The sequence below is a fragment of the Maridesulfovibrio spiralis (SeqCode) genome (assembly GCF_048571135.1).
Taxonomy (GTDB): Bacteria; Desulfobacterota; Desulfovibrionia; order Desulfovibrionales; family Desulfovibrionaceae; genus Maridesulfovibrio; species Maridesulfovibrio spiralis.
In genome coordinates this window covers 1434787-1492457 of record NZ_CP182344.1, presented here as the reverse complement: position 1 = coordinate 1492457, position 57671 = coordinate 1434787, and the positions used below count along the sequence as shown (strand labels likewise).

Genomic DNA, 57671 nt, shown 5'->3' with positions numbered 1-57671 from the left:
TGCGCGGGGAAGTATACAGGAAATCCGTGGACGAGGTCAGCCATGATCTTGACCTTCTTTACAATGGACTGGTGCAGCAGTTCAATGAGATTCACAGCCACTATGAACAGACAAGCCTGTTTCTGGAAACTCTTCTGCGCCGACAGCATTTTGAAGAAGGGCGCTATATTGTGGAGAAGCGGCCCTGCAATCTACTCAAGCAGATAATTGAACCGCAGCTGGAGCGTTATCGTTCGCGGTTTGAGGACCGCGGAATCCGGCTTGATATAAGTATGGGCGGTGTTCCTGATCAGGAAGTCCGCATTGTGGCTGATGTCGGCCTTATTTCACAGGTTTACGCAAATCTCTTTTCCAACGCTGTTAAGTATACCCGCGACGAGACTATGTGTGACGGAAGGCGCGACAAGTTTGCCGCTTACGGCTGGGAAGTCGTAGATGATTATTTCAGGAACGGCTGGGACGGACTGAAGCTTAATGTTTTTACCACTGGACCGCATCTTTCAGCTGAAGACCGGGATAAACTCTTCCAGCCTGGTTTTCGCAGCGACAATGTAGGTGACGAATACGGTTCTGGACATGGACTGTTTTTTGTCCGGCAGGTGGTCGAGTTACATGGTGGTCAGGTCGGGTACGAGCCGCAGGACGGTGGTAATAATTTTTATTTTATTCTCCCATTAGGCGTAAATTGATATTCTGTTAATCTATATTTAATAGATAGGTAGTTTTTTAGGTGGTGGCTATTTGCATATAATCAGGTCGACTCTTGCAGTATTCTATATAATAGTGCTGCAATACTGCGTTGTTCAATATAGGATGTAGTTGTATTTGTTTATGTGTGATGAAGAATGATTTAGAATTTATGTTTTACAGTCTACTATGTCTGCATCTTTTAGTGTATTTTTAATCTTTTGCTTGTTTATAAATTTCATGGTAGCGATGTTCTAAAGTTGCTATTGACAATCCGAATCTATGCAGAAAAACGATCTGCTATATAGGGTTATTGTATTTTGCGTGTAACGTAGGTGCTTTTATTTTTGTCTTGATAGGAGGTAAGCGTGTCAAAGTGGTTTGATGAAAGCTTGGAGAGAATCAAAAAGGCAACTGGGACAAGAACACAGGTCCAGCTCGCCGAGATTTTGAATATTCGCCAGTCCAGCATTTCTGACGCTAAGAGAAGAAGTTCTATCCCTGCTGAGTGGTTCATCAAGCTGTACAGAACACACGGCCTGAACCCGGAATGGCTTTCCGATGGTATTGAACCAGTATATCTCAAGCCGGGTAAGGGTAAAATTGCCGCTGATCAGATCCTTAGCGAAACAACTGCCCAGTATGGTCAGGTGCAGTCCCGCGGAAGAATTGTTCCTGTGTCTTCCATGGCCGGTGAAGATGCCGGAGCAGACATCTGGAAATCGCAGCAGGTTTCAGAGTTGAATATCCCCGAAACATACTACCGTTCATCTCTGGTAGTACTGAAGGCGGAAGGCTCCTCTATGGAACCCTCTGTCCGCAGGGATGCTTTTGTGGGTATTGATGATTCCCAGAAAAGGCTCATGGCTGGCGACATTTACGCAATCCATGTCCCGCATCAAGGTGTGGTTATCCGCCGGGTTTTCTTTGATCCTGAAAACTCCCGTTTCATTCTCCGCCCTGATGATCCGCAGCACCCTGAACAATATATCCCGGTTGAAAATCACGAGAGGCATGTGGTTGGACGGGTAGTCTGGGTAATGCAAGAGTTCTAAGAATATATATTTCAGACTTCTAAAGAGGTTCGGCATTTGTCGGACCTCTTTTTTTATATAATGATACATTTTTCACTAGACTTGATTTAGTTTAATCCTACCCATATCAAGTATCTGCACTGCAAGAACTTCCTTAATCAGTCTAATTCTAAATCTGTGAGGAAAGAATGAAAAAAATTACAGCCCCGGACATTACAGCTTTTAAGGGCCAGCGCAAAATATCCATGGTTACCGCTTATGACTACCCTTCCGGGCAGATTGTGGATGCTGCGGAAGTGGATATGATTCTCGTTGGCGATTCGCTGGGTATGGTTGTGCTCGGCTATGAAGATACCCTTTCCGTGACCATGGATGATATGCTGCACCATGCTGCAGCTGTTTCCCGTGGCGCCAAGCGGGCATTGATCGTCGGCGATTTGCCATTTATGTCCTACCAGCCTTCTGTGCAGATGGCGGTAGAGAACGCCGGTAAATTTCTTAGCCGTACCGGGGCAAGGGCAGTAAAGCTTGAAGGCGGATTTCCTTTTCTGGAACATGTACGGGCCATTATTGATTCCGGTGTTCCGGTGCAGGGACACATTGGCCTGACCCCGCAGCATGTGGCACGTTTTGGAGGCTTCAAAGCTCAAGGCAAAAATGCCCGCTCTGCGGCAGCCCTGGTTGACGAAGCGCTGGCTCTTGAAGCGGCAGGCTGTTTCTCTATTGTTCTTGAAGCAGTTCCCCATGAAGTTGCGCAGGAGATTACCGCCAGACTTTCCATTCCTACCATCGGTATCGGAGCCGGACCGGACACAGACGGGCAGGTGCTGGTTTACCATGACATCCTCGGCCTGTTTGACCGTTTTGTTCCTATGTTTGTTAAGAAATTTGCCCAGTTGCGCGGCGACAGCATTGATGCGGTCAAGCGTTATATCGCAGAAGTCGGCGATGGTTCATTTCCTGCGGAAGGTAATTTCAGCCGCATGGATCCTGAAGAATTTAAGCAGTTCAAGAAGCTGCTTAAATGTAAATAGAAATTCCCAAGTATAAATGAAGTTGGAGAAAGTTTTTTTCTCTGGCTCTTAAAGCCGTTCGAGTATACTTTTATTGTATCACTAACCTATTATGGAGGAAGCGATGGCTGTATCTATTTTTGACCTTGGGCTTTCCGTTGAAGCGAATTCTCTTTTCCTGTTGATCGAAGGCATGCTGGGCAGCAAGATTGATCCTGTGAAGAACTGTAAAGCTGTTGCCACAGATATTACTTATGCCGCCTGTCTTGAAAAATGGAGTGGAGAGGAAAATGATTTTCTAGTAGCGATGAAAGAACTCATTGATGCCGGGGTCCTTGCTGAAGAAGATTCCTTTTTTAAAGTTCTTGCTACTGATAATTGGAAGAAAAAGTAGGTCTGATTGTCTTTTGATATTCTCTGGAGCGGTCTTTTCTGGCCGCTGTCCCGGCTGTTGCTGTTCATCAGTCTTGGATTACTGGTCGGTAATATTGTTGAAGGTTTGCGATGGACCCGGGCGATGGGCCGGGTTGCGACTCCTTTGATTCGTGCCGGACGGCTGAAAGATATAAGCGGGGCCAGTTTTGCGCTGGCCTTTTTTTCCGGTGTTGCTGCCAACTCCATGCTTTCTGAAGCTTATGAGAAGGGCGAGATCAACGACCGGGAGTTGATCATATCTAACCTTTTTAACAGTCTGCCCACATACTTTCTGCACATGCCCACGGTATTTTTCATTGCTGCCCCGTTTATCGGTAAGGTGGCTTTTACCTATGTGGGGCTGACTCTCATTGCGGCGTTTATCCGTACCGGAGCGATTGTGCTCTGGGGACGATTCTCGTTGCCAACAGATGGAAGTTGCGGAGATGTTTCCGGGCGTCTAAAAGATCAGGAAGTAAAGTCCTTTCGGGAAGTTCTGGATAAGGCGTTTAAGCGTCTCAAACGCAGATTACCTAAGGTTTTCTACCTGACGATCCCTATTTATACCGTTTTTTTCCTGCTTCGCCATTATGGTATTTTTACCGCTTTTGAGACCTACCTCAGTGAGCACCTGACTTTTCTTGCCTGGCTTGATCCGCAGGTTTTCGGAATTATTGCTTTCAGTCTGGCCGCAGAATTTACTGCTGGTCTTGCTGCTGCCGGATCGTTGCTTGGTTCCGGGGCAATTGATCCGCGCGGAATCGTACTGGCGCTTATAATCGGTAATCTGCTTTCCACACCGGTACGTGCTTTACGGCATCAGCTTCCCTACTATGCCGGGATTTTTCGCGGTAAAATGGCTTTGAAGCTGATTGTATACAATCAGGGGTTGCGTGCTGTCAGCCTCGTGCTTGTCGGTACAGTTTATTTTCTGCTGACCATGTAGCACTGAAAATGCCGACCTACTTGATACCATTGAGTAATGGCTTAGGTATCGTTACAGGGCTTTGTTAAATATGAGAGCATAAAAAAGGGTGAAGCACAGACTTATGCTTCACCCTTTTATCTTTATTACTTAAAAACTACTGTTTAAATGTGCAGCGTGATTTGTCGCAGGAAATTGTTCCCAGTGTTTTTCCGACGGAATCCTTGAGTACGCATTTTTTATATGCATAGCCGCTGACCGCATAGTAGTCGGTCAGTAAGCGAAAAAGTTTGTGGTTTGCGGAATCTGATTTCCCGTCGAGCGCCTGCTTGCTGATTGTTGCGTAAAGTGTGGCTCCGCGATTGCTGCTTCTGCTGATCAGCTTATCGCCGGAGGCAGTTCTCAAATTGAGAAAACGCTGCAGGCCTATTTCTTTTTCTTCGTAGATATCCAGCTTTTTTGTGTACAAAGTGGAGCTGGGGTTCAGCTTTTTAAGGGCAGTGTAGCCATTGATGTTCTGCTGCACTTTGTAACCCGGCAGGGATTGTACGTGCCGCATTAGCAGTTCTTCTTCGTTGGAGTGCAGCATCTGCTGATATTCAGCAGGACAGCTGGTCTGTCTGCTGTTCAGGTCCGCATTATAGGCAATGACGCACATTTTTTTATCCGGGCGGGGGATTTCTTTAGCAACCCTGTCCATAAATTTCTGGGCGGTCTTCAGCGGAGTATTTCCAGCGACTACAAATAGATAAAAGTCTCTTTTGACCTTGAGATTCAGAATTTTTTTATCTTTGGGAAATTCTTTTACGCAGCGGGCAATGTATTCGGCCCTTGTTTTTACCAGCTCGGACCTATTGGTGTAATGTTCTACGCGAGCTTTGTAGTATTTATCTTTCGGAGCCAGCTCTGAAAGTTTCTGGTAGCCTTTCAGGTTTTCTTCGACCTGAACCGGGCTGAGCTTGTATACGTAGTCATAAAGAAGTCTGGTGATTTCATTTTTGGACAGAGCGTTTGAAGATACACTTTTGATCTGGTCAAAATTATCGTCCATGACCACCACAGCAGTACCTGAAAAGTCACACTGGCCATTTCCGCTTTTACGCAGCTTATTAATTTTAGAAACAATACTTACTGCTTTCTTGCGATTGGAATTATCCAGTATGGCAAGAAAGCCGCTTTTGTTCCGGATCACGGATTCAACGCCGGAAAGGTTTTCCAGTTCGGCTTTGAACAGCTCAGAGCAATCTTCTTGAGCAAAGGCCGGAAGAGCAGATAGTATCATGATGAACAGGGCGAAGAGAAAAAATCTGACTTTCATGGTGATCCCAAAAACGGTTAAAGGACTCCGAGGTCCTGAAATTTTAGGTAAATTTCACGGCTTACCCATGCGTCGGTTGCTGCATAAGTAATCTGCTGCGGAGTCAGTTCCTTGCGGCCCCAGTTGGAGCACTGGACGCCCTTTGAAATGCGGAATCCGAGCAGGTTTGCGGCCAGATTGCGCAGACCGTTGGTCTGCATTTCCAGTGATCTTGCCAGATCACCTAGATCTACAAAACCCCTTCCTTCGAAGGGGGAAACATCGCGCAATTCCTTAACATCATTGATAACCGCGACTCCGGTTTTGATTATATCGGCAGAAGACAGAACTTCCTTAATATAATCGGACAGGGAAATGTGATTAAGGTGCAGCAGGTAAACGCACTCTTCTGTCGCGAGCTGGATCAGGGAAGGGGGGTATGATACTCCTTTACGAAAAACAGGACGGGTCTCGGTATCAAAACCGAGAAGCTTGCAGCTGATCAGTTCATCAACGGCTGCCGGAACGTCTTCTTCCCGGTCAATGAGTTTAATCGGCCCTTCGTATTGCCTGAGGGGCATTTCGTTAATTTCGTCTTTTGTAAATTTTCTCTTATATTGTTCAGGTACTTGCATAGAATATTAAGCCCGGTAGTAATTACATTTCCTTACATGGAAACAACGAATTCCTACCGGCCCGTGATGCTTCAGGAGGGTTATGTCCTGAAAAACCACGGGCGAGCAGGATAAAAATTGTCACATCTGAATATTAGGCAAACAAGCCTTCGTCAACCCCAGACAGCTTATAAAGCACCATCTGCTTCGTTCTGCGTCCAAACTCTGAAACTTGTGTATGTCTGGATACACGTCGTTCCAGCGTTTGGCCTTGAGCCTTGCAGCTGGCACTTTCTAAGCTGTCTGTAAAATTCTGCGTCCAAACTCTGAAACTCGTGTATGTCTGGATACACGTCGTTCCAGCGTTTGGCCTTGAGCCTTGCAGCTGGCACTTTCTAAGCTGTCTGTAAAATTCTGCGTCCAAACTCTGAAACTCGTGTATGTCTGGATACACGTCGTTCCAGCGTTTGGCCTTGAGCCTTGCAGCTGGCACTTTCTAAGCTGTCTGTAAAATTCTGCGTCCAAACTCTGAAACTTGTGTACGTCTGGATACGCAAGTGGGCGAAAGCTTACTAGGGATTCCAAAGGGGCTTAGTCCCTTTGGTCTCCCTGAAAGGGCCCTCGGAGAGTCGCCGAAGGCATCTTAAATTCTTAAAAGCGCAAAGCGCATCAAATTAATTCTATTGATGTTCGCGGGTCTTGTTGAAATTGATCTTGGGCCATTCCTCTTCAGCCTGCTGAAGACGCCACTGGCTGGGTGCGAGGAAAGTCAGGTTATCATCGCCGTCAAGGGCTACGAAGCGGGGGTAGCGCTTCTTGATTCCGTCGATCTCTTTCTGATCATCACTGCTGATCCAGCGGGCGGTATGGTATTCCACTGGTTCGTAGAGAGCGGCAACACTGTACTCGTCCTTAAGGCGGGACATGATTACATCAAACTGGAGCAGTCCGACCGCACCGAGAATCTTGTCATTGTTCCCAAGCGGCTTGAAGAGCTGTACTGCGCCTTCTTCGGCCAGCTGATGCAGGCCTTTGTCGAGCTGTTTGCTTTTAAGCGGATCCTTGAGGATTACGCGGCGGAAATGTTCGGGAGCAAAGTTGGGAATCCCGGTGAATTTAAGTTCTTCTTTGGTTCCGGTGAAGGTATCACCGATTTTGATGGTCCCGTGGTTGTGAACGCCGATGATGTCTCCGGGATATGCTTCTTCGACCCCTGTACGGTCCTGAGCCATGAAGATGGTCGCGTTGGCAATCTGTACTTCCTTGCCGATGCGGTGGTGGCGGACCTTCATGCCGCGCTGGAATTTACCGGAACAGATACGCATAAAAGCGATGCGGTCACGGTGTGCGGGGTCCATGTTGGCCTGAATCTTAAAGGCCACAGCGGAAAAATCTGGTTCAAAGGGAGACACTTCGCGGGTGGTGGTCGCACGCGGCTTGGGATGCGGGGCCAGCTCTACAAAGGAGTCGAGCATTTCCTGTACCCCGAAGTTGTTGATGGCGCTGCCGAAAAAGACCGGGGTCTGCTTACCAGCAAGGTAGCGTTCCTTGTCAAAAGGATAGCCCGCACCTTCGAGCAGTTCCAGTTCTTCGCGCAGCTGGTCGGCCTGATCGCCGAGCAGTTCATCAAGGCGGGAATCGGAAAGATCTTTGATAACCTCACCTTTCTGGATACCACCACCGTGGATGGCGGAGAAAAGGTGAAGTTCGCCTTTGTGGATGTTGTAGGTTCCCTTGAAATCGGAACCCATACCTACGGGCCAGCTCAAGGGGGCACATTCGATTTGCAGGGTATCTTCAATATCCTGCAGGAGGTCGAAAGGATCGATACCTTCGCGGTCCATTTTGTTGATGAAAGTGATGATAGGAGTATCGCGCATGCGGCAGACTTCCATCAGCTTCTTGGTCTGAACCTCAACACCCTTGGCACAGTCGATAACCATGAGTGCAGAGTCTACTGCGGTGAGTACGCGGTAGGTATCTTCGGAAAAGTCTTGGTGACCGGGGGTGTCCAGAAGGTTGACCTCGTAATCGTGGTAGTTGAATTTCATAACCGATGTGGTTACGGAGATGCCACGTTCCTGTTCCATTGCCATCCAGTCGGAAGTGGCATGGCGGTTGGCTTTGCGGGATTTAACCGTTCCGGCCATCTGGATAGCTCCACCGTAGAGGAGCAGTTTTTCGGTCAGGGTGGTTTTACCGGCATCAGGGTGACTGATGATGCCGAAAGTCCTGCGGCGTTCAACTTCCTTTTTAATCTTGGAATCTACATTCTGGGACATGATATATTACCTGCGTGTTGCTATTTTGATCGTGGCGGTGAACTCTGGTAAAGGGGGTTTGCCCATTATTATAAGATGCGTTCACCGTAAGTGCTGGGTTGTCCGTATCAGGATTAGCGCAAAGGTCAAGTAATACATTCATGACTCCGGCTGCAATTGAGTGGTCATAGGCTGCAAAAAGCGTTATATTTGAATCCGGTCAGCAGTATAAAAAAAGGCAGGTGTGGATAGTGATTAAAAAAGCAAGTTTGCGTTTATTGCATCGTCCGGCAATGGAAGACACTATTTTAGCGGAAAAAAATTATCGCCGAACTTCTCTGATTGAAGACCTTGCGGAAGCAGGGAATCCTGCGGTGCAGCTGGACGGTCCGTTGTTGCTGAATATATTGGTCAAATATTTCTATACTTATGTTTATCCGGGATCACATGAACAGATTTTGGAATTAAAAGAAGTTTCCCTGCTCTTTGATCAGTTTGTACATCGCAGACTGGGCAGTGATGTGCTGGAAAATTGTCTGGAACTGCGCAAAAAGCTGCTTTCATATGGATTTGCATTGTGCATGCTGGCCGATCTGCCTAAAACAATACATATTTTTAAAGCCATTGCTGAATCAAAACCAAAGCTTCATGGAGAACCCTTCACCGGTCTGGATATCGGTTCGGGAACAGGTGTCCTGATGCTGGCGATGGACGTCCAAGCCCGGCGCAATGGATTTGGAATTTCCGCATTGGTCGGTATTGAGCGCAATCAGATAGTTGCTGAAAGAACCAACGAAGTCTTGGGGCATCTAGGCTTGGGTAATGTCTTGGTTGCCGATGCCAAAAAAGTGGATAGCTACGGCTTTCTGGAAGGACGCAAGCTGCATTTCATCTGCAATGAAACCCTGCCAAGCAGCGGCCGAAGCCTCTGGAAAGAAGATTTTATTTTTATATGTAAGACTTTGTTTGACGGTTTACAGGAGCAGACAATAGAAGCCGGTTTCTTTCCCGAAGCTGTGCAGGTGGGACGTACACCGGATGAGATGTTGACAGTGCTGGATAGTTCTACCGGATTTCAGTTGGAGAACGAACAATATCCTTTAAGGCTCATGAAGCCTTTCGCTATCAGCCTTTCCGGTGTAATGACCGGGCTGGCCCAGATCGGGAAGGATTATGAGCGATTGATACAGCCCAGCTGGCGGAATGTCCTGACCAGCAGGTGGTAATCGTTGCTTATTTCCGGATCCTGCAGAAAACAGCCTAGTTTTCCTGTTTCAGGAATTCTTCCAGGGTGCGTAGCAGTTTCTTCTTTTTAACCGGTTTGGCCATATGTGCGGTGCATCCGGAAGCCAGTGCCCTTTGTTCATCATCCTGAAAGGCATTTGCGGTCAGGGCCATGATCGGTGTCGGGGGAAGCTCATTCTCAGCTTCAAATTCCCTGATGGCTTTTGTGGCTTCATACCCGTCCATGATTGGCATCTGGATATCCATAAGCACAATTCCGAATTTTCCTTCTTTGAATTTTTCGTATCCTTCCTGACCATTCTCAGCGTATGAAATTTGATATGGTGTATCTTTCAGGAACAGGCCGATAACCATGCGGTTATCTTCGGAGTCTTCTACCAGTAAAATATTGTACTGCTCTAAGGGAGCAGAATTCTGATGGCTAGGGTCTTCGATCTGGCTACTATCTGGTTCAGCAGTTGTCTCATGGACGTTTGAACTGTTCTCAGGTGTATTTTCGTAAATACATGCATAACGCAGATCCTCCACAATGGCTTGTGGATGGACCGGACGGTGCACATATGTCGCTCCAAGTTGCTTCGCCCGGGCGGTGGCTCTGGGCTGTGGTTTGGCTTCCATTATCATCATTAATTTCCAGTTGAGACATGGACCGTGTTTCAGTTTTTTCAGTACTTCAAAACGGTCGTCATCTCCGGCAGGTCGACCCACCAGAAGAATACTCTGCTCATAAGAAGAAAGTGAAATTTCAGCAGCAAAAGCTGATGAATCACTGAGGTTTTCAGCTTTGAAGACTGTTGCTCCCAAGTCTTCCAGACTGCGACTCAGGAAGTCCCGGCAGATAGAGTCCCGGTCTATCAGCAAAAAGGCTATGTTCTTCAGCGGTGGGGAGAACTCCGGCTGCATGGGATATGTCGCGCTGATGGTAAAGGCAAATGTTGACCCTTCGCCTTTGGTGCTGGAAACAAAGATTCCACCCTGCATACTCACTACCATGCGGGTACAGATTGAAAGGCCCAAGCCGGTTCCGCCGAAGTTTCTGGTGGTGGATGAGTCGGCCTGTGAAAAGGTGTCGAATATTGAATTCATCTTTTCTTCCGGTATGCCGACTCCGGTGTCTTTAATCAGAATGCGCAGATAGCCTTTCTCGGTTATGCCCGCTTCAAAAGTGATTACTCCGTTTTCGGTGAATTTCAGGGCGTTGCCTACCAGATTGACAATAATCTGCCGTATGCGGGTTGGGTCGCCGGTGATGATCCGGGGAACATCCGGCGCGATGTACCAGCAGAAAGCAATGCTCTTAATCTGGGCTCTGAGTGCGAAGATAGAGCCGATTTCTTCAAAGAGCTCCTCAAGGTTGAAATCTATCTCCTCAAGAGTGATCTGTCCGGCTTCGATTTTCGAGAGATCAAGGATGTCGTTAATGAGTAGAAGCAGATTCTCACCTGCATTTCTGAAAATTTTTACATAGTTACGTTGGATCTTGCTCAGGCGGGATTCCCAAAGTAAGTCTGCCATGCCCAGAATTGCATTCATGGGGGTCCTGATTTCATGGGACATGCTGGCCAGAAAATTACTCTTGGCAGCATTCGCTGCGTCAGCAGCCACTTTCGCTTTTTCAAATTCCTGAGCCTGTCTTTTTTCCGTTATATCCTCAAGCACGCCTTCAAGGCAGTTCTGTTTGCTGCTGTCCATTTCAATGGAAGCTGTCATGTTTACCCAGATGGGGGTTCCGTCTTTGCGGCGCATCTGTATTTCACGGTCACGGACAATGCCGCCTTCGAACAGTTCCTTGGCAATTGTCTGGTGGAGTTCCGGCTTAACATAGAGGCTTCTGATTTGTGTTTTCCTGATTTCATTCCAGTTTCGGTATCCGAACATTTCAGCCAGTGCACGGTTAGCCTTTAGCAGCATCCCGTCCACATCGACTTCTGCCCTGAATACCCCGACGTTGATGCTTTCAAGCAGGGTTCGGTGTTGTGTTTCAGAATCACGCAGGTCAGAATAGAGCCGCGCATTCTGGATTGAAATTGCAGCCTGTGAACAGAGCAGATTCAGGACTTCTAGACGGTCATCGGTGAAAACCCCCGGACTGAGGTTGTTCTCAAGGTACAGAACACCGCGCATTATCTGCTGGTTGATGACCGGCATAGCCAGAATTGATTTGGGCTTGGTTCTGATTATGTAACTGTCGATGGAGAACGGCCCCTGCGCCCCGGCATCGCGCAGCACAATGTTGTCCTTCGAACGGAGAACGTAGTTAACAATGCTGCGGCAATATAATTCCTGATTCGGGTCCGGGTTTGGCTGGGTGGTGATGCCGTGTTCTGATACAAAGGCATGGGCGGTCAGTTCCAGTTTATTCTTGTTATTCAGGAGCAGGGTAGCCTTTTGCGCTCCAGCGTTTTCAATGACGATACGCATGAGCTTATCCAGCAGTCTGTTCAGAACTATTTCTCCTGAAATAGCCTGTGAAGCCTTGATTACCGCCGAGATATCAAGGGGGCTGTTGTCTTTATCTCCTGCATGGTCATTATAGTTGAAATTGCCGGAACTGTCGCATAATTGCGGATATTCATTGAGGAGTCGTTGTACTTTGGCAGATGCCCCCCATTCCCGGTAGTAGTGGCAGGCCTCGGATAATAGGGCAATAGCCGAATGGGGACCGCCGATGGAGGAATGAAATCTACCGGCCAGCTCACAGGCCAGTCCGCTGAAATTATTGTGTCCGGCTGTGGAGCAGAGTTCAATGGCCTTTTCATAAAGAGCCATGGCAGAGCTGTTTTTCTTTTTTATCCGGGCATACTCGGCACTTCCAATCAGGTAAAGATGACTGAAATTATCAGGACAGTTTTTCTCCCATTTTTTAAGGCGAGAAAGGGAATGTCTGATGCGTCTAAGATATAAATTTTGGGTTTTTGTATTTGACGAATCAAAGAGGGCAGTCATGTTTATTATGCTAAAAAAATGGAATATTGCAATGTAGTACATGCCGAAAAGAGCATCCTCAATCTTATCGTAGAGCATGTTGATATGTTTAATGGCCTTGGAGTGGTAACCGAAGAATGAAAGTGCGATCAGTTTGGAAAGCGAAGTCCAGTGTTCAAGTACTTCGGAGCCGCTGCTTTTGGCACTGCTGAGCAGTGTTTTTTCCCTGAATCCGGAATCGTCCAGATGGCCGGGGGTGTAGGTTTTGCCCTGCATGCTTTTACATAGCTGCAAGGTCAGGTTGATGGCCCCGGAACTCATGGTATTCTGGTTTTTATGGATAAAGTTCAAATATCGGTCCGCAAGGCTGTATACTTCTGAGAGGTGCTGTCCCTGCAGGAATTTCAGTTGAACTGCAATATATCCGGCATAACGGGCGTAGGTGTTATCACCGTTCATCAGTCCGCAATTGAAAGCTTTGTCGAGGGTGCTGATGTTTTCCTGAAGCGGCACATGCCAGTGGTCGTGCATTCCCCCACGGAGCATGTTTATTTTAGCTTCCAGTTCCGGGGTTCCGAATCTTTTGTTCAAATCCACAGCAAGTTTGGTGAATTTTTTTGAGTTTTTGAAATCAAAATTTCGTGAAGCCAGAAGTACGGCATAAAACATATAGCAGAATGGCGAGAATGCTGCGTTGCCGTGCTTGATCGAAAAACGAATCATCCTGAGGATGATGTAGACCGCCAGCTTTTTGTTATACATGTATGCCGGAGCAATGATCTGCATCAGCAGATGGATTATTTCCAGATGTTCTTCGGACTTCATCTCAGGGAGGTGGTACAGGGTGCTGATATCCCGTGTGCCGAGGGCGGCTTTTGTCTTCAGTATTTCAGAACCGAGGGCAATTTTACCGGGATGTTCAGGCAGTTGTACATTGTATTGCGTCAAGGTTTGCAGACCGATTCTTACAGCCTCATGGTATCTGCTCTGGTCAGAGTACAATTGAATTCTGGATAGCTGGGCTTTAGTGGTGTCTTTGCGTTCTTTTGAATGCTCCAGCAGTTTTTGGAAAACATTTTCAGACTGCTTGATTGATTTGCTCAGAAATTCACATTCGTACCAGTCCAGATGTAGATCAAAACATTCCCTGTAACGTGAATTCCAGCCTTCCGGTCCCAGCAATCTTGCAGCTGTGGAGAAGTAGCCTGCGGCCATTTCAAAGGCTGAGCTTCTTTTGGCTTTGCTGCCTGCTTTAATGAAAAATGACGAGATTTCTTTTTTCTCGTGTGGATCTTTAATAGCACTGATGCACATGCCGTACTGGGCGGCAATCTCAAATGTCGCTTCTTCCAGTTCCATGGGAGAGCATATATCGCGAATGGCCTGACCTATTGACATATGCAGATTTGTTTTTTCCTCTGCATTAAGCATGGAATAGGCCGCCTTCTGCACCCGATCATGCATGAAAGAAAGATAGTGCGGCCCGGATTGTGACTCGGGGTCTATGTTCAGGGCTGTGGAGCCTTCATCGGAAACAATTAATCCTTCCTGCAGGGCCAGTCCCAGATAATCTATAACGATCTCGTGCGGCAGATCCTGAATTTCCAGCAGAATGCGCAGGTCAAATTTACATCCTATTCCTGAGGCTGTTTTTAGAACATCCTGCCCTTCACGGGGCTGGGTAAGGATTTTTTCAGCCATCAGCTCAACCAGATTGCCGTCCATGGAAATATCCCGGATGGCCTGCAGATCCCATTCCCAGCGGGCTTTGGAGCTGTTGAATTTGATCAGGTCCGCCCGGTACATATTGAGCAGGTATTCGCGGACAAAGAGGGGGTTACCGCCTGTGCGGTTGTAGATCATTCGCGCCAGTTCTTCAGTGCGCTTGCGTTCGCTGCGCAGGGTCCTGCTTATAAATCCATGCACATGGTGCATTTTCAATCTGTCCAGAGTGATGGTGTGCGCCCGAGGATTGAGTTCCACAATCTCGTTGATGCGTTCTTGTATGGCGTCATTCATCGGCTGGTTGGTTCTGAAAGCGCAGATGAGCATCAGATGGGAGGTTTCCTGATCTTCCAGCAGACGCTTAAGCAGTTGTATGGTGGATAGATCTCCCCATTGCAAATCGTCCAGAAAGAGAACCAGCGGCTTATCGATGCTCGGGAAAACCTTGATGAAGTTTTTGAAAGCAAGGTTGAATCTGTTTCTGGATTCCGTGGAATTCAGTTCTGCCGGAGGTTCCTGTTCTCCTATGAGCAGTTCCAGTTCCGGCAGCACTTCAGTTATCAGGCTGGCATTTTGTTCCAGTACACTGGTGATTCTTTTCTTCCATGCATTGATTACCGGGGCCGGGCTGGACAGGCGTTTGCGTAGAAGGTCCTGAAAAGCCTGAATCAGAGCGCTGTATGGGCGATTGCGCCTGAACTGGTCGAATTTTCCGGAGATAAATTCCCCGTTCTCTTTGTAGACATGCTTGCTGAAGGACTGCACCAGTGTGCTTTTGCCGTTCCCGGTCTCTCCACGGATAAAGACAACTTCACAGCTGCCCAGCATTACCTTGCTGAAGGTATCCTTAAGTATCTGTTTTTCCGCTTTTCTGCCGAACTGTTTTTGGGACAGGGTGAAAATCTCTGAAATATCCTGATATCCGGGCGTGAAATCATTGATGGAACTACCTTCGTTGATGATTTGTAGACACGATTTAAGATCGTGCTTGATACCGTGTGCGGACTGGTATCTGTCTCCCGGGTTCTTTGAGAGCAGTTTTATGATCACCTCAGACAACGGGGTCGGAATTTCAGGATTAAGGCTTTGCGGGGTCGGGGGTTCTTTGGCCAGATGGCAGTGAATCAGCTCAAGGTCGTCTTCTGCAGTAAAGGGTTTGCGTCCGGTGAAAAGTTCAAACAATGTCACACCCATTGAGTAGAAATCAGAGCGGCGGTCCAGTTTTGCGCTCACTCTGCCGCTTTGTTCCGGGGAAATGTAGGAAATATTGTCTGTGGAAATCAGCTCCGCCGAGTTCTGGGTGAAGGAGTCGGTTATCCGGGAACTGTTTTGCAGGTTGGTCAGTAGTGCTTCCCTAAGATCCGGTGTTACGGCAACACTGTCCGGGCGGATATTCCGGTGCAGGAAACCCTTGGTATGGATATGGTTGATAGAGCTGATAAGGTGAATAGCGATCTGCAGTTTCTGGCGCAGATCCATATCGGACTGGGAGATCATGGAGCTGAGCAGGTTGTATCCTTTATCTTCCATGATCAGGGCTAGAGAATTGTTGGTGCGTTGCAGGGTCACAGCCTGAATTATGGCTGTGTTACCGATTTCCTGCGTGGTGGCATATTCATTTTTTAAACCTGCCAGCAGTCGTGGAGCAGGCGGTTCTGAGGTGGGGAACTTAATGAGCACGGGAAAGTCGTCATATCCCCTGACCGCCCTGCACAGGGTTGTGTCATTCCCTTTGAAAAGGGTGGAAATATTATCATATCCGGCAAGAGTGATCATCGTTTGAGGGTCTCCCGAGGCGATAATTTAAGCTCCCGGCAGGCGGGCTGTTTCAACTTGGGTTATTCTGGGTCTATAGTTTGAGTGTCCTATGGTCTGTTCGATGTAGGAGGCTGACCTATCTTATAGCATTGTTGATGGAACCTGTCATCGCCGGATTTAATAAAGTGGGGAAGTCTGTTGAAGTTGTTCTAAGAAAGATGGGCGGAAAGCATGAGCAGCCCGAAGCCTGTAATGACTGTTGCCCCAAGCAAGGAAAGTATGGAGTAAACAATTCTGACACTGCGGCTGAAGTTACTGCGGTCCATGGCATTGCGGGCTTTTGCGGCTACGAATGCAAAGCCGGAAGTGGTTACAGCCATTCCGGTAGCCAGAAAGACCATTGCACAAAGCCCTGCGCTAAGGATTCCGGTGGAAAGGGTGTAGACCAGAATGATGGCTGCGCCCGGACAGGGAACAATTCCGGTTACGAAAGCAACAGTGGTGATTTCCTTGAGTGATCCCCGGCCTTTTGTTTCGCATTCTTCCCGGTCGTCTTTGTAGAAAGAACGCACGGCTTCAGTAAACAACCATAGCCCGATCAGTGCGACCAGACCGTAGCTTGCAGTTTGTAAATGGCGGTTAAAGGCTTCAAAGCCGGACATGCCGTTTTTCAGGAACAAATAAGCAGCGCAGACAGCGATGGTCGCTGATCCGACATGTACCAGCGTGATTACCCAGGACATGAATGCTGCTGCCGCCATAGAGCCGCCCCGTGTTATGAAATAGGCGCAGACAACGGACTTTCCGTGTCCCGGGCCGACAGCATGGACAACCCCGTACATGAAGGCAAAGGCAAGGAACATCCAGAATGATTTTCCGTAAGGTTCTTTTTTTATTTCCCGTGCAAAACCGGTCAGTTTGGCCCGTATCTGCTTTTGCAGGAGGGTGATTTTGACCATGGCTTTAGTGTAAATTCCCCCGCTCCAGTCTTTTTGAACGGTTTTTGCCTGCGGTTGGGCAGAGCTGAAAGGGGAAGAGGGTGCGGCAGTGAAAGGAGAAGGAGTGCTTTGCTGTTTGCTTTCCTGCTTTTGCGGTGCAAGGAAAGGGTTGGTCTGCTGCGCTTGGGCGCCTATTGCACAGAAAGAGAAAGTAATAGTCAATATCAGAGTAAGCAGGATGTTTGTGTTTTTCATGTCTTTTATTTGCCTTGCATGGTCAGTACCGCTGCTTCGGGCACGATCTGGTCAAAGAAGTAGGCCATTTCGGAAACCGGTTCCAATTCAAGACTGGTCTGGAACTTGCCGCTTAAGCCGAGAACCTTGTTCCGGGGGTCCATCTGGACCGCAGTATAAAAGCTTTCATCATATATGGCGACCATAACAACATGCTTGGCGCCATCGGATATATTCAGGGGCACGAAAAAATTGTAGACAAGGGTTCCTTCCTCAATGGAGGGCTTAAACTGAACAGCTTCCACCGGGGTGTGTTCCTTACCGTCGACAAGGATGCGTGTGAAGTAGTTGAAGTTCTTGAGGTTGACGAAGGCTCCTTGTTCCAGGGCAGTGGCTTCATCCGGGCTAAGCTTGCTATCATGATTTTTATCGAAATCGCCGAGGATCATGGCCGAGAACATTTCATCAAGCCACCACTTTTGGCGGACCCCGGCAAGGCCTTTATCATTGAATTCAAATGTCAGTGAACAGTCCACAAATACGTGCGGATGGGCGGATGCTTTAACCGGACTGAGCAGACAGAAAAGAGTCGCCCCGATCAACATAAGTAAGGATAAAGCCGTCTTGCTGTTTTTACTGCTGTATTCGAAATGGTTTTGCATGCAGGCAAGATGGGGGATGAACGCAAATCTGTCAAGTTTCCTGCAAGCTAAAAAAGCCGTGCACTCATTGGAGTGCACGGCTTTTTTAGGGATATGAAATATCGGTAGAATTAATCTCTGGCTTTTATGCTGCGGACCACAAAATCCGTAGTTTCTTCGTAGAGATTGGGCAGATCATAGGGGGAGAGGAATCTGGTCCTGACCGTACCGACGATGTTTGAATAGACGATGGTCGTGGTGTCATCGACAGAAAGATCGCGGATTGAACCGTCTTCGATGCCGCGTTCCACAGATTCGCGGATGACGTTCAGAAGCTGCTGGAACTTAACGGCAATACGGGTTCTGTCCAGCTCGATCTGCACATCGGAAAAAGGAGAACAGCGCAGTAGCACCGGAAAGGTGTTGCGGTGCTGCAGGGTGTAGCCCAGATAGCTGCGCATGAAGGTCTGGATGCCTTCCAGCCCGTTGGTGGCTTTGCGGGTTTCCGCACTTAAATATTCAGTGAGGTCTTCAACAATTGCTACCCCTGCAGTGATGAAGAGTTCCTCTTTTGACCCAAAATAGTGGGAGACCAGCCCGAATGCCACACCTGCCCGTTCGGAGATCATTTTTACAGTTGTTCCGGCATAGCCGTAGCGTCCGAAAATCTCCTGAGCCGCATATAGGATTGCGTCTTTTTTATTTTTACCTTTCATGGCCCCTCGCTGGCACGTTAAAGGTTTACGGTCAGGCTTTATTTTGGAATGGACCGAATAAAGTCAGCCGTCATCTGTTTGCTCGCTTGCGGGTTTTATAGGCCGGATTGATTGCGCGGTCAAATAGGGTGAAGTTTTTTATGGCGGACCTGAGTCGGGTAACTCGGGTCCGCCATGTTTTGTATCCGGTTGTTTTGGATAGGGAATCGGCTGTCTGGGAAATGGTTTCCTGCGGCTTTTATTTTCAACTAAAACAAAAGGATAACTTTATGAGTTCACGAAATGATTTTACCCTGCGCCCTAAACGAAGAGAAGATTTGAGCCTCGCCCTGCGCATGTACGGCGAAAATGAATCCCCTGAAGTGCAGGTCGAACACATGTGGGAGGTTTACTCCCCGTCCTCGGCCACGGTTCTGCATGAGCCGAAACCTGATTTGTCCGGATTCTCCCGTGGTGAGCGCATGTATCCGTCCATGATGGACCCTGAAACCAAAGCCCGCTGGGAACAGAAACAGAAGGAATGGGAAATTGCCAAGGAACGCTACGAATGGCGCAAGCGTTTGGCGCACTTCCGCTTCATGCGTGATAACCCGGACTTCAAACTGGCACAGGATCTGGCGCAAACCGGGTACGGCAAAAAGCTCATTGAGGAATTTACCCCCAAGCAACCGCAACAACCGCAACCCGGAATAGGGCAGAATCTGCATGATGAATTCGAGCGTGACGGTGTGGAGTTAGACCCCGAAGCTGCGCTGCGGATAACCCCTTTCATGGCTCCCGGCAGTGAAAAGCCTTTTTCCGTGCTGGCTACAGAAAGGAATGAAGATGGTCGCATTGCGGAGAAGCTTTGTTCACTCGAACCCAAAGATCACCATCTGCATTACGAATATGATGCCGGAGGCAGGCTGCACAAGGTCTGGAAGGATGAGCGGCTCATCGAGGAATATCTCTACGGCAAATCCGGGGAACGCTATTTCAGTGCCACCCCCCAGACCGGACAGCGTCGTTTTACCTACGGTCCGGGCTTGCGTCTGGAGCAGGCCGGGACAGCGAAATATTCCTATGACGATCAGGGACGCTTGGTCAGGAAGCAGGATGGTGCTGATGTTACGAGTTACGAATATCATCATTCCGGTCAGTTGCAGCAGGTAAGTCTGCCCGATGGGAACAGGGTTTCCTACATCATAGACCCGCACGGCTTGCGCATGGCCAAGCAGCTGAACGGTAAAACCGTTGAAAGTTACAGCTGGGATGATTTCACCCGGCTTTCTATTGTGGCAGATGGAGAAGGCAGCAACCGCATGGAATTCGCCTACAATGATGAAGGCGATCCTGTTTCCATGCATTACAACGGTGAGGTCTATTTCTTTGCTTCAGATCAGGTCGGAACAATCTACATGGTTGCTGATGGCGGCGGAAGTGAGGTAAAGCGGATAATCCGTGATTCGTTTGGAAACAGCATTGTCGATACCAATGAACGCATCAGACTCCCGCTGGGGTTCGCAGCAGGAATCCACGACCCGGATACCGGGCTGGTCCATTTCGGACATCGTGAATACGCCCCAGCCATTGGCCGTTTTATCCAGCCTGATCCCATCGGCTTTGCAGGCGGCGATGTGGATGTTTACGGGTATTGCCATGATGATCCGGTTTCAGCAGCACCAAATCTGAAGGTTCCGGTAACAGGTCCAGTCCAACGGTAAACAGCAAAAACACCAGCCGTACTGCAGGCAAAGAAGCTGGTTCCGCTCAAAAGGATTCCCCGTCCAAGAAAAACGGTAAGGGACAATCCGTTTCCGCTCATCACGTTGGCGGCAATGTGTCCGGTGTTGCCGGAGTAAATAGCTGGAGCAGACACGCCATAAACAGTTCCTATTCCGGGGGGGAAACCTTCCGGCAGGACAAGTGTTGAGCAGGAGGAGGCCGTTGATAAGAATGATCAGGAAGAGCGGAAAAGCGCACCTCAAAATCCCAATTTAGGGAGGATCGATCCCTTATCGGGGAAGCCTATGGGAGGAGGTTTTGATTTATTTGAACTGGCTGATGAAGTTTCTGATGGTGTTGTCAAGGCTGCGGGTAAAGGTTGGAAAGCAACAGGGGAGGCTTTCAAGGAAGGGTTAAAAGCGGCTGGTCAGGCTTCGAAGGAAGTTGTAAGCCAATACAGAAGTAACGAGGGTTTTCGCAATGCCTTTAATACGGCTATAGCTGCGGGCATGGCTCCGAAGGCTGCGGCTGCATATGCTGTTGTTGGTGGACCTGCTATGGCAAATGCCTACCGGACAGCTATGCAGAGGGGGGCAGCTAAAGCAGCTACCATTCCAGGGGCGAAAAAAACGATAAAATCTGTGTATGATTTTGCAACAGCACAAGACCCGACAAGTATTCCTAATTATACAAGATCTGGGGCTGCAGGAGCAATATATAGCGGTAAAGACCAAATTATTAGTAATGCAAAGGACATTTACCATGGGGCGAAAGATTACCTCAGAAAATAAAACTAAATTTGAAAGTTTTATTGATGCCGTTTTGTCGGCTGTTTTTGAAAATAAATATATTAGGCCGGAGAGACTGGCGTCTCTAGTGGTTGGTCTTTGCATCATTCTCTATGCAAGACCTTGGAATCCAGACGCAACGGTATTTTATCGTGGAGTTCGGTCAAGTCTGTCTGGCCGGTGGTTCGATGCAGGGCTTGGTTTTTGCGTAATACTGGGGGGGCTACTGTATAAGTTCCCGGAAAAATATCACGCACAAGGTACAATCTGTCCGAAGTGCCGGGCTCCATTCGGAGTTGAACATGGCAGGGCACCTAAAGGCGGTAAATGTCCAGATTGCAATGTAGATCTTGAACCTATTGACGGTTTTTATGACCGCCATCCAGAATTGAAAGATAAGAAGGATGAGTTTCCTGAAGATTTAATGGACGATTTGAAGTGATTTGTATGCCCCCGGACTTCGGTCCGGGGATTCTTGTCTTCTCAGTACAGATTGATAGATTCCGTTTCCCTTACTTGCTCATGAAAAACACAACTGCTAGTCTTCATGAAAATTAAATCACAGGAGTCACTATGGACCCATCCACAATGAATACCATCCTGATGCTGGTCATCGTTATCGGCGCGACAGTGCTGCCGTTTATTCTGGGCACCCGTCTTCGCCGCAGCAAGCCGAATGTGCTTTGGATCGGCCTGCTGCTTTGTTTTATTTTCGGGCCTGCGGGGCAGGTTTATGTCGCAGGCTGGATTCCTTGGTTCCTGATTGTGCTCGGCGTCTGCATCGGGGCGCAGCAGCTGCTTTCACCGCAGATTGCCATGTTGTGCATGGTTGTGGTTTCCCCGCTGGTCATGTTCTTCAGGATGCGCAGGTAACCGGACTCTTGCCGTTATTCATCCGTCGGTCCGGGATAGGGGCAGAGCAGACCGCGCAACATGTTACCCATGGCCTCTTCCATGCGGTCCCAGCCCACTTCATCCTGTAGGCTGACCCCGCCGAAGTGCTTGGTGTTCAGGGAGCGGATGGAAAGATAGGAGATGGCCCCGCCCAGAATCGCCACCGCAGCTGCCAAATCAACATCATCGGGCACGTCCGGGGTCATGTGTTCGAAAAATTCCAGTGCGGTCCGCACGCGCACATCTTCAAGCAGCTCCGAAATCGGGGTTCGCTCCAGCATTTCCCAAGCCAGCAGACGCAGGGTGTCCGGTCTTGTCTCAAGTGTCCGGCGCAGGGCAGTGAAGAAGGCCGCGACCTGTTTCTCCGGTTCAATCTCTGGAAACTCCGAAGGGGCATTAGCCAGCAGTTCTTCTGTGGTCGGCCAGTAAATACCGGATACCGCCAATTCGCTGATCAGGTTTTCCAACCCGTTAAAGTAGCTGTAGAGCGTCTTGCGGGTCACCCCGGCCTTGAGCACTATTTCATCCACATCGAGATTATTGAATCCTTTTTTTGCGGCACATTTATAGGCTGCATGCAGAATCTTTCTGCGTGTTGCGGTCAGGGTGTTGATGGGTACTACTTTTAAAGTCATGGCGGCTCCCTTTGACGGGGAATAGTGTTTTGTGGATGCTTGCGGAGATGAGATTTATTCTCTGTATTTATACTTATAGCGTATTTCAAAAAATAAATCTGACTTGATTTTAGTCAAGGAGTCCGGGAGCGTAGCTTGTTACTTTTGTTTTTCCACGTTTTAGCACATAATGTGGAAACTCAAACTTGCAGCAAACTTACGGAGATAATTAATGGGTTCGAGAATTCTTGTAATCAATCCCGGATCAACATCAACAAAAGTGGCTGTCTTCAACGACGAGAAAGTGTGTTTCGATGCTGAAGTAAGCCATCCCCGTGAAAGTATAGATAAATTTTCCAATGTATTAGAGCAGAAAGAGTTTAGAAGTACTGCTATTATGGAGCTTATTAAAGACGAAGTTGCAAAAGGAACACCGGATATGGTTGTCGGGCGCGGCGGATTGCTTAAACCCATTCCCGGTGGACCGTATTCCATTAATGATGCCATGCTTTCCGATCTGGAAAGCGAGCGTTACGGCGCGCATCCCTGCAATCTGGGAGCGATGATTGCCCGTGAGCTGGCTGAAAAATGGGGTGTGCCTTCCATGATCATGGACCCGGTAGTAACCGATGAAATGGAGCCGTTGACCAAGATTACCGGTCTGCCCGAAATCAAGCGGCGCAGTGTTTTTCATGCCCTGAGCCAGCGCGGTGCGGCGCGCAGTGTTGCCGCTAAAATGGGGCTTGTTTACGAGGACTCAAAGTTCATAGTCACTCATATGGGCGGGGGTATTTCCATCGGTGCGCACCGCTTCGGTAAAATCGTAGACGTGGTTAACGGCCTGGATGGCGAAGGGCCTTTTACCCCGGAACGTTCCGGCACGCTCCCGGTACTCCCGGTTATCGAGCTTCTGGAGTCAGGCAAATACACTTTTGCGGAACTCAAGAAAGCCGTTACCTCCGGTTGCGGCCTGCTGGGACTGACCGGGACCAATGACCTGCGCAGAATTGAACCGCGCATGGACGAAGGTGACGATGAAACCAAGCTCATTTTTGATGCGCTAATCTATAATATTGCCAAGCACATCTGTTCCCATATCCCGGCTCTCATGCGTGGTGATGCTGCAAGAAAGCCAGTGGACGCAGTAATACTCACCGGAGGAATGGCCCGCAGTAAACGGCTGGTGGCCGAGGTTGAGGAACTGGTCGGTTTCATTGCTCCGGTACAGGTGGTCACCGGGCTGGAAGAAATGGAAGTCATGGGGCGGGGCGGTCTTGCTGTGTTGCGTGGCGAGATGCAGCCTCAGGAATATAAGGCGTGATTTGATGCACTGGCGCGTGTTATTGGGAATATTTTGACTCCGGCGGGCCTGCCGGGACTTAGGTCCAAAACTTTTATTAAGGCTTCGCCATTTAATTTATAAGCCTTACCTGACTTATAAAATGGGGGAATTCCGGTTCCCCCTCTTGTCATTTAAAGAATACAACCTAATATCTACGGTGAAGGTATAAAAAACTTGCTAAGCATGGGGCTTAAGCGTAAAATAAATCATACCAAAATGGTATGAAATTTTGTTGAAAGTAAAAGGCAGACCCTTGGACTTCCGTAATCTGGCGGAAGAGGGTATGCTTAAGATATTTTTTATAAACCTGATTCACGTGACCGCGGATGCGGAGTACCAGCGGAGGATACTATGTGGGAATATACTAATAAGGTTCAAGAACATTTTCTCAATCCCAAAAACGTCGGGGTAATTGAAGATGCGGACGCCGTCGGCGAAGTCGGCTCTTTATCCTGTGGCGATGCCTTGAGGCTTTTTCTTAAGATTGATGATGACGAGCGCATCGTTGATGCAAAGTTCCAGACTTTCGGTTGTGCCAGCGCAATCGCATCCAGCTCCGTGCTTACCGAACTTATCAAGGGCATGACTCTTGATGAAGCCTCGCAGGTAACCAACAAGGAAATCGCTGAAGCTCTCGGCGGCCTGCCCAAGGAAAAGATGCACTGTTCCGTAATGGGTCAGGAAGCACTTGAAGATGCAATCCGCAAGTATCGCGGCCTTGAGGCTGCTCCGGCTCCTGAAGGGGAGATTGTCTGTAAGTGCTTCGGCGTGACTGATGTTCAGATCAGACGCGCTGTGCAGGAAAACAAGCTGACCACCCTTGAAGAAGTGACGAACTTCACCAAGGCCGGTGGCGGCTGTGAAGACTGTCACGGACGTATTCAGGAGATTATTACCGAGACCATCACCGGTGAAGCCGCCAAGCCTGCACCTGAGCCGGAAAAGCCCGCCAAGCTGACCAATATCAAGCGTATCCAGCTGGTAACCAAGGTTATTGAGGAAGAAATCCGTCCTGCCTTGAACAAGGACGGCGGAGATATTGAGCTGGTTGATATCGACGGTCATGAGGTTATCGTATCACTGCGCGGAGCCTGTGTTGGTTGTCCCTCCAGCGGAAATACCCTCAAGGGTTTTGTTGAGCGCCGTCTCAAGGATACCGTGGAACCTGAAATCACAGTACGGGAGGGTTAAGCAATGTCAATCTATCTCGATAACAACGCTACTACCCAGGTCGCACCCGAAGTGCGTGAAGCCATTCTTCCCCTGCTCGGTGATGAGTACGGCAACCCTTCTTCCATGCACCGTCTGGGCGGTCAGTCCGGTATGCTTATGGAGCAGGCCCGTCAGAAAATCGCGGCCGGGCTTAATTGCGACCCGGATGAAATTATTTTTACCTCCTGTGGAACCGAGGGCGACAACACCGCAATCTTCTCCGCCCTCGAAGCGCAGCCGGAAAAACGGCATCTGATTACCACCCGTGTGGAGCATCCTGCTGTTCTCAATGTTGCCAAGCATTACGAGCGCAAGGGCTATGAGGTTACTTACCTGTCTGTGGATTCCAAAGGTCTGTTCGATCTCGACCAGTACCGCGAAGCAATCCGTCCGGACACCGCCCTTGTTTCGGTCATGTATGCCAACAACGAATCCGGCGTAATTTCTCCTATTCAGGAAATGGCTGAAATAGCGAAGAAACACGGTGTTCTTTTTCACACCGACGCTGTTCAGGCCGTGGGCAAACTGCCTATCGACCTGAAGACCCTTCCTGTGGATTATCTGGTCCTTTCCGGCCATAAAATCCACGCCCCCAAGGGCGTCGGGGCCATGTTTGTGCGTAAGAATGCTCCCTTCCGTCCTTTCATGCTTGGTGGTCATCAGGAACACGGCAGACGCGGCGGAACTGAGAACCTGCCCGGTATTGTAGGTCTGGGAGTTGCCATGGAGCTGGCTGTTAAGCACATTGATGATGAAAACACCCGCGTGCGGGCCATGCGCGACCGCCTTGAAAAAGGACTTATGGCTGCAATTCCCGATGCGATCATCAACGGCGACCCGGAAATGAGACTGCCCAACACCCTGTCCATCGCCTTCAAGTACATTGAAGGTGAGGCCATGCTGCTCATGCTCGACCAGTTCGGCATAGCCGCCAGTTCCGGCTCGGCCTGTACTTCCGGTTCTCTTGAACCGTCTCACGTGCTTCGGGCAATGGGTGTACCTTTTACCTTTGCGCACGGCTCCCTGCGCTTCTCTCTGTCCACCTACAATACCGATGAGGATATTGATCTGGTGCTCAAGGAGCTGCCGCCCATCATCAGCCGTCTGCGCGAGATGTCTCCCTTCCGTCGCGGCGATGAAGGCCTTGACTGGGTAGACGATCACGATCATTAAAAAACTGCAGGCGATATTTTTTGATGAGAAAATTATCGCCTGTCTTTTTGCTTTTTGCGTTAAAATAGGGCAGGGAAATAGGAAAAATTATCAAGTGAGTTTGAAATGAACATACATGATTCCATGATTTCGCTGGTCGGAAACACTCCGTTAGTACGTTTGAATAAGGTAACAGAAGGCTGCGTTGCAAATGTTGTAGCCAAGCTGGAGTTCTTTAACCCCTGCTCTTCGGTGAAAGACCGTATCGGCGCCTCCATGATTGAGGAAGCGGAAAAGCGGGGCGACCTGAAGCCGGGGGCAACTGTTGTGGAGCCTACCAGCGGTAATACTGGAATCGGGCTGGCTTTTGTCTGCGCGGTAAAGGGCTACAAGCTGGTTTTGACTATGCCGGAATCCATGAGTCAGGAACGTAAGGATCTGCTCAAGGGCTTCGGTGCCGAGCTGGTGCTGACCCCAGCGGCTAAAGGCATGACCGGGGCGGTCAATAAAGCAAAGGAAATTGCCGAAGCTGATCCTGACGCATTTTTGCCCTTGCAGTTTGCCAACGAAGACAATCCGCTGGCCCACCGCAATAAAACCGTCAATGAAATCTGGGATGATACTGACGGCAAAATTGATATTTTTGTGTCCGGAGTAGGTACCGGAGGTACTCTCACCGGAGTCGGTTCCGAGCTTAAGAAACGCAACCCTGAAATTAAGGTTGTTGCGGTTGAGCCGGAAAAATCCCCGGTATTGTCCGGCGGTTCCGGCGGACCTCATGGAATTCAGGGCATCGGTGCCGGGTTTGTCCCGGATGTTCTGCAGACCGGGCTGATCGATGAGATCGCCAAGGTTGCGGATGAAGATGCTGTGGCCATGGCCCGCAGGCTCATGCAGGAAGAAGGGATTTTGTGCGGTATCTCTGCCGGGGCAGCAGCCCATGCGGCAGTTGAAATCGCTAAACGAGAAGAAAATAAGGACAAGCTTGTGGTCTTTGTTGTTCCTGATACCGGGGAACGCTACCTGAGCACTGCTTTGTTCAAGGATTAAGGTTTAGAAAATGGTTAGTAAAATCGGTAGCTCCGTGCTGACGAAGGTTGTGGACGCCTTGTGCGAGGAAGAATCATATCAGACTGTGTATCACATGCCTGAGCATGATCGTCCCATGCCTTCCATCATTGCACTGGGCGAGTTTGTAGAAAGGCTGCGCGCGGTTCTTTTTCCCGGCTATTTCGGTGATTCCGAAATCCGGCCCGAAACCATGCGTTATCATATCGGGGGCAACCTTGATGCTGCTTACAGGATTCTGGAAGAACAGATCATGCGCGGACACTGTTTTTTCTGCAAGGCCGATGAATTTAACTGTACCAACTGTGAAGACGATGCCCAGCGCATTGCTTCACAGTTCATGGAAAAGCTGCCGGAAATCCGTCGTCTGCTTGCTACTGATGTACAGGCAGCGTATGTTGGCGACCCGGCTTCCAAAAGCCCCGGCGAGACCATTTTCTGCTACCCCAGCATCATCGCCATGACCCATCACCGCATCGCGCATGAGCTGTACAAGCTTGATGTGGATCTCATCCCGCGCATTATCGGTGAAATGGCCCATTCCAAAACAGGAATCGACATCCACCCCGGAGCGCAGGTCGGCGAGCATTTCTTCATCGACCACGGAACCGGGACCGTTATCGGTGAAACCTGTATCATCGGACGCAACGTGCGCCTCTATCAGGGCGTGACTTTGGGCGCGAAGAGCTTCCCTTCTGATGATTCCGGTCAATTGATCAAGGGCATTGCCCGCCATCCCATCGTGGAAGACGACGTCATCGTCTACTCGGGGGCAACCATTCTCGGCCGGGTGACCATCGGCAAAGGCTCGGTCATCGGCGGTAACGTCTGGGTGACCCGCTCTGTTGATGCCGGAGAGCGGTTGCTGCAACGCTAGGTTGTCTTAATAAAGAATAAAAAAAGGGAGAATCGAAATTCGATTCTCCCTTTTTCGTTTGTAATGGTTTGATCTAATTCAACAGCATATCCATAACCTGTTCGTCCTTGTTCTTTTTGGGTTTAGGCGGCGGGGGAGGAGTGTATTGCTGCTGGTTGCTGGAAGATTGGCTTGAGCTTTGCGAAGCGGAAGACGATCCGGAAGAAGAACCGGATGAACCCTTTCCGGCAAAGTAGAATTCACCCACCAGCGATGAAGATTCCCACGGAACCTGCTTTTTCTCAGTATCTTTCATAACGCCGCGCCGGACCTGCTTGAAGAATTTTTCAATGGTCATGTCTTTGCGGGTCATGTTGTTGATCATGTGGGTTACGTAGGGGCTGTTGCGTCCTTTTCCGTCGTAAGCAACACGGCCGGGGGAGGTGGCAAAGGCAATGAAGGAACCGGTGGGTGCGTCCATCTGGGCCAGACCGTTACGACCGGAGCGGAAGCTGCGTTTGAAGGGATTGTTGCGGCAGGCATCAAGAATGACTACGTTCATGCGGTTCCCGGCGTCTTCCATTTTAGCTAGCACCTTTCCGGCATCAATCGCCTCATAGGGCACGTCGGACTGTCCCTGAATGTTCATGCCCAGCGGACAGAGGTAGTTGATGCCGTCCACTTGCAGCCCGTGACCTGAAAAGTAAAACAGTCCCACATCATAGCTTTTGAGTTTGCTGCCGAACTTATCAATAGCTCGGCCGATGGTTGCCCGGTCCGCGTTTTTCAGCACCATGACGTCAAATCCTGATCTGCTGAGGGCGGTATCCATAGCCGCCACGTCGTTGACCGGGTTTTTCAGCGGCCCGTTTTTATAAGCCGAGTTGCCGATGAGCAGGGCCAGCCGTTTCTGGGCCAGACAGTCTCCGGCGGAAAGCAGCAGAATTGAGATGAACGCTGCGAAAAAAGTGCAAAGCAGCCTGGATGGGAATATTTGTTTCATCACTAACCCCCCTTTGAAAATATGAGTGTCTACTCCTTTTATACCACAACTTGGTGGAAAGAAAAGATGAAAGCACTTCCGAAGAAAAGGGACATGAAGAAAATCCAGATTGGTTGCAGGAAGAAGCAGATCAGACCGACGATTTTAACCCAGCCGTGCACGCCACCGGTGTCACGCATCATAATTGAGGCCCCGCCGATGGGAGCATGGGATTTGATGGCGCCGATCTTTGCAGTACTGTCTCGGTAATATAAGAAATACGCGCTCATACCGTATCCGATCTGGGCAATGAAGTTTCCGAAGGGCAAAAAGCCGATCAGGAATGTTACAGCAGCCCAGAAGTACATTTTGCGGTACAGGAACCACCAGAATCCAAACAGGAACGCGGGCCAGTGCCAGGTTACAGTGAAGCCGTCATGCAGCTGCTGGAACTTGGCAAAGTTGAAAAGATATTTACCCGCATTGGGGCCGATATATTCTTCGTAATCCTGTGAAGTGATCATTTCCATAATGTGTTATCTCCTATACCTCATTAATGCCGCAGCTGAGATTAATTGGCAACCGGACAGCCCGGAAAGCAGCTTGTATGCTTTTCATCAATTGTCTGTCGCACTTTTTGACATTCATATGATAATAGACTAACGAAATTTGGTTCCACACTCCGTGCCGGGAGCGGACCACTAATATCATTATTACCCGGAAATTCGCAAAGAGAAGAAAAATGGCAAAAATACAAAAAATCAAAGGCGTTGCAGATCTCTTTCCAGAAGATAGTGCAAGATATGCGTTCATGGAGAAGACCGCAAGAGATGTTTTCACCTCTTACGGTTTCGGCGAACTGAGGACTCCTATCCTCGAAAAGACCGAACTTTTCTGTCGCTCCATCGGTGAAGAAACCGATGTTGTGCAGAAAGAAATGTATACCTTCCCCGACCGCAAGGGCCGCTCTCTGACTATGCGCCCCGAAGCAACTGCCGGGGTTGTCCGCGCTTATGTAGAAAACAAGGTCTACCAGCCGGGCAAGGTCAGCAAATTTTTCACCTTCGGTCCCATGTTTCGCTATGAAAGGCCGCAGGCCGGACGTATGCGCCAGTTTCACCAGATCAACGCCGAAGTTTTCGGTGCATCCGAGCCGCAGGCTGATGCCGAAGTTCTGCTCATGCTTTCCGGTTTCCTTAAAGGAATCGGACTGGAGAAACTTTCTTTTGAGTTGAACTCCCTCGGTTGCCCTGAATGTCGTCCCAAGTACAATCAGGCCCTGAAGGATTTCTTTGATTCCCTCGACAAGAGCGAACTTTGCGATGATTGCCAGCGCCGTGTTGATACCAACCCCCTGCGTGTGCTCGACTGCAAGGTCAAGAAATGTAAGGAGCTGACCAAAGATGCTCCCTCCATTCCCGACCACCTCTGTGCCGAGTGCCGTGATCATTTCGACGTGGTCATCAGCCTTATTGATGAAGCCGGTCTGGAATACACTCTTAATCCCCGCCTTGTGCGCGGACTGGACTACTACCAGCGGACCACTTTCGAAGTAACCTCCGGTGATATCGGCGCCCAGACTGCTGTTGCGGGCGGTGGTCGTTATGACGGACTGGTTGAATCGCTGGGCGGCCCCAAGAAGGTTCCGGGTATCGGTTTTGCCTGCGGTATGGAACGTCTGGCCATGCTGCTGGAAGGTGAATACGAAGCAGCCACTGATTTTTATGTAGCTCTCGTGGACGCAAGAGCTGCCAAGGACGCACTCATCTTCGGTGAGAAACTGCGTCGCTCCGGTCTTAAAGGTGAAGTCGGCTTTGCTGCCAAGAGCATGAAAGCCCAGCTTCGCCATGCCAATAAAATAAATGCACAGAAGTGTTTCATCTTCGGTGCTGATGAATTTGAGAACGGAACGGTCTCCATTAAGGATATGACCGAAGGCGGGGAGCAGGAAACTGTTAGCCGCAGCGAATATTTTAAGTAGAAAATTTCAAATATTATCGGGAGAGACAAAATGTCTGAACAAATTGAAGAACGCGATTACGACGAATACCGTGTCATTGAATCCCTCGGCGATTGGGAACGTACCCACAGCTGCAACGAGATCACCGCAGCCAACATGGGCGAAAAAGTCCTGATCATGGGTTGGGTTCAGTTCCGCCGTGACCATGGCGGCCTGATCTTCATCGACCTGCGTGACCGTGAAGGTCTTACTCAGGTTGTATTCAGCCCTGAGCATAATGCAGACGCTCACGAGCGCGCGCATGCTATCCGCTCCGAATACGTAGTGGCTATCAAAGGTGAAGTTCGCGAACGTCCCGACGGCATGCGCAACACCAACCTGACCACCGGTGAGATCGAAATCGTTGTTGACGAGTGGAAGCTTCTTAATACTTCCGAAACTCCCCCGTTCGCCATTGAAGACCGTTCCGACGCGTCTGAAATGTTGCGCCTGAAATACCGTTTTCTGGACCTGCGCCGCCCCACACTTGCCAAGAACTTTATCCTGCGCAACAAGGCAGCACAGTCCGTTCGCCGTTACCTCGACAACCTCGGCTTCCTCGAGATCGAGACTCCGGTTCTGACCAAGTCCACTCCCGAAGGCGCACGTGACTTCCTCGTGCCCAGCCGCATGAACAACGGCGATTTCTACGCCCTGCCGCAGTCACCGCAGCTCTTCAAACAGATGCTCATGGTTTCCGGCATGGACCGTTACTTCCAGATTGTTAAATGTTTCCGCGATGAAGATCTCCGTGCCGATCGTCAGCCCGAGTTCACCCAGATTGATATCGAGATGAGCTTTGTGAATGAAGAGAAGGTCATGGGCATGGCTGAAGAAATGGTTCGCACTGTCTTCAAAGAGACCATCGAGACCGAACTTCCCGCTTCCTTCCCCCGCATGACCTACGCTGACGCTATGCGCGATTACGGTTGCGATAAGCCTGACGTACGTTTCGATCTCAAACTTCAGGAAGCTACCGATATCTTTAAGGGTTCCGATTTCAAGGTCTTCGCCAGCTCCGAGCTGATCAAGATCCTGCGTGTTCCTAATGGTGCAGAGCTTTCCCGTAAGGAAATCGACGAATACACCAAGTTTGTTGAAATCTACGGTTCCAAAGGTCTGGCTTGGATCAAAGTTAAGGAAGACGGCGAATGGCAGTCTCCCATCGTTAAATTCTTCTCCGAAGAAGAATGCACCAAGCTGCGTGAACTCACCAACTGCCAGCCCGGTGATATCCTCTTTTTCCAGGCCGGAGCAGCTGATATCGTTAACGCTGCTCTCGCAGCATTGCGTATCAAGCTCGGTGAACGTTTTGAACTCATCGACGAATCCAAGTTCGCACCCCTCTGGGTTACCGACTTCCCGCTCCTCGAGTACAACGCGGACGAAAAACGTTACGTTGCCCGTCACCATCCCTTTACCTCTCCGCAGGAAGGTCAGATCGACGAACTGGGCGAGAAACCCGCAGAGGCGCTTGCCCGTGCATATGACCTCGTAATGAACGGTTACGAAGTAGGTGGCGGTTCCATCCGTATCCACACTCCTGAAATGCAGGAAAAAATGTTCGCTGCTCTGGGTATCGACGAAGAAGAAGCCCGCGCCAAGTTCGGCTTCCTCATGGACGCTCTCCAGTTCGGCGCACCGCCGCACGGTGGTATTGCTTTTGGTCTGGATAGACTTATTATGATTCTGTGCGGCGCAAAATCCATCAGGGACGTTATCGCTTTCCCCAAAACCCAGAAAGCGACCTGCCTGATGACCGAAGCTCCCGCAGGCGTGTCCAGCACCCAGCTTCGTGAACTGGGTGTTAGACTGAGAGAAAAGAAAGAAGCATAGTTTTTAATAGCCTCCGGCGGCCCTTCGGGGACCCTGCCGGTCTCACGTATCCGTAAGACTCGAAGCATAGCTTCTCGTCAACGGCTGCGAGGCCCGCCGGGGGCCTTAAACCCTTTTGATTCGCCACCTCCTGTGGCTCACCCCTTCGGGGCGTTGTCTTGCAGGAAACGTCCAAATCCGCTGTCCTGCGGATTTGTGTCAAACGGGTTTAAGAATCCCAAAACCTTTTGATAGTTTGGTTTTGGAATAGATTTAAAGATTATGCGGTTTTGATATAAAAACAGTTTTACGCTAACGATGGCGAAGCCCCGATAAAAAGTTTTTTTGGAGAGTCCAGAGAACCTTTTTTTTCCAAAAAAAGGTTCTCTGGTCCCCGAAGGGCCGCCGGAGGCATTAAAAAATGAAAATGGAAATTTTAGCTTATCCTGAAGCTTCTTTGAGCGAGGTATGTTCCAAGGTTGAGGAGATTACTCCTGAACTGAAAGAGCAGGTCGAGAACATGATCGAGACCATGTACGAGGATGACGGAGTGGGTCTTGCTGCCCCACAGGTCGGCATTCAGAAGCGTCTGATCGTGATTGATCCTTCCGGCCCCAAAGAGCGCACTGATCTGCAGGTTATTGTTAACCCCGAGATCGTTGAGAAGAGTGCGGAAAAGGTTGATTCCGAGGAAGCATGTCTTTCCTGTCCCGCTTTCAAGTGCACCATCAAGCGTTATGCTGAGGTCACTGTTACCGGCACTGACCTTGAAGGCAACGAACTGCGCATCGAGGCCGATGATTTTCTGGCCATTGTGCTGCAGCATGAAATTGATCATCTGGATGGAACTCTTATTGTCGACCGTGTAGGCCGCCTGAAACGTGCAATGTACGATAAGAAGGTAAAAAAATGGCTGAAAAGCGCTGGAAAATAGTTTTCATGGGAACACCGGACTTTGCGTCCACTATTCTCGAATACCTCGTAGAATGGGACGGATGTGAAGTTATCGGAGCCTATACCCAGCCGGACCGCAAATGCGGACGCGGGCAGAAGGTGCATTGTTCCGCTGTTAAAAATGTCGCGCTCAAAAATGACATCCCGGTTTACCAGCCCTTGAATTTCAAGGACGAAAAGGATGTTGAAGAGCTGCGCGCTTTGGAACCCGACTTTCTGGTGGTTGCCGCTTACGGGCTGATCCTGCCCCAGTCTGTGCTGGATATCCCTGTGGTTATGCCCATCAACGTCCATGCTTCCCTGCTGCCGAAGTACCGTGGTGCGGCGCCCATTCACCGGGCTGTTGCCAACGGCGATCACGCAACCGGGATTACCATCATGAAGATGGAAGCAGGACTTGATACCGGACCGATGCTTGTGCAGCAGGCCCTCGGTATTGCCTGGGATGACTACACCGGCAAAGTTCATGATGAACTGGCTGACATGGGCGGCCCTCTGGTTATGGAAACCCTGTTGCGTTATCGTGATGGCCGTCTGACTGTTATGGAACAGGACGATTCCATTGCCACCTATGCTGAAAAGTTGAGCAAGGAAGAAGGGCTGATCGACTGGGATCTTCCGGTCAAGGAAGTACATAACAAGATTCGGGGCATGTATCCTTGGCCCGGAGCTTATTACTTCTGGACTCCCGAAGGCAAAGATCCCATACGCCTCGTACTTACCCCCGGTAAACCCGGTGAGGAAGAAGCAGGTGATCTTGCGCCCGGAACTATTGTCGGCGAATATGACGGCATGCTCGGCATTGCCTGCAAAGATAAAATCTACCTCGCATCCAAGGTTAAACCTGCCGGAAAGAAAGAAATGGACGGCAAGGCCTTTATGTGCGGATACATGAATAAGTGTTAATTGAGCGCAATCATATTGGGTTTAATAAATGAGTGTAGAAAAAGATAATAAAAAGCGTCTGTTCATCGGTCTGATTACCGGAACCTGTCTGCTGCTTTGTGCGTTTCTGGGCCTGCTTTGGTACGTACCTTATGCCGGACTGGATTCTTTTGGTGCTTGGGCCACGTGGAGCTGGGGGCTGTTCATTTTTGCACTCATTGTGCTGGTCGCCTGGGGCTATGCCGGGCTGCTTGTTAGTGTCGTGCTGCACCGGACATTCCCATTTTTCCAGAAGGCAAGGGGCTTAAGTGTAAAACTTTTTCTGCCCCTGATGACCATTCTGGGTCGCATCTTCGGTCTTTCCAAGAGCAAGATCCGCGGCTCTTTTATCAAGGTGAACAACGAGCTGGTTCTTTCTGAAGTAGGGCGTTTTGATCCTGAAAAGATTATGATCCTGACTCCGCATTGTTTGCAGGCCAGCCGCTGTGACATGCGCCTGACTTACGATATCGACAACTGCAAGCGTTGCGGACTCTGTACCATCAAGGGGTTGCTTGATCTGCGTGACAAATACGGTGTGCATTTTCATGTTGCCACCGGAGGAACCATTGCCCGACGTCTGGTTGTGCAGAATCGTCCGCGCATGATCATTGCCATTGCCTGCGAACGTGATCTTGCCAGCGGTATTCAGGATACCTATCCGCTTCCGGTCTACGGTGTGCTCAATGAGCGCCCCAATGGGCCATGTCTTGATACACAGGTTTCACTTATTGCAGTTGAGGACGCATTGCGCCGTTTTCTGAAGGAAGACAAGCTTCCTGAAGATGTGGATAAAAATGTCGGCCTCACTCCTCTTACCGGGCTTTAGGCCGGGATATTTGATGAAAAAGAATTCTTTGCCCGGTCCCCGGGGAGTTGCCTTTGAATGTGTCACCCGCGCCCTTGATGGCGGGGCTGACGCGCAGGCTGTTCTGGATAATGCCCTCACAGCGGCAAAACTCGACGGTCGCGACCGGGGTTTTGTTACTGAGATTCTTTACGGCTACCTGCGCATGCGTATTCGCCTGCAGGCGGTCCTGAATTGTTTTCTTTCCCGTCCCGACGGATTGCCCCAGCCCGTTTTGCGGGTCTTGGGCATGGCTGCTTATGAAATCCTGCATATGGATGTTCCGGCCTACGCTTCCGTGGACTGGGGTGTTGATTCTGCAAAACGCCTTTCCCGCGGCAAGCTTGGCGGTCTGGCAAATGCCGTGCTGCGCAAGGTGGCCCGCTTGGCTGAAGACGGTGCAGATGAAGATTTTTTCCGCCGCAATGCTGATACAGAAGTTGAATTTCTATCGGTTTATTATTCTTGCCCGGAATGGATTGTTGAGCTTTGGCTGGACAGCTATGGCCGGGACAGGGCGGAGCAATATCTGGAAGCCCAGATTTGTCCTCCTGCAGCCGGATTCGTGCTTGATACCACAAACAGCTTAGCGCAGGCAGCAGCTGAGCAGTTGCTGAAAGAGGAAGATTTCATCGCTTCAGATGGACAGGCTTTCGCCTTTTACTCCGGTTACTGGCCGCAGGTATTCAAGGGTTTGAAAGAATTTGTAAGCCGCCAGAGCTACGCCGCTCGTGAAGCTCTTTCCGTGCTCGAACCTCAGGATTGGCCTACTCCGGTCTGGGACGGTTGTTCCGGGCGCGGCGGCAAGTCCAGATTCCTGCACTCGAAGAATATTTCACCGATCATTGCCAGTGATCCTCATGCCAGAAGGCTTGCGGCGTTGAAGCGTGAGGTTCCTTCTGTGGCCTCCTTCCGTGCTTCGGCAATTAATCCGCCGCTGGCTAAAGAATCCATCGGTACTGCTTTGCTTGATGTGCCTTGTTCCGGGCTGGGAGTTCTTTCCCGCAGGCCGGATACCAAGTTCAAGCGTACTCCCGAAGATGTGGATTCGCTTGTCCGTCTGCAGTCACGCATTCTGGATAACAGCTGGGAAACTATTCGCAAGGGCGGACGTCTGGCTTACATCACATGCACCCTGAACCCGGATGAGAACGAACGCCAGATAGGCGCATTTCTCAAACGGCATAAGGATGCTGCCCCGCTCAAGGAGTGGACGACCCCGCCTGATTCCGAATTACACGAATTCTTTTATTCAGCTTTGATTGAGAAAAAATAAATAGAAAAGGCCCGTTTCAGCTTAGCTGGAACGGGCCTTAAAATTTGGGCAGTATTTAAGCCTGTACTTGTTCCGGATGATTCTTCTTCAGGAATTCGAGAAATTTAGCAGCTTCAGTATGGTTTTTGTTCAATTCAAGGGCTTTTTTAAGGTGGGCGGAACATTTGTCCAATACACCTTTTTCAAAGTATGCACGGGCAATGTTGTAGTGCAGGTTCTCGTCATTGCTGGTCATTTCCAATGCCCGGTCATAATAATCAATGGCCTGATCCTGCATTCCTGTTTTGCGCAGGTTAATGCCGAATTCATTGAACAGGTGCTTGTGTTCAGTCTGGAAGGCGGCATCAAGTTTAACAAGCCTATTGAAAATATCGTTGGCCTTGTTTGATTCCCCCCGTTCCATGTAGGTCAGCCCGAGCCCGAAGTTCGCTTTGACATTTTCTTCGTCAACGCCAAGCGCGTTCTGGAATTCAAACTCGGCACTGTACGTAGCCCCGGCCTGTCTGGCTTTTTCTCCACGAGAGATAGTGGAGTTGAGTTCCTGAATCTTGGGATAGACGGTTGATACATAGAATTCCGGTTCAGGAGAGTATTTGGACAGGAATTCTTCCATGGGAACGGTGGACTTGGGCCCAGCTGGAATATAGCTGGTGTTTAAGGCCTGAACTTCAACATTTTCAGGGTTAAGCTCTTCGGCCATCCAGTACATCTTGCTGATCGTCCGTCTAACAGTTGTCCCGGTTCCGATCTTTTGTACATTCTGGCTGGAGAATACACCCTTGATTTTCTGTTTGTCTTGATCCACTGAAGCCATTTGACGTTCCTTGTCTGCTGTCCTTAAATTTTTGCAAACTATAGATAAATTTCAGTAAAAATGCCACTGACAAAAGAACGAAAAAAACAGCAAAATAATTTTGCTCCCTTAGGAAGGTAAAAAATCGATTAGTTGCTAATTTTGTTCTTCATTTTTCTTTAATGAAGCTTTAGAATGTCGGCTGTTTTTAAGATTGTTAAAAAAGGTCGCATTTCAGTCGGAAAAGATGACAAACGTCAACCATTGATGTAAGTACTCATTTTTTGACATTTTTATTGTATTTATCAAAAGCCTTGAAAGAGGGTTTAGACAAGTAGAGGGGATTATGAGCAAAGCAAAAGTAGGACAGCGTATTAAAAAATTCAGGGAAAAGCAGGCTCTTAGCCTTGAAGAATTTTCAAATCGAACCGGACTTGGAATAGACTTCCTTGAATCAGTAGAAGAAAAAGAAAAATACCCCTCGCTAGGTCCTCTACTTAAAATTGCCAGAGCTCTCGGAGTAAGGCTTGGAACTTTCCTTGACGATCAGGTCAGCAAAGACCCGCTCATTGTTAAACTCGGTGACCGTCAGGAAGAGTTTTCCATGCATTCCGACAAGGAAAAGACAGCTTCCATGAAGTACTTTTCACTTGCCAAAGGTAAGAGCGACCGCCACATGGAACCTTTTTTCATTGAAATTCAGCCTGAGGATGGCGAGCCTAAGATGACTTCTCACGAGGGAGAAGAGTTCATCATCGTTGTTTCCGGTAAACTCAAGGTTGTTTACGGTAAGGAAGAAAGTGTTCTGGAAGCTGGCGACAGTGTATATTTCAATTCCGTGGTACCGCACTATGTTGCTGCTGATGGCAACGAAAAGTGTGATATCTATGCGGTTCTTTATTTCCCGGAATAAGAGAGGAGTTACATGGAACAATCACATCTCAGGGAAATTACTCTCGGTGGGCTGCTGGACGAGGCTGTTGAAAAATGGCCGGAGCAGGAAGCCGTTGTTTATGTGGACCGCGATTTCCGCCTGACCTACCGTGAATTCGGTGAGTTGGTGGATGATCTGGCTATGGGCCTCATGGCGCTGGGCATCAAGAAAGGTGAGAAGGTTGCCGTCTGGGCAACCAACGTACCTTACTGGGTTGCCTTGCAGTTCGCTACCGCGAAAATCGGTGCCATCCTGCTCACAGTTAACACTTTTTACCGCACTACTGAGCTGGAATATCTGCTCAAGCAGTCCGAGTGCGAGAACCTGGTCATCATCGACGGTTTCAGGGAGATCGATTATCTCCAGACCGCCTACGACCTGATTCCCGAACTCAAGACTCAGGAACGCGGTTACCTCAAGAGCGAAAAATTCCCCGATCTCAAAAGGGTGTTTTTTCTCGGTCAGGAAAAGCACCGCGGCATGTATTCCATGGCCGAGGTCATCAACCTTTCCGCAGTGACTACAGAGGAAGATTACGAAGCACGTCAGGCTACTCTTGATCCGTATGACGTGGTTAATATGCAGTATACCTCCGGAACTACAGGTTTCCCCAAAGGCGTACAGCTGACTCACTACAACATCGGTAACAACGGATTCTGGATCGGTGAAAACCAGGGCTTCAAGCCCGGTGACCGCCTCTGTCTGCCCGTACCCCTGTTCCATTGTTTCGGCTGTGTTCTGGGTGTTCTGGCAGCGGTTAACCACGGCACAACCATGGTTATCCTTGAAGGGTTCGATCCGCTGCTGGTAATGGCTTCCGTGGATCAGGAGAAGTGTACCGCCCTTTACGGTGTTCCGACCATGTTCATCGCCATCCTCGAACACAAGTTGTTTGATAAATTTGATTATTCTTCACTGCGTACCGGTATCATGGCCGGATCGCCCTGTCCCATCGAGGTCATGAAGAAGGTCATGGATAAGATGAACATGACTGATATCACCATCTGCTACGGTCTGACCGAAGCATCTCCGGTTATGACCCAGACCCGCATGACTGATAGCGTGCAGCGCCGTACCGAAACTGTCGGTCAGGCTATGCCTGAAATCGAAGTCGCAATCATCAATCCTGAAACAGGTGAGATGTGTGATTCCGGTGAAACAGGCGAAATCTGCTGCCGTGGCTACAACGTCATGGAGGGCTACTACAACAATCCAGAAGCCACCAATTCCACCATTGATATGGACGGCTGGCTCCATTCCGGTGACCTTGGAACCATGGATGAAGAAGGGTACGTTGATGTAACCGGACGCCTCAAGGATATGATTATCCGTGGAGGCGAGAACATCTATCCCCGTGAAATCGAAGAATTCCTCTACACAATGGATGGCATTCTCGATGTTCAGGTGGCAGGTGTTCCCAGTGAAAAGTACGGGGAACAGGTCGGCGCATTCATCATCCTCAAGGATGGTGTGGAAATGACCAAGCAGGATGTAATTGATTACTGCCGTGGTCAGATTTCCCGCTACAAGATCCCAAAGTTTATCACTTTCCTTGACGCTTATCCCATGACCGCAAGCGGCAAGATCCAGAAATACAAACTCCGGGATATGGCTGCAGAGCTGTACCCTGACGCATAATCTTTAGGCCTCCGGCGGCGCTTTCAGCGGGACCAAAGAACCCTTTTGCAAAAGGGTTCTCTGGACTCTCCCAAAACCTTTTATCAGGGCTTCGCCATTTGTTTTTCGAAGGTGTTTTTTTGAGCTATGTGCGAAGCATAACCAAAACGTCTTTGAAAGAGAGGGGATGGGGTCTGGGGAAGGGGAGAGAAAATCTTTGGGCGTTAGCAAAGTTTTCTCTCCCCTTCCCCAGCCGCCGGAGGCACCCCACCACAGGAGATATCATGAGTAATGATCAGGCTTACAAGGAAATTGCACCGAGGCTTGCGGGCCTTCGCGATGCAATGGACATGAGTGTGGAAGAGCTTGCCGAGAAAGCAGGCGTAACCCCGGAACGTGCCGCGCAGTATGAATCCGGCACAGTTGAGATCCCGGTCAGTTACCTGATGGATGTGGCTCATCTTTGCGGAGTCAGCCTTACTGTGCTGATCTCCGGCAGCGAAGCCCATCTGACTAACTATGCGCTGGTGCGTAGCGGCAAGGGACTAAATGTCGACCGCCGCAAGGACTATGATTACAAGAACCTCGCTTCTACTTTCGTAGGCCGCCGCATGGAACCTTTTATGGTTGAAGTTCCTTCCAAAGAGGTTGTGGACATGAATTTTACCACCCACCGCGGGCAGGAATTTATTTACGTACTTGCAGGACGTCTGGAACTCAGGCTCGACGATTCCGTTCTGGAGCTTGAAGAGGGCGATTCCCTGTACTTTGATTCCAACACTCCCCACGCCCTGCGCGGTCTTGATGGCAAATCTGCACGCATGCTGGACGTCATTCTCTAGCAGGTCGCCAATTGAAGTGTGCGTGTCGTTGTTATGCGTACACCAGCGGCCTGCGGTAAAAACTCGGTTTTACATTTGAGGATTTAACGTCAACCAAAAGCAATGGGATGCAGTGCATCCTCCGTGGAGATATAAGAAAATGGAAAAGCAGAAATACGGTTCTAACGATGAGTTCTGTGCCGAATATAAGACTGAAGTACCCGAGAATTACAACTTTGCCTTTGATTGCGTAGACGAGATTGCCGCATCCGATCCCAAGCGTCTGGCAATGATTCACATCGGCCCCGACGGAACCCGCACTGAAAAAGATTTCGACTTTTTTTCTAAAAAGTCATCCCGTCTGGCCAACGCATTGAGTAAATCCGGAGTTGAAAAAGGCGACCGGATCATGATCATCCTTTACCGGCGTATCGACTGGTGGGTGTCCATGCTGGCCTGCCACAAGATCGGCGCGGTTCCTGTTCCTTCCCCGAACCTGCTTACAGTGAAAGACATTGAGTTCCGCGTGAATTTCGCCAAGATCAAAGGCATCATCGCCGAAGATTCTGTGGCTGACCGCGTTGATGAAGCGCAGAAGAAATGTCCTTCCCTTGAAGTTGTGGTTCAGGCTGGCGAAAGCGGCCTGCACGATGGCTGGCTTGATTTTGAAGCCATTTGTGATGAAGCTTCCGATTCTTTCCCCCGTCCTTCAGATTGCGCGGGCGGAGATGATTCCCTGCTGATTTTCTTTTCTTCCGGCACCACCGGGCAGCCGAAGATGGTTGAGCACACCCACAATTACCCGCTGGGCCACTATGTGACCGGTGCTTACTGGCATGATCTTAAGCCGGGTGATGTGCACCTGACTCTCGCCGATACCGGTTGGGGCAAGGCTGTCTGGGGTAAATATTACGGTCAGTGGATGGCCGGTGCGGTTGTTTTTGTCTGGGATTTTCGTGGTAAATTCGAACCAGCCGAACTGCTGCGCGTACTTGCAGACAACAAGGTTACTTCTTTCTGCGCACCGCCCACAGTATACCGTTTCATGATCCGCGAAGATCTTTCGAAGTACGATCTTTCCGCACTCACTCACTGCACCACTGCTGGTGAGCTGCTTAATGCTTCCGTATTTGAAGCATGGAAGGAAGCAACCGGGCTGCCCCTCTATGAAGGTTACGGTCAGACCGAGTCCGTGCTCCAGATCGCAACTTTCCCCAACATGAAGCCCAAACCGGGTTCCATCGGCAAGCCCTGTCCGGGCTGGGATATTGCTCTTATCGACACCGAAGGGAACCTCTGCGCTCCCGGTGAAGAAGGGCAGATCTGCGTCAAGCTCGATCCCCGCCCCGTAGGGCTGTTTACCGGATACCTTGATGAGCCTCAGAAGACCGAAAATGTCATGGTCGACGGTTACTATCAGACCGGTGACAAGGCATGGATGGACGAAGACGGTTATTACTGGTTCCTCGGCCGTACCGATGACTTGATCAAGAGTTCCGGTTACCGCATCGGGCCCTTCGAAGTTGAGTCTGCACTGATCACCCATGACGCCATCGTTGAAGCCGCTGTAACAGGCGTGCCCTGCGATGTTCGCGGTCAGGCCGTTAAAGCTACCGTTGTTCTCGCTCCCGGTTACGAAGGTGGCGAAGAGTTGACCAAGGAGCTGCAGAACCACGTCAAGAAGGTCACCGCGCCTTACAAATACCCGCGTATCATCGATTACGTTGAAGAACTGCCCAAGACCATCAGCGGCAAGATCAAACGTGCCGAGATCCGCGCTAAAGACGAAGCTGACGCAAAGGCTTAATGCCTATCGGCGATCCCTGCCGGGGGCCTCAAACCCTTTGAAAAGGGTTTAAGAATCCCAAACTTTTTTAATAGGCTTCGCCGTGTAGCTTTTCTAAATCTGTCTAGCAATGAAGACCGCAATATCTTTTGAAGATATTGCGGTCTTTTTGTGTTGACCTGTCTACAACTTCACAGTTCATGTTAGGTTCATCACATAGCTATGGAGATTTGGATATGGTTAAGACATCATCGGGTATGACAGTGGGGCGGCTGGCGAAGAAATACGGCCTCTCACGCAGCACTTTGCTCTATTACGATTCCATTGGGCTGTTGTCACCTGCGAAGCACATGAAAGGTGAATACCGTTCATATGGTGCGCAGGATGAAAAGCGGCTGGCCCTGATTTGCCATTACCGCAAGGCGGGGATTCCTTTGAAGGAGATTAAGGTTATTCTTGATTCTCCGGTCAGTGGCATAACCGGGGTGCTGGAAGAGCGGCTCAAGGAGCTGAATGCGGAGATTGCCTCGCTGCATGAACAGCGGGAGTTTATTTCCGGGATATTGAAGAGTTCCCCGGACGTGAAGTCTGCACAGCTGGACAAGGCTGCGTGGGTCGAAGTGTTGCGCTCGTCAGGATTCAGCGAAAAGGACATGGAAGACTGGCACAAGGCTTTTGAGCGTACCCACCCGGATAAACACCAGCAGTTCTTGGAATATTTGCATATTCCTGATGATGAAATCAGGCTGATCCGCAAATGGTCGGCAGGACCACAACGGATACAGAAAATACAAAAAGCGAGCGAAAGATATATGGAAATTTTTTATGACTTCTTCTCGACACTACCCAGACTCGGACCGGGCAGCAACGAAACAACCAAACGGGCCTTGGCGCAGGTAAGCGGGTTGCCGCAAAAAGCGCAGGTGCTTGATGTTGGTTGCGGAACTGGATTGCAGACAGTTGCCCTTTGCGAGGAAACTGATTTTCAGGTCATTGCTGTGGATAACTGGCAGGTTGCCTTGGATAAGATGTTGTTGAATGTGGAAAAGGCGGGACTTACCGAACGCATCACAGTGCAGCAGGGCGACATGAATGAGTTGGGTTATGAACCCGGTTCGTTCGATCTTATCTGGAGCGAAGGTGCAATCTATTTGATGGGTTTTGAGAACGGCATTTCCAAGTGGAAGGAATTTCTCAAGCCGGGTGGCTGGATCGCGCTTAGCGAAATGACTTGGACAGCGGACGAGCGTCCGGCAGAGGCCGCTGCGTTCTGGAATGAAGGTTACCCGGAAATGAAATCCACAGTCGAAAATATTGCCATTCTGGAACGTCAGGGCTTTGAAGTTGTAAAGCATTTCCTAATCCCGCAGTCCGATTGGTGGGACGTGTTCTACAAGCAACTGCAGGATTCAATTCCGGCATTCATGGAAAAGCACAACCGTTCCGCCGAAGCGCAGACCGTTGTGGATTGCAATGAAAAGGAAATGGAGATCATGCGCAAATATCATGATTCTCTGGGATATGTGTTTTACATCGCCCGCATGAAATAAACGTTGAAATCTGCAGATTAATATAAAACGCTACCATGTAGGCCACATGGTTGCAGAACATGATCAGGAGCAGGCAGATGGACAAGGAAAAATGGACAAAAGTGTTTCGTGAGGCAGGATTCAGCGACGCAGATATGCATAACTGGCACAAGGCTTTTGAAAAGCTTTACCCTGAAAAACATCAGGCTTTTCTGGAACACATAAATGTGGATCAGCAGGAAATTGAAAGGATCAGGGAATGGTCTAAGTAGATTTGGTTTCTGGGTTATTAGGCCCCGGTGCGTTAGCGTGCCGGGGTTTTGTTATCTAGTTAACAAAGGACTTGAAGTTTTATCAGGATAAGGGGAAAAAGAGATTAAGCAGATGTCGTCCATGCGTTTTCGCAGACAATTGCAGAGATTTAATAATCAGGAGTAAAAATGAGAACTCTCGGAAACATATTATGGTATTTCCCGTTTTTCGGATTCATCAACGCAATCATGTTTTTCCTGCTCGGTTCATTGCTGACATTGACCGTAGTAGCTTCCCCGCTGGGTTTGGGCTTGATTCAGTATAGCAAATTCCTCTTCGCGCCATTCAGCTGGTCCATGGTTTCCAAGGATGACCTCAATGTAGAGGGCAACCTTGCGTGGGAGGCCTATTCCACAATCATCATGATTCTATGGATTCCCTTCGGCATCATCTTCGCGCTGATAACGATCTGTCAGATCGTAGGTCTGGCAATCTCAATTGTCGGTATCCCGGTAGCCTTGGTGCTCGCCAAGTCCCTGCGTACCATCTTCAACCCGGTAGGCATGGTTTGCGTTCCCGCCGTTGTCGCCCATGAAGTGCAGCGTCGCAAGGATGAGGATGCTATTAATCGGCATATTCGTTAGGTTGTTGAAAATAGTAGCTGTTGCCTTTTTGTATTTCAGGGATTATTATTTTTTTATGATTAAAACATCAAAATACACTATCGCCACAGCCAAACGGCCTAAAGACAAAAAGGATATTTTACGCCGTCGCCTTACGCACGCAAAAGCTTCCTTAGCTATTGAAGGATTGCATTTGTCCGCGGAAGAAATGGCTGTCTTTGAAGAATGCATTCAAAGGGGGTGCTCTTTAGAGGAGCGTACTAATCTTTTGAAAGAACGGTTCCCTGAACATGCCCATGCGATACGCGCATAGAGACGCATATACATATGAAGAATCGTCCGTCCTTAGGAACAAAGGCGGACATAGAAACCAAGAGGCGCTTGATCAATTCGAGCGCCTTTCTGTTGCCAACCGGATGTTGGAAGATATGCCGGAAGGAGCGTTTGATTATCTGCACTTAAAAAACATTCACCAACACATATTTCAGGATGTTTATGATTGGGCGGGGCAAGAAAGAGATGTTTCAATAAGTAAGGGAGCAACTCTCTTTGCGAATCCGCGTCATATTGAATCCGTAATGTCTGCTCTGTTGTCTGAGCTGAAAGATGAAAATTACCTTCAGGATTGTGAGCTGGATGTTTTTGTGGATCGGGCAGCTTACTACATGGTTGAGATGAATATGGCACATCCGTTTCGAGAAGGTAACGGGCGTGCGCTTCGTGAGTTTTTGTTTCTATTGGCAGATAATTCGGGATACGGGATTGATACCGATAAACTGAAGAACGGTTGGCTTGATGCTTGTATCGCTGGTGTCAGCGGAAGTGAGGAGCCTATGTGTGCTGTTATTGCCGGGGCTTTGATTGTCTACGAGGATTAAATTTATTTCGGTTTATTGAATATTGGAAAGCCCCGGTGCGGATGCGTGCCGGGGCTTTTTGTTTTGCAGATTGACCGTCATATGCGAAGTAATTACTTTGTGCTAAAGGAGTTACTATGCCTACTGATTACCCTAGATCCAAATCTCTGACAGCGTTATTGAGCGAAATTGATGAGCGTAAAGCTCAGCTTGATGCATGCCGCGATTCCGTCAGTTCGCAGATCATTGATGCCCTGAATATCGAATATACCTATGACAGTAACCGCATAGAAGGTAACACCCTGACCCTGCGCGAAACAGACCTTGTCATCAACAAGGGGCTGACCATCGGCGGCAAGTCCATGCAGGAACATCTGGAGGCTGTAAATCATTACGAAGCCATCCAGTACATCCGCGAGATTTCTTTTTCGAAGACAGAGATATCAGATAAAATAATCAAGGATATCCATGCGATCATTTTGCAAGGCATTGATCGTCAGAATGCAGGCATATACCGCAATGTCCCGGTGGCTATTTCCGGTAGCCGCCACATCCCCCCTCAGCCGTGGCAGGTCCCTGTTTTGATGGAGCAGTTGCTGGCGTGGTATACCGAGCAAGAGCCGATCCTGCACCCAGTTGTGCTTGCAGCTGAAATGCACGAGCGCATAGCTACAATCCATCCCTTCATAGACGGAAACGGCCGTACTGCCCGTTTGGTAATGAATTTAATTCTGATGCAGCGCGGCTATCTTGTCGTCAACATTGCCGGGGATACTGAGAGTCGACTTGCTTATTACAATGCATTGGAAAAGTGCAATCTTGAGAATGAGAAGGGCGATTTTATTGAATTGATTGCCGGGTATGTTTTGAAGAGTTTGCGTGGGGTTTTGGATATGGTGGGGTAGACTAATTGAAATGCTACAAAAAAAGCCGGGACTCCCAAACGGAGACCCGGCTTTCCAATTCCATATTAATCCCAAAACCTAAAAGCTATTCAGCCTTTTCCTCATCGGAAGATTCAGCTTTCTTTTCTTCGACAGCTTCGGTTGCTTCGGGAACGTCTTTTTTAGCGTGAATCATGTCTTTTCTATCAACATGATATTTATCCGCTGCGGGCTTGCCGCGGTTTTCGCGCTTTTTCTTGGGCGGCTCAATGCTCATTTCGCATCCGGCCATGTTGCGGGCGAAGACGAGGTATCCGGTATGGCCTACCATGCGGTCTTCGGGGCGCAGTCGTTCTGCGATGGGCTTGTAACGGCGTACCAGGATTTCGCAGACTTCCTGTTCTTCGAAAGGCGCGCTTTCCATTGCTTTGAGCAGCTCGCTGACCTGATTGGTGGTCGGCAGCAGGAAGCCGCACATTGCGCCGGGGATTACTGCTTTCGGGATATGGTGCAGGTAGTCCCAAGGGTTGGGTACGTCGAGGAAGAGGGCGTCGCAATCGCTGGCGAGGAAGCCGTCTTCGATGTTCAGGTTGAACTGCTCAACGCGGTGCGCAAGACCGGCCCATTCGAGGTTTTTGCGGACCAGCTTGTAAAATTCGGGACGTTTTTCGTGGGTGTATACCTTACCGGTATCACCGACGTAGTAGGCCAGTGCGGTGGTCAGACCGCCGGAGCCTGAGCCGGATTCAACAACGCGGGTTCCGGGACCGATACCCAGTTTGAGCAGCAGGTAGCTGATCTCTTTGGGGTACATGATTTGGGTCTGGCGTTTGAGACCCTTGATGATGTCATAGATTGTGGGTTTAAGGAGCTGGTATTTGTGGCCCAGATGGGTCTCTACAGTCTTCCCGTACCCGGCGGCGAGGATGTTATCGGTATACATCATGCCGTCATGTGTATGTATTTCTTCCCCGGCATTGAGTGTGCGCAGGTAGCGCTTGCCTTTGGGGTTAACGAGCAAAATTAGTTGTCCAGCTTCAAGCATTAGACTTCCTCCTGAAATGATCTATGGCCCGATTACGGACGAAAGCGCATAAAGTCAAGGACTCATATAAAGCACCGTCTGCGGCGTAATTTGAATTGTTAGCAAATCTGAAAGCTTACAAGATCTTACGCCTGTGGTGTGCTGCGAAAAACAATGAAGCGCACCTATATTTGGATACGCATCGCTCCAGTGTGTATTTTGTGCCTTGCATCTAGCTCTTTCTATGAGTCCTTAACATAAACATACAGCTTGAGTTTTTTGACATTTAAGAATAAGTGCTTAACTACCGCATTGAATGAAATTTCTCTTCGCGCAGCTATTTTTACACATCTCCCGCAAAAATCACAGTTGGAATTCCGGCTGGGCCACTCTTTGGTTCAAGCCCAGATTTAACTATTAGGGATTCCAAAGGGGATTATCCTCTTTGGCCGCCGGAGGCGATATCTTTTTGATAAAAGCGCGAAGCGTATCAAAATTAATTACTTTTTTTGCTTCTTGATGAGGCCGTTATGGGTTATAGCTATGTCTTCGGGCCGGTTTTTTCCGGCAGGATAGGGCGTTCATTGGGGCTGGACCTGCTTGGGAGCAGGGTTTGTTCCATGGATTGTGTATATTGCGAAGTGGGCAAGACTGACCTGCTGACTGCAAAGCGCGATGTTTATGTTCCCGCGGCAGATATCCTTGATGAGTTGGATAAATGGAAGCAGGAGGGGCATGAACTGCCCGAAGTGATTACCCTGGGGGGGCTGGGAGAGCCTACTCTCAACGTGGAAATGCCCGAAATAATTCGCGGTATAAAGAAACTTTTCCCGTCTATGCCTGTGGCCGTGCTGACAAACGCGACCGCCATGACGGACCCCGAAGTGAGAAAGGAATTGTTGGAAGCCGATGTTGTGCTTCCTTCTATGGATTCCCTTGTTGCTTCGGAATTCAGGGCCATAAACAGACCGTGCAAGGGTACTGACCCCACGGAGATTGCCAAAGCCCTGATCGAATTCCGCAAGGAGTTCAGTGGTAAGATTTTTCTGGAAGTGCTCCTTTCACGGGGATACAATGATTCGGATGAAAATCTCTCTCTGATGAAAGATTTTTGTTCCGATCTGGCCCCGGACCGCATTGATGTGGTTACTCTTTCGCGTCCAGGTACTCTGGATAAGGCCGGTCCGGTTGATACTGAGACCATAGGCCGCTGGAAAAAGGTTCTTGATGCCGCGCCCTGCAAAGACAGGGATTGCGGACCGGATACCGGCGCAAAGAGAAGGAGCGGTGCGGATGTTACAGCCCATGTGCAGGGCGAATATTCCCACGCATTTGACCGGATTCAGGCTTCTATCATGCGCAGACCGCAGACAGCGCAACAGCTCGCCGGAGCATTGGCGATTCCCTTGGAGAGGGTGGAGCAGGTGCTTGAGGAGCTGGAAAAAAGCGGTAAACTGCACGTCAGGCAAACTGGAAATGATATATATTACGATTGCAGGCTTGACGGAGAATCATGAATTAAGCTTCTGGGTCCGGGGAAAATTTAATAACTTTTCTTTGGACTAAAAAATGACAGGTAAAAAACAGAAGAAAAAAGAGAAAATGTTTATCAGCGTACTGCCCGGCGAACAGGTCGAAGTCGCGCTGACTCAGGAAGGTCAGGTCATTGAGTATTATGTTGAAATGCTCCATCAGGCCAAGACCAAAGGTAACATTTACAAAGGTTACATCCATAACATTGATGCCGCTCTTCAGGCGGCTTTCATCAACTACGGGGCCGAACGAAACGGCTTTTTGCAGGTTGATGAAGTGCACCCCGAGTACTATCAGGGGGCATATAAATTAAAGAAAGGACACCGTTACCCCCTGCTGCAGAAAGTTCTGAAGCCGGGACAGGAAATTTTTGTGCAGGTGGTTAAAGAGCCGACCGGCAAAAAAGGTGCTTTCCTTTCATCCTATCTATCCATTCCGGGTCGTTATTTCGTGCTTACTCCCGGACGTGAGCAGATTGGTATTTCCCGTAAGATTGAAGATGAAAAAGAACGCGATAGACTCAAAGAGTTGATCGATGAAGTCAATCCCGGTGACGGTGTTGGTGTTATCGTGCGTACCGCGAGCAAGGGCCAGAGTAAATCCGCCCTGCGTCGTGATTTTAAATTTCTGACCCGCCTCTGGAACGATATCCGCGAAAAAGGGCAGGACGCCAAGCCTCCGTCCCTCGTTTATGAGGAAATGGGACTGGCTGCCCGTGCTGTTCGCGACTACTTGTCTTCCGACGTAGTGGAAATCTGGGTAGATGATCAGGAAACCCTTGAGCAGGTCAAGAAGCTGGCCACACTCTCTTTTCCGCGCCGTTCCAACTTGGTCAAGCTGCACTCCGATACCGACAAATCCCTTTGGGAGCGGTTCAATCTGGTTAAACAGATCGAGCAGATTTATGGTCGTGAGGTAAACCTGCCTTCCGGTGGACGTCTTGTTTTCGATCAGACCGAAGCATTGACCGCAATCGACATCAACTCCGGTAAAATCGGCGGTGAGCGCAACTTCAAGGAAATGGCGCTTAAGACCAACAAGGAAAGTGCTGAAATGATCGCCCGCCAGCTCAAGCTGCGCGACCTCGGCGGTCAGGTGGTGATTGACTTCATTGAAATGAAGGACCCCAAGCATTGCCGTGAAGTGGAAAAGACCATGCGCGCTGCGCTGAAAGGGGACCGTGCCCGTACCGATGTCGGACGGATCTCTCGTTTCGGACTGATGGAGTTGGTCCGGCAGCGTCTGGGATCATCCGCTATCGCTGTTTCCACCGAATCCTGCCCCTGTTGTGATGGGACCGGTATCCGTCGTAATATGGAATGGCAGGCTATGCAGGCTATCAAAGATATTTACCGCATGCTGCGTAGACCTAATGCGGAATCCCCGTTGGTCTACGAGGCCGAAGAAGAACTGGCACTTTACCTGCTCAACCATAAGCGGGATGCGATTCTCCAGTATGAAAAGATGTTTGATACAAAGATTAACATCGAAATTCAGTGGGGAGAATAGTTTTTTGCCTCCGGCGGCTGGGGAAGGAAAACTTTTGCAAAAGTTTTCCTTCCCCAGACCCCATCCTTTCAAAACCTTTCAGTAAGCTTCGCTCTTAGCGCGTTAAGGCGTCACTGACATGTCTTCCAAACGAATTTTACTCCATGCCTGTTGTGGTCCTTGTTCTATCACCACTATTGATGCTTTGCGTGATCAGGGCTTTGAGGTTTCTGCTTTTTTTTACAATCCGAATATCCACCCTTTGCAGGAATACCTGCGTCGGCGGGAAGGTTTCCTTGAGGTCTGTGAGAAGATGAATGTGAAGGTCATCGGCAGGCTGGATGAATATGACTCCAAGAAATGGTTCCGCAATGCTGCCTTTCGAGAAGCCAACCGCTGTTTTCATTGTTATGCCGACCGTCTGGAACGGACCCTTTCTCTGGCTAAGCGGGGCGGGTTTGATTTTTATACCACGACCCTGCTGTACAGCAAATTCCAGCAGCATGAGCGCATTGCCGGGTTGGGAAAAGACATGGCCGGGAAAAGCAAGTGTGAATTTTACTACTACGATTTCCGCGAAGGCTGGAAAGAAGGCATTGAACGCTCCAAGGAAATGGGCATTTACCGTCAGCAGTACTGCGGTTGCCTGTTCAGTGAAAATGAGCGCTATGAAAAAGAGTTGGAAAAATCTTAGCTTGTTAAATTTTTTTGCAATGGTTATCTTATACTAAGGTTCTGTAATTAAAAGTAGCATAGCTGCTTTTTTCTATACTTTGACATCAACAGGATAAGGTGAACATGGAAAAGCATCTTCTGGTTTGTGTGCGTGCAGATAGCACGGCTTCATATGCGGTCAGATTTATAAAGAATTTTTTCAGCTCTCCCTGTGATGTACGTTTGACTCTCTTCAACGTTGCCCCGCCGAAAAGCTCATGGAGCAAGGGGGCTCTTTCCAGGGGACGCCAGTTACTTGAAGATACCCGGAAGTGGTTTATCGATCACAGTTTCTGCGAAGAAAGCAAGATTGATATTAAGAGTATGCATTCCCGGGGTAATACTGCGCGTGAGATTGTGCAGGAAGGGCACAAGGGTATGTACGACGCGGTAATTCTGGGGCGTCAGTCCCAGTCCGTTGTTGAAGAATTTTTCGATTACAGCGTGGGCAGCAAGGTCATCTGGGAAGAGATTGACTTTCCGCTTTGGTTTTGCAAATGCCCGGAAGAGATTCCGCGTAAGGATGTCCTGCTTTGTGTGGACGAGGATGCGCCATCGCAAAGGATTACGGATCATGTCGGCTTCATGCTCAACGACAATCCCGATCATGAGATAGCCATGCTTCATGTGCATGATTCCAAAGAGAAGGGTGCGGCCACAGCGGAAGACATTTTTGAAATTACCCGTGAGCATCTTCTTGCAAATGGCATTGCCCCTGAGCGCATCAAGGAAATTATCGTCGATAGTGATGATGTTGTGAAAGCCATTTTGCAGCAGGTCGCCAAGAAGCCTTATGCTGCTGTTGCTGCAGGACGAGGCGTGCATGACAAGACCGCAATTGAAAAGCTCTTTCCCCGCTCGCTCAGCGTAAAGCTCCTCCAGCAGTTGGAAGGTGCGGCTCTCTGGGTCAGCAGGTAGCTTTAAAGTTTTTCAACTAATAGGGATTCCAAAGGGGCTTAGCTCCTTTGGCCGCCGGAGGCGAAATCTTTTCGTCAAATAGCGCGTAGCGCATCCCAATTCAAAGGATTTCTATTAATGGGAATGCCCTCAGCATTTTTCAATGCCCCGCTGCTGCGCGGAGATGGCAGTGAGGCCAGAAATCTCCTGCTCTACATTCACGTGCCTTTCTGCAAGCGCAAATGCCACTATTGCGCTTTTCATTCCCAGCCTTTCGAGCAGGTCAATTTTGCATGGTATATGAAAACCCTGCTTGCCGAGATTGAGCTTTGGGGCAATCGGCTCAAGAATCCCAGAATAGGAACGGTCTATTTCGGCGGCGGTACACCAAGCCTGATTCCACCGTTTCAGCTTGAGCTGATCATGGACGCCCTGCGCAAGCATTTCACGTTCACCAAGGGCATGGAAATCACCCTTGAGGCCAATCCCGATTCCGCCAACGACCTTTCATATTTCAAAGCCCTTTACGATATGGGTATCAACCGTCTCAGTCTCGGTTTCCAGTCTTTGGATGATCGCAACCTTGAGACTCTTGGCCGTCCGCATTCCGCAAGGCAGGCTGCTGAATCCTACTATATGGCCCGTAAGGCCGGATTCGGGAATATCAGTATCGACCTGATCTGGGGATTACCGCGCCAGAAGGTTAAGGACTGGAACAATGAATTGAAAGCTGTGGTTCAGCTCAAGCCGGAACATATGTCCTGCTACGGGCTTTCCATCGAGCCGGGTACTGTTTTTGGACAGCGGGCCGAAGATTTGGAAATGGAACTGCCGCCTGAGGGCGAGCAGGCCCGCATGTTCATCTACGGGGCAGAATATCTCGAGTCTATGGGCTTTATTCAGTATGAAATTTCAAACTTCGCGCGCATGGGGTTTATCTCCCGCCATAATCAGGGTTACTGGGACCGTTTCGATTATCTCGGTTTAGGTCCTTCCGCAGTGTCCACAATCGGCAACCGCAGATTTACCAACCCGCGTTACATGGACGAGTATGACGCCGCAGTGCGCGGTGGTTTTGCCGGGGAAGATTTTGAGGAACTTACCGATGAAATCAAGGCGCAGGAACTTATCATGCTTTGCCTGCGGACCACAAAGGGACTCAAACTTTCCGATTACAAAGATCTCACCGGACGCGACCTGACCAAAGAAAAAGGGCAGGTCATCAGTGCCTTACATAAAAACGGGTTGTTGCGTATGAGTGCCGGGTATCTGCGTTTGACCAAGAACGGCATGTTGGTTTCCAATTCTATTTTGGAGTCTTTGGCATTTTGATGCCCCGACCGTCTTTAAAAATTCAAACAAAAGGTCCAATCAGCATGCCGCTGATTGGACTTTTTGTTGTTGGGCGGTGTATCTGGCCCATGCCGCCGCAGTTTTCTGCCTCTGCTGATCAATAATCTGTTTCGAGACGAAAATGGTACTCACTTTGTCTTGGGGCCGGATTATCTTTGTCCAGCTGGCCGAATGTGTAGAGCGTATCATCGAGCAGCTGCCCTTCCAGTTTCGAAATTCTCTTTGATGCAGCATGAAGATCTGTGTCAGCCTCTTCAATCCTGCCATCAATCTTTTTGTTGATCTCTGTGGACTGGAAACCTATCTTCTGCACCCCATGCACACTGGTTGTAATGTCATCCGGGCCATTGTGATTCAAGTTTGCGCTCTCGCTGATATTTGTGACCGCAGAATTTTTCTCCCGGCCGTTTTCATAGCTGGTGTCGGAGTGTGAGGAGCTTTTGATGGTTGCCGGTACATCCGATTCAGTAAGACCGCGACCAGTCCAGAATTCGAGGCCATGCATCAGAGGGTTCTTGCGGGCTTTCTCAGTATCATGCTGTTTGGCAACAATTTTGCCGTCTCTATAAGTTGCGCTGGACCATTGTAAATCATAAGGCCTGTCCGCCACATTGTCTTTCTCAACCATGGAAGCAGTATTGTAATGACCCTTTGCCGCATGATTTTTAACGTTATCAACAAAAAATGCAGAACGGGCGGAACTGTCCATTAAAGGAGCAGCCATAATCTGTGATGCCGACTTCGGGGTTTTTCCGCGGGTGTAATCCCCTTCAGTAATGCCGAGAACCTCAAGCATATTGGGCCTCTTCGGAAGCTTAGATGCTTTTGTCTCCTCAACTTTTGCTGAGCTGTGCTCTTCCTTAACCAGCTCACCGTCGTTATACCAGGAGACGTCCATACCCTGCTTTAAAATACCCCCTGTGGAGTCAACTGAATCGGAAAAAGATTCATCCCAATGGGCCTGCCGCAGAACCTTTCCATCAAGACCGTAGTTTGTAGTGTCTATTTTCAGGGAACTATGCTGGCCTATTTCGATGGTCGTCTTGCCGTCCATGCCGTTTTTTTTCACGAAATCTTTGTTGGTATGGTTAACAAAGTCTCCACCCTGTTTGATGTGGACTTCTTTTGATTTCTTTCCGTTGTTGTATTCAACAATGGCGGCTTTGTAGTTGGTGCGGTGCGAATCCTGAGTCTGTTTTGCTACTAGTGATTCAAAATCGTCTGAAATTTTTTTGGTCCCATAGGAAATGACCGAGTCCAGACTTCTGTAGCTTGATTTGAGAAGCATGGAATCTTCCATGGTGCGTTTTACCTGACCGTCCTCAAACCACTGTACAGACCTCGAAACTTTGGCCGAGCTTTTCTTTCCGGTTGTAAGGCCTTCAAATTGTGTGTTTATTTCTTGAATGACTTCATTGTTCTTGTTGAATATCTGGGTGTTCAGAACAGCCCCTTCGCTGGTCAGGCTGCCTTCTACTTTTCTGACGAGTTTATTGTTCTCGTCATATTCTTCGATTTTCAGTTCGGAATTTTCTATGGAGACAATCTGGCGGTTGCCGTTATCCAGTTTGAACTGTCCATCCGAGAAACCGAAAGTTGCCCATGAGTGGTCTTCCTTTGTCGGTTTTCTTGTATCATCTTTAGCAAGGAGCTGCGCTTCATCTGAGACATCGACAATGTCGTTCTTTTTCTGAAAGTGGGTATATTGGCCCTGCTTAAGAGGGCGTAAAGGATCAACCGGATCTTGCGAAATATGAATGTTTTTGAAGCCCCAAGGGGATATCGCGTCAGTCATCTTATTCTCCAGCAGCATAATTATAGCGGTCGAGTTATAGTTGATATCGTCATATTATTAATATAACTTTATGCTGTGTATAGAAAAAGACCGGAAATTCCCTGGAAATGCTGTAAAAATTCTCGTAATTTATTGATTTAATGATCAGAAATAGTGCTGTCTCATTTGAGAGTGGGGCTCAGCTTAATTCCCGGTCACAGAATTCAAGGGCGGTAAGCACCGCCTTATCCATGTCATAGTATTTGTATTGTCCCAGCCTGCCCAGAAAATGGGTGCTATCAAGTTTTTCTGCTTCCTTGCGGTATAGTTCCAGTCTCTTGCGGTCTTCTTCGGTGTTGACCGGGTAGTATGGTTCTTCACCCTGTGTCCATTTCATGGAAAATTCGCGCGCAGTGACGGTTCTGCCGCTTTTGTTTTCCCTTTCCGGGTGCAGGTGTTGATATTCGTGGATGCGGGTGTAGGGCACGTCGATATCGGCATAATTCATGACCGAGGTTCCCTGATAGTCTGGCACATCTTCCACCCGGTATTCAAAGCGCAGGGAACGCCATGTCAGCTCCCCATGGCGGTAATCGAAATAACGGTCCAGCGGTCCGCTGTAGTAGACTTTGCAGTCCTGCGGGAGTTCGTCTTTCAGCTCGAAGAAATCGGTGTTCAACCTTGTTTCGATCAGACCGTGGTTCAGCATGTGTTCGAAAAGTTTCGCGTATCCTTTCCACGGCAGTCCCTGATAGCGGTCGGTGAAGTAGTCACATTCATAAGTGTGGCGGAAGGGTAGCCGGGTGATGATGGATGCGTCCAGTTCTCTGGGATCGCATTCCCATTGCTTGAGGGTGTAGCCCTTCACAAAAGCTTCGTACAACTCGCGTCCGATCAGGCTGATGGCCTTTTCCTCGAGGTTTTGCGGATCGGAGATGTTTTCCAGTTCACTTTTACTCTTGATGAAATCTTCGACCTCATGCGGCTTAAGGCTGATCCCGAAGAAAGAATTAATGGTCTGCAGGTTGACCGGCATGTGAAAGGTGCGGTCCTGATAAGTTGTTACTACTTTATGACGGTAGCTGTTGAATTCTGTGAAGCGGTTCAGGAAATCCCAAACGCGCTTTTCTTTGGTGTGGAAAATATGGGTCCCGTAACTGTGGATTTCAATGCCTGTTTCAGCATTGAGGTGGCTGTGGCAGTTTCCGCCGATATGGTCGCGTTTGTCGATGACCAGAACTTTCTCGCCCAAGTCTTCAGCAATGCGTCTGGCAATGGTACAGCCGGTAATTCCGGCCCCGACAATGAGGTGTGTGTATTTCATCTGATATGCCTCCGGCGGCCCTTCGGGGCGGTGCTTTCAGGTATCGGTCAAAGCCGCTTTCCTGCGGATTTGTGTAAAAAGTTTCTCTGGATTCTTCAAAAAAGTTTAATAAGCTTCGCAACTTGTTTTCTGCAGTCCAGAAAAAATAAAGCCCGTAGTATCATGAAAGATACTACGGGCTTATTTAGCTCGTGTCGAGTTTCTATCTCAACTACTTCATATACTTCAAGAACGGGTTGTCCTGAGAGAGGATCAACTTTGTGTTCTCTTTGAGTCCTGCCTCATATGCTTCGAGGGACTTTTTGAATTCATAGAATCTTGGGTCCTTGCCGAAGCTTTCAGCATAGATTTTGGTTGCTATACCTTCACCTTCACCGCGCAGGATTTCAGCTTTGAGATTTGCATCCGCGAGGGTGATAGCTCTTTCTTTGTCAGCCTGTGCAGTAATGCGGGCGGCTGCTTCACTACCCTGTGAACGGTACTGCTTAGCCATACGTTCACGTTCTGCACGCATACGTCCGTAAATAGCACGGGCGTTTTCAGGCGGCAGGTCAGTACGTTTGATGCGAACATCAAGAACTTCAATGCCGTAAGGCTTGAGCAGGGTATTGGAT

At 49.2% G+C, this 57671-nt stretch carries 51 protein-coding genes (2 of these 51 only partly in view); 36 read left to right on the top strand and 15 right to left on the bottom strand.

All coding sequences use genetic code 11. The features are described from left to right. The 5 genes from ACNI29_RS06685 to ACNI29_RS06665 form a co-directional block, all read left to right on the top strand. Positions 1-689: the final stretch of a sensor histidine kinase gene (locus tag ACNI29_RS06685; protein WP_419781426.1), read on the top strand. 703 nt of this gene lie to the left of the window's left edge; the window shows 689 of its 1392 coding nt (coding positions 704-1392); the start codon falls outside the window, past its left edge; its stop codon occupies positions 687-689. Between the two features lie 366 nt (positions 690-1055). Beyond that, complete coding sequence (locus ACNI29_RS06680) at positions 1056-1742, top strand: LexA family transcriptional regulator (protein WP_419781425.1); 687 nt, start codon at positions 1056-1058, stop codon at positions 1740-1742. Between the two features lie 167 nt (positions 1743-1909). Further along, positions 1910-2755, top strand: coding sequence for a 3-methyl-2-oxobutanoate hydroxymethyltransferase (gene panB / locus ACNI29_RS06675; RefSeq protein WP_419781424.1), 846 nt, complete (start codon positions 1910-1912; stop codon positions 2753-2755). Between the two features lie 103 nt (positions 2756-2858). Then, entirely contained in the window at positions 2859-3128 is a 270-nt protein-coding gene (locus ACNI29_RS06670) for a hypothetical protein (protein WP_419781423.1), read from the top strand. Positions 3129-3134: 6 nt separating this feature from the next. Next, positions 3135-4094 (top strand): hypothetical protein, encoded by a 960-nt coding sequence (locus tag ACNI29_RS06665; RefSeq protein ID WP_419781422.1) that lies wholly within the window; start codon positions 3135-3137, stop codon positions 4092-4094. Positions 4095-4230: 136 nt separating this feature from the next. On the opposite strand, the gene ACNI29_RS06660 is transcribed toward ACNI29_RS06665, so the two are convergent. From ACNI29_RS06660 to ACNI29_RS06650, 3 genes are all read right to left on the bottom strand, one after another. Further along, a complete protein-coding gene (locus ACNI29_RS06660; protein ID WP_419781421.1) occupies positions 4231-5391 on the bottom strand; it encodes a hypothetical protein in 1161 nt (386 codons plus the stop codon). Between the two features lie 17 nt (positions 5392-5408). Continuing rightward, entirely contained in the window at positions 5409-6005 is a 597-nt protein-coding gene (locus tag ACNI29_RS06655) for a 3'-5' exonuclease (protein ID WP_419781420.1), read from the bottom strand. A 659-nt stretch (positions 6006-6664) separates the two neighbouring features. Beyond that, positions 6665-8266, bottom strand: coding sequence for a peptide chain release factor 3 (locus tag ACNI29_RS06650; protein ID WP_419781419.1), 1602 nt, complete (start codon positions 8264-8266; stop codon positions 6665-6667). A gap of 230 nt (positions 8267-8496) precedes the next feature. On the opposite strand from ACNI29_RS06650, the gene ACNI29_RS06645 reads away from it, so the two are divergent. Continuing rightward, a complete protein-coding gene (locus ACNI29_RS06645; protein WP_419781418.1) occupies positions 8497-9471 on the top strand; it encodes an SAM-dependent methyltransferase in 975 nt (324 codons plus the stop codon). A gap of 34 nt (positions 9472-9505) precedes the next feature. On the opposite strand, the gene ACNI29_RS06640 is transcribed toward ACNI29_RS06645, so the two are convergent. The 4 genes from ACNI29_RS06640 to ACNI29_RS06625 all read right to left on the bottom strand — a co-directional run bounded on the left by ACNI29_RS06640 (position 9506) and on the right by ACNI29_RS06625 (position 18427). Next, positions 9506-15916, bottom strand: a complete 6411-nt coding sequence (locus ACNI29_RS06640) for an AAA family ATPase (protein ID WP_419781417.1) — start codon at positions 15914-15916, stop codon at positions 9506-9508. A 191-nt stretch (positions 15917-16107) separates the two neighbouring features. Then, positions 16108-17091 (bottom strand): nickel/cobalt transporter, encoded by a 984-nt coding sequence (locus tag ACNI29_RS06635; RefSeq protein ID WP_419781416.1) that lies wholly within the window; start codon positions 17089-17091, stop codon positions 16108-16110. 5 nt (positions 17092-17096) lie between these two features. Then, the gene (locus tag ACNI29_RS06630) at positions 17097-17732 is read right to left on the bottom strand and encodes a DUF1007 family protein (RefSeq protein WP_419781415.1); all 636 of its coding nucleotides are present in this window, start codon (positions 17730-17732) and stop codon (positions 17097-17099) included. Positions 17733-17842: 110 nt separating this feature from the next. Beyond that, the gene (locus ACNI29_RS06625; protein WP_419781414.1) at positions 17843-18427 is read right to left on the bottom strand and encodes a TetR/AcrR family transcriptional regulator; all 585 of its coding nucleotides are present in this window, start codon (positions 18425-18427) and stop codon (positions 17843-17845) included. 269 nt (positions 18428-18696) lie between these two features. Here ACNI29_RS06625 and ACNI29_RS06620 point away from each other — a divergent pair, with 269 nt between their 5' ends. The 4 genes from ACNI29_RS06620 (at position 18697) to ACNI29_RS06605 (ending at position 21792) form a co-directional block, all read left to right on the top strand. Continuing rightward, positions 18697-20130 (top strand): RHS repeat domain-containing protein, encoded by a 1434-nt coding sequence (locus ACNI29_RS06620; protein WP_419781413.1) that lies wholly within the window; start codon positions 18697-18699, stop codon positions 20128-20130. A 306-nt stretch (positions 20131-20436) separates the two neighbouring features. Then, complete coding sequence (locus ACNI29_RS06615; RefSeq protein WP_419781412.1) at positions 20437-20922, top strand: hypothetical protein; 486 nt, start codon at positions 20437-20439, stop codon at positions 20920-20922. Beyond that, positions 20894-21361, top strand: a complete 468-nt coding sequence (locus ACNI29_RS06610; RefSeq protein ID WP_419781411.1) for a hypothetical protein — start codon at positions 20894-20896, stop codon at positions 21359-21361. The genes ACNI29_RS06615 and ACNI29_RS06610 overlap by 29 nt, the downstream gene beginning before the upstream one ends. Before the next feature lie 131 nt (positions 21362-21492). Next, the gene (locus tag ACNI29_RS06605; RefSeq protein ID WP_419781410.1) at positions 21493-21792 is read left to right on the top strand and encodes a hypothetical protein; all 300 of its coding nucleotides are present in this window, start codon (positions 21493-21495) and stop codon (positions 21790-21792) included. A 14-nt stretch (positions 21793-21806) separates the two neighbouring features. Here the strand turns inward: ACNI29_RS06605 and ACNI29_RS06600 are convergent, their stop codons facing one another. Then, positions 21807-22448, bottom strand: a complete 642-nt coding sequence (locus ACNI29_RS06600; protein ID WP_419781409.1) for a TetR/AcrR family transcriptional regulator — start codon at positions 22446-22448, stop codon at positions 21807-21809. Between the two features lie 211 nt (positions 22449-22659). On the opposite strand from ACNI29_RS06600, the gene buk reads away from it, so the two are divergent. From buk to ACNI29_RS06575, 5 genes are all read left to right on the top strand, one after another. Continuing rightward, entirely contained in the window at positions 22660-23748 is a 1089-nt protein-coding gene (gene buk, locus ACNI29_RS06595) for a butyrate kinase (protein WP_419781408.1), read from the top strand. A gap of 372 nt (positions 23749-24120) precedes the next feature. After that, on the top strand, positions 24121-24960 hold the full coding sequence (nifU, locus tag ACNI29_RS06590; protein ID WP_419781407.1) for a Fe-S cluster assembly protein NifU: 840 nt from the start codon (positions 24121-24123) through the stop codon (positions 24958-24960). Positions 24961-24963: 3 nt separating this feature from the next. After that, entirely contained in the window at positions 24964-26154 is a 1191-nt protein-coding gene (gene nifS, locus ACNI29_RS06585; RefSeq protein WP_419781406.1) for a cysteine desulfurase NifS, read from the top strand. A gap of 105 nt (positions 26155-26259) precedes the next feature. Further along, entirely contained in the window at positions 26260-27183 is a 924-nt protein-coding gene (gene cysK / locus ACNI29_RS06580) for a cysteine synthase A (RefSeq protein ID WP_419781405.1), read from the top strand. 10 nt (positions 27184-27193) lie between these two features. Next, the gene (locus ACNI29_RS06575; protein WP_419781404.1) at positions 27194-28078 is read left to right on the top strand and encodes a serine O-acetyltransferase; all 885 of its coding nucleotides are present in this window, start codon (positions 27194-27196) and stop codon (positions 28076-28078) included. A 73-nt stretch (positions 28079-28151) separates the two neighbouring features. Here the strand turns inward: ACNI29_RS06575 and ACNI29_RS06570 are convergent, their stop codons facing one another. Together ACNI29_RS06570 and ACNI29_RS06565 are read right to left on the bottom strand one after the other, a co-directional pair. Further along, the gene (locus ACNI29_RS06570) at positions 28152-29060 is read right to left on the bottom strand and encodes a caspase family protein (RefSeq protein WP_419781403.1); all 909 of its coding nucleotides are present in this window, start codon (positions 29058-29060) and stop codon (positions 28152-28154) included. Between the two features lie 38 nt (positions 29061-29098). Beyond that, a complete protein-coding gene (locus tag ACNI29_RS06565) occupies positions 29099-29569 on the bottom strand; it encodes a DUF2628 domain-containing protein (protein ID WP_419781402.1) in 471 nt (156 codons plus the stop codon). A 212-nt stretch (positions 29570-29781) separates the two neighbouring features. Between ACNI29_RS06565 and hisS the strand changes: the two genes are divergently transcribed. The 6 genes from hisS (at position 29782) to ACNI29_RS06535 (ending at position 36854) form a co-directional block, all read left to right on the top strand. Then, on the top strand, positions 29782-31020 hold the full coding sequence (gene hisS / locus ACNI29_RS06560; protein WP_419781401.1) for a histidine--tRNA ligase: 1239 nt from the start codon (positions 29782-29784) through the stop codon (positions 31018-31020). 30 nt (positions 31021-31050) lie between these two features. Beyond that, positions 31051-32874 (top strand): aspartate--tRNA ligase, encoded by a 1824-nt coding sequence (gene aspS, locus ACNI29_RS06555; RefSeq protein WP_419781400.1) that lies wholly within the window; start codon positions 31051-31053, stop codon positions 32872-32874. A 400-nt stretch (positions 32875-33274) separates the two neighbouring features. Beyond that, complete coding sequence (def, locus tag ACNI29_RS06550) at positions 33275-33787, top strand: peptide deformylase (RefSeq protein WP_419781399.1); 513 nt, start codon at positions 33275-33277, stop codon at positions 33785-33787. Continuing rightward, on the top strand, positions 33763-34713 hold the full coding sequence (fmt, locus tag ACNI29_RS06545) for a methionyl-tRNA formyltransferase (RefSeq protein WP_419781398.1): 951 nt from the start codon (positions 33763-33765) through the stop codon (positions 34711-34713). Before def ends, fmt begins: the two co-directional genes overlap by 25 nt. 28 nt (positions 34714-34741) lie before the next feature. After that, positions 34742-35560: a DUF116 domain-containing protein gene (locus tag ACNI29_RS06540; protein ID WP_419781397.1), complete on the top strand. Its 819-nt coding sequence runs from the start codon at positions 34742-34744 to the stop codon at positions 35558-35560. A 13-nt stretch (positions 35561-35573) separates the two neighbouring features. Continuing rightward, positions 35574-36854 carry a transcription antitermination factor NusB gene (locus ACNI29_RS06535; protein ID WP_419781396.1) on the top strand — a complete coding sequence of 427 codons (1281 nt, stop codon included), beginning with the start codon at positions 35574-35576 and terminating at the stop codon, positions 36852-36854. 55 nt (positions 36855-36909) lie between these two features. On the opposite strand, the gene ACNI29_RS06530 is transcribed toward ACNI29_RS06535, so the two are convergent. After that, a complete protein-coding gene (locus ACNI29_RS06530; RefSeq protein WP_419781395.1) occupies positions 36910-37668 on the bottom strand; it encodes a tetratricopeptide repeat protein in 759 nt (252 codons plus the stop codon). 325 nt (positions 37669-37993) lie between these two features. On the opposite strand from ACNI29_RS06530, the gene ACNI29_RS06525 reads away from it, so the two are divergent. The 10 genes from ACNI29_RS06525 to ACNI29_RS06480 all read left to right on the top strand — a co-directional run bounded on the left by ACNI29_RS06525 (position 37994) and on the right by ACNI29_RS06480 (position 46971). Then, positions 37994-38560, top strand: a complete 567-nt coding sequence (locus ACNI29_RS06525) for a helix-turn-helix domain-containing protein (protein WP_419781394.1) — start codon at positions 37994-37996, stop codon at positions 38558-38560. Between the two features lie 12 nt (positions 38561-38572). Then, positions 38573-40219, top strand: a complete 1647-nt coding sequence (locus ACNI29_RS06520; RefSeq protein WP_419781393.1) for an AMP-binding protein — start codon at positions 38573-38575, stop codon at positions 40217-40219. Between the two features lie 263 nt (positions 40220-40482). Beyond that, entirely contained in the window at positions 40483-41040 is a 558-nt protein-coding gene (locus ACNI29_RS06515) for a helix-turn-helix domain-containing protein (protein WP_419781392.1), read from the top strand. A 139-nt stretch (positions 41041-41179) separates the two neighbouring features. Beyond that, a complete protein-coding gene (locus tag ACNI29_RS06510) occupies positions 41180-42826 on the top strand; it encodes an AMP-binding protein (RefSeq protein WP_419781391.1) in 1647 nt (548 codons plus the stop codon). Positions 42827-43041: 215 nt separating this feature from the next. Next, complete coding sequence (locus ACNI29_RS06505; RefSeq protein ID WP_419781390.1) at positions 43042-44355, top strand: methyltransferase domain-containing protein; 1314 nt, start codon at positions 43042-43044, stop codon at positions 44353-44355. Between the two features lie 77 nt (positions 44356-44432). Beyond that, entirely contained in the window at positions 44433-44606 is a 174-nt protein-coding gene (locus ACNI29_RS06500) for a MerR family transcriptional regulator (protein ID WP_419781389.1), read from the top strand. 168 nt (positions 44607-44774) lie between these two features. Next, entirely contained in the window at positions 44775-45230 is a 456-nt protein-coding gene (locus tag ACNI29_RS06495) for a YccF domain-containing protein (protein WP_419781388.1), read from the top strand. 4 nt (positions 45231-45234) lie between these two features. Then, entirely contained in the window at positions 45235-45522 is a 288-nt protein-coding gene (locus tag ACNI29_RS06490) for a hypothetical protein (RefSeq protein WP_419781387.1), read from the top strand. Next, entirely contained in the window at positions 45506-46087 is a 582-nt protein-coding gene (locus ACNI29_RS06485; RefSeq protein WP_419781386.1) for a Fic/DOC family protein, read from the top strand. The genes ACNI29_RS06490 and ACNI29_RS06485 overlap by 17 nt, the downstream gene beginning before the upstream one ends. Before the next feature lie 116 nt (positions 46088-46203). Continuing rightward, positions 46204-46971, top strand: a complete 768-nt coding sequence (locus tag ACNI29_RS06480) for a Fic family protein (RefSeq protein ID WP_419781385.1) — start codon at positions 46204-46206, stop codon at positions 46969-46971. 85 nt (positions 46972-47056) lie between these two features. Here ACNI29_RS06480 and ACNI29_RS06475 read toward each other — a convergent pair whose 3' ends face one another. Next, entirely contained in the window at positions 47057-47995 is a 939-nt protein-coding gene (locus ACNI29_RS06475) for a tRNA (adenine-N1)-methyltransferase (protein WP_419781384.1), read from the bottom strand. Positions 47996-48504: 509 nt separating this feature from the next. Between ACNI29_RS06475 and ACNI29_RS06470 the strand changes: the two genes are divergently transcribed. From ACNI29_RS06470 to hemW, 5 genes are all read left to right on the top strand, one after another. Continuing rightward, complete coding sequence (locus tag ACNI29_RS06470) at positions 48505-49491, top strand: radical SAM protein (RefSeq protein WP_419781383.1); 987 nt, start codon at positions 48505-48507, stop codon at positions 49489-49491. Between the two features lie 52 nt (positions 49492-49543). After that, the gene (locus ACNI29_RS06465) at positions 49544-51016 is read left to right on the top strand and encodes an Rne/Rng family ribonuclease (protein ID WP_419781381.1); all 1473 of its coding nucleotides are present in this window, start codon (positions 49544-49546) and stop codon (positions 51014-51016) included. 118 nt (positions 51017-51134) lie between these two features. After that, positions 51135-51689: an epoxyqueuosine reductase QueH gene (locus ACNI29_RS06460; protein ID WP_419781380.1), complete on the top strand. Its 555-nt coding sequence runs from the start codon at positions 51135-51137 to the stop codon at positions 51687-51689. A gap of 104 nt (positions 51690-51793) precedes the next feature. After that, positions 51794-52627: a universal stress protein gene (locus ACNI29_RS06455; RefSeq protein WP_419781379.1), complete on the top strand. Its 834-nt coding sequence runs from the start codon at positions 51794-51796 to the stop codon at positions 52625-52627. Positions 52628-52744: 117 nt separating this feature from the next. Continuing rightward, positions 52745-53938 (top strand): radical SAM family heme chaperone HemW, encoded by a 1194-nt coding sequence (hemW, locus tag ACNI29_RS06450; protein ID WP_419781378.1) that lies wholly within the window; start codon positions 52745-52747, stop codon positions 53936-53938. Positions 53939-54056: 118 nt separating this feature from the next. Here the strand turns inward: hemW and ACNI29_RS06445 are convergent, their stop codons facing one another. The 3 genes from ACNI29_RS06445 to hflC form a co-directional block, all read right to left on the bottom strand. Beyond that, positions 54057-55754, bottom strand: coding sequence for a hypothetical protein (locus ACNI29_RS06445; RefSeq protein ID WP_419781377.1), 1698 nt, complete (start codon positions 55752-55754; stop codon positions 54057-54059). Positions 55755-55932: 178 nt separating this feature from the next. Continuing rightward, positions 55933-57057, bottom strand: coding sequence for a UDP-galactopyranose mutase (glf, locus tag ACNI29_RS06440; RefSeq protein ID WP_419781376.1), 1125 nt, complete (start codon positions 57055-57057; stop codon positions 55933-55935). Positions 57058-57268: 211 nt separating this feature from the next. Further along, positions 57269-57671: the final stretch of a protease modulator HflC gene (gene hflC, locus ACNI29_RS06435; RefSeq protein WP_419781375.1), read on the bottom strand. Its footprint extends 455 nt past the window's final position; the window shows 403 of its 858 coding nt (coding positions 456-858); the start codon falls outside the window, past its right edge; the stop codon is at positions 57269-57271.

Excerpts from the sequence above, each read along its gene's own strand:
- panB (WP_419781424.1), top strand. The coding sequence starts at position 1,910 with ATGAAAAAAATTACAGCCCCGGACATTACAGCTTTTAAGGGCCAGCGC.
- ACNI29_RS06670 (WP_419781423.1), top strand. The coding sequence starts at position 2,859 with ATGGCTGTATCTATTTTTGACCTTGGGCTTTCCGTTGAAGCGAATTCT.
- ACNI29_RS06660 (WP_419781421.1), bottom strand. The coding sequence starts at position 5,391 with ATGAAAGTCAGATTTTTTCTCTTCGCCCTGTTCATCATGATACTATCT.
- ACNI29_RS06655 (WP_419781420.1), bottom strand. The coding sequence starts at position 6,005 with ATGCAAGTACCTGAACAATATAAGAGAAAATTTACAAAAGACGAAATT.
- ACNI29_RS06650 (WP_419781419.1), bottom strand. The coding sequence starts at position 8,266 with ATGTCCCAGAATGTAGATTCCAAGATTAAAAAGGAAGTTGAACGCCGC.
- ACNI29_RS06640 (WP_419781417.1), bottom strand. The coding sequence starts at position 15,916 with ATGATCACTCTTGCCGGATATGATAATATTTCCACCCTTTTCAAAGGG.
- ACNI29_RS06635 (WP_419781416.1), bottom strand. The coding sequence starts at position 17,091 with ATGAAAAACACAAACATCCTGCTTACTCTGATATTGACTATTACTTTC.
- ACNI29_RS06630 (WP_419781415.1), bottom strand. The coding sequence starts at position 17,732 with ATGCAAAACCATTTCGAATACAGCAGTAAAAACAGCAAGACGGCTTTA.
- ACNI29_RS06625 (WP_419781414.1), bottom strand. The coding sequence starts at position 18,427 with ATGAAAGGTAAAAATAAAAAAGACGCAATCCTATATGCGGCTCAGGAG.
- ACNI29_RS06620 (WP_419781413.1), top strand. The coding sequence starts at position 18,697 with ATGAGTTCACGAAATGATTTTACCCTGCGCCCTAAACGAAGAGAAGAT.
- ACNI29_RS06615 (WP_419781412.1), top strand. The coding sequence starts at position 20,437 with ATGGGAGGAGGTTTTGATTTATTTGAACTGGCTGATGAAGTTTCTGAT.
- ACNI29_RS06610 (WP_419781411.1), top strand. The coding sequence starts at position 20,894 with ATGGGGCGAAAGATTACCTCAGAAAATAAAACTAAATTTGAAAGTTTT.
- ACNI29_RS06605 (WP_419781410.1), top strand. The coding sequence starts at position 21,493 with ATGGACCCATCCACAATGAATACCATCCTGATGCTGGTCATCGTTATC.
- ACNI29_RS06600 (WP_419781409.1), bottom strand. The coding sequence starts at position 22,448 with ATGACTTTAAAAGTAGTACCCATCAACACCCTGACCGCAACACGCAGA.
- buk (WP_419781408.1), top strand. The coding sequence starts at position 22,660 with ATGGGTTCGAGAATTCTTGTAATCAATCCCGGATCAACATCAACAAAA.
- nifU (WP_419781407.1), top strand. The coding sequence starts at position 24,121 with ATGTGGGAATATACTAATAAGGTTCAAGAACATTTTCTCAATCCCAAA.
- nifS (WP_419781406.1), top strand. The coding sequence starts at position 24,964 with ATGTCAATCTATCTCGATAACAACGCTACTACCCAGGTCGCACCCGAA.
- cysK (WP_419781405.1), top strand. The coding sequence starts at position 26,260 with ATGAACATACATGATTCCATGATTTCGCTGGTCGGAAACACTCCGTTA.
- ACNI29_RS06575 (WP_419781404.1), top strand. The coding sequence starts at position 27,194 with ATGGTTAGTAAAATCGGTAGCTCCGTGCTGACGAAGGTTGTGGACGCC.
- ACNI29_RS06570 (WP_419781403.1), bottom strand. The coding sequence starts at position 29,060 with ATGAAACAAATATTCCCATCCAGGCTGCTTTGCACTTTTTTCGCAGCG.
- ACNI29_RS06565 (WP_419781402.1), bottom strand. The coding sequence starts at position 29,569 with ATGGAAATGATCACTTCACAGGATTACGAAGAATATATCGGCCCCAAT.
- hisS (WP_419781401.1), top strand. The coding sequence starts at position 29,782 with ATGGCAAAAATACAAAAAATCAAAGGCGTTGCAGATCTCTTTCCAGAA.
- aspS (WP_419781400.1), top strand. The coding sequence starts at position 31,051 with ATGTCTGAACAAATTGAAGAACGCGATTACGACGAATACCGTGTCATT.
- def (WP_419781399.1), top strand. The coding sequence starts at position 33,275 with ATGAAAATGGAAATTTTAGCTTATCCTGAAGCTTCTTTGAGCGAGGTA.
- fmt (WP_419781398.1), top strand. The coding sequence starts at position 33,763 with ATGGCTGAAAAGCGCTGGAAAATAGTTTTCATGGGAACACCGGACTTT.
- ACNI29_RS06540 (WP_419781397.1), top strand. The coding sequence starts at position 34,742 with ATGAGTGTAGAAAAAGATAATAAAAAGCGTCTGTTCATCGGTCTGATT.
- ACNI29_RS06535 (WP_419781396.1), top strand. The coding sequence starts at position 35,574 with ATGAAAAAGAATTCTTTGCCCGGTCCCCGGGGAGTTGCCTTTGAATGT.
- ACNI29_RS06530 (WP_419781395.1), bottom strand. The coding sequence starts at position 37,668 with ATGGCTTCAGTGGATCAAGACAAACAGAAAATCAAGGGTGTATTCTCC.
- ACNI29_RS06525 (WP_419781394.1), top strand. The coding sequence starts at position 37,994 with ATGAGCAAAGCAAAAGTAGGACAGCGTATTAAAAAATTCAGGGAAAAG.
- ACNI29_RS06520 (WP_419781393.1), top strand. The coding sequence starts at position 38,573 with ATGGAACAATCACATCTCAGGGAAATTACTCTCGGTGGGCTGCTGGAC.
- ACNI29_RS06515 (WP_419781392.1), top strand. The coding sequence starts at position 40,483 with ATGAGTAATGATCAGGCTTACAAGGAAATTGCACCGAGGCTTGCGGGC.
- ACNI29_RS06510 (WP_419781391.1), top strand. The coding sequence starts at position 41,180 with ATGGAAAAGCAGAAATACGGTTCTAACGATGAGTTCTGTGCCGAATAT.
- ACNI29_RS06505 (WP_419781390.1), top strand. The coding sequence starts at position 43,042 with ATGGTTAAGACATCATCGGGTATGACAGTGGGGCGGCTGGCGAAGAAA.
- ACNI29_RS06500 (WP_419781389.1), top strand. The coding sequence starts at position 44,433 with ATGGACAAGGAAAAATGGACAAAAGTGTTTCGTGAGGCAGGATTCAGC.
- ACNI29_RS06495 (WP_419781388.1), top strand. The coding sequence starts at position 44,775 with ATGAGAACTCTCGGAAACATATTATGGTATTTCCCGTTTTTCGGATTC.
- ACNI29_RS06485 (WP_419781386.1), top strand. The coding sequence starts at position 45,506 with ATGCGATACGCGCATAGAGACGCATATACATATGAAGAATCGTCCGTC.
- ACNI29_RS06480 (WP_419781385.1), top strand. The coding sequence starts at position 46,204 with ATGCCTACTGATTACCCTAGATCCAAATCTCTGACAGCGTTATTGAGC.
- ACNI29_RS06475 (WP_419781384.1), bottom strand. The coding sequence starts at position 47,995 with ATGCTTGAAGCTGGACAACTAATTTTGCTCGTTAACCCCAAAGGCAAG.
- ACNI29_RS06470 (WP_419781383.1), top strand. The coding sequence starts at position 48,505 with ATGGGTTATAGCTATGTCTTCGGGCCGGTTTTTTCCGGCAGGATAGGG.
- ACNI29_RS06465 (WP_419781381.1), top strand. The coding sequence starts at position 49,544 with ATGACAGGTAAAAAACAGAAGAAAAAAGAGAAAATGTTTATCAGCGTA.
- ACNI29_RS06460 (WP_419781380.1), top strand. The coding sequence starts at position 51,135 with ATGTCTTCCAAACGAATTTTACTCCATGCCTGTTGTGGTCCTTGTTCT.
- ACNI29_RS06455 (WP_419781379.1), top strand. The coding sequence starts at position 51,794 with ATGGAAAAGCATCTTCTGGTTTGTGTGCGTGCAGATAGCACGGCTTCA.
- hemW (WP_419781378.1), top strand. The coding sequence starts at position 52,745 with ATGGGAATGCCCTCAGCATTTTTCAATGCCCCGCTGCTGCGCGGAGAT.
- ACNI29_RS06445 (WP_419781377.1), bottom strand. The coding sequence starts at position 55,754 with ATGACTGACGCGATATCCCCTTGGGGCTTCAAAAACATTCATATTTCG.
- glf (WP_419781376.1), bottom strand. The coding sequence starts at position 57,057 with ATGAAATACACACACCTCATTGTCGGGGCCGGAATTACCGGCTGTACC.